Raw genomic sequence first — 56,661 nt, 5'->3', positions numbered from 1 at the left:
ATCTGGACGTTGGCGTGCATGACCTTCTCTGCCCATGCCGCTGACGGCGGCTCGCCGCCGCCCGGAGGAGTGTCCTTGTAGCGCATCAGGAATGTCACCTTTGCGCCCATCACCTGGCCATAGAAGGCCATGGCCTCATCAAAGCGTCCGCCAAAGTCTAGATACGGTTGCACCTGCATGTCGGTCTCCTGTAGGGTCCGCGGACGGATAGTCCGCGCGGCGCCATTATGCGCCTGCCCTACTGACAGAATTGTCAGGAAACTCGAGTTCGAAGCGGGTCTGCTCCTCGACACTGGTCACCGACACGCTGCCGCCGTGCAGCCGCATGATCGTGTCGACAATCGCCAGACCGAGGCCGGTGGATCCCGACGAATTCCGGCGCGACGGATCGGCGCGATAGAAGCGTCCGAACAGATGTGGCAAGGCATCGGCCTCGATCGCGGGGCCGCCGTTGGTCACGGTGATCGCGGTCCCGTCCGTGCCGTTGCGGGCCACGGCCATGCGCACGGCACTGCCCATCGGCGCGTGACGCAGCGCGTTGTCCAGCAGGTTGATGATGGCGCGGCGCAGCAACGTCTGGTCGGCCACGACGGTGGCGTGGCCCGACACCATTACCGTCAGGTTCCGGTCGGCCGCCACGGCCTCGAAATACTCCGCCACCTTGTCGAGTTCGGCGCGTGCATCGAGCGGGCGGGCGCCCAGCGCCACCTGCGCGTTGTCCGCACGCGCCAGAAACAGCATGTTCTCGATCATGCGCGACAGGCGCTCGTACTCTTCCAGGTTCGATTCGAGCACCGTCTCATACTCGGCGGGCGTGCGGCGCTGGGCCAGCGTTACCTGCGTCTGCCCTACCAGGTTGCTGATGGGCGTCCGGAAATCGTGCGCCAGATCGGCCGAGAACTGCGACAGGCGCGTGAAGCTGTCCTGCAGCCGGGCCAGCATGCCGTTCAGCGCCCCGGCAAGCTCGCGCAATTCTTCCGGCGCGCCGCCGACATCGAGCCGCGTCGCCAGGCGGCTGGTAGTCACCGCCGCCGCATCGCTGGCCATGCGCCGCAACATGCGCAGGCCCCGGCGGGCCAGCACGAAGCCCAGCGCTGCCGCCACAATCGCCCCGCACAGCACCGCGCCGAGCAGTTCGCCGCGATACTCGCGCATCAGCGCCACGCGGTAGCCGGCGTCGCTGAGCACGATGATCTCGACGGTCCGGCCCGTGTCGCCAATCTGGCCCAGGGCGGCCATGCCGCGCGACGGCACGCCATTGCGCGGATGCCAGGTCTGCAGCTGCGACTTGTCAGGGGCCGTGGACAGCGGCAGCACGCGCAGCGGCGGCAGGGTTTCGTTATGGGGATTCAGCGAGATCAGGGGGTCGCCTGCCGCGTTGCGCACGACAAGGATCAGCCCCTCATGACCCATCGCAATATCCGCAAATCGATGCGTATCGGTGCGGATTTCGGTTTCGTCGGCCACCTCGCGCAACAGATGGCGTACCAGCAGCACTTCGCCCACGAGTTCGGATTCGTCGCGCGACTGCAACTGGCTGCCAAGCGCGCTGGACAGATAGGTGGCCACTCCGACCAGGATCGCGGCCGTGGTCAGGCCATAGGCCAGCGCAAGCCGGGTAGTCAGCGACGCGGGCATCCACGCCTTCAGCGCGCGCCGCATGCGCACGAGGCGCCTCATGTTGCGACGCTCATGCTTCTTCCGACTCATCGAGCACGTAGCCCATGCCCCGGCGCGTATGGATCAGCTTCTTCGGGAAAGGGTCGTCCACCTTGGCGCGCAACCGGCGAATCGACACATCCACCACATTGGTGTTGCTGTCGAAGTTCATGTCCCACACCTGCGAGGCGATCAGCGAGCGCGACAGCACCTCGCCGCGACGCCGCGCCAGCAGTTGCAGCAGCGCGAATTCCTTCGACGTCAGGTCGATCTTCTGGCCGGCACGCGTGACGCGGCGCCGGATCGTGTCGATCTGCAGGTCCGCCACTTCCATGAATTCGCTCTCGCGCAACGGCCCCCGGCGCAGGATGGTACGGATGCGCGCCACCAGTTCGGCGAACGCGAACGGCTTGACCATATAGTCGTCGGCGCCCAGTTCCAGACCCTTGAGACGATCCGAGAGTTCGTCGCGCGCGGTCAGGCACAGCACCGGGGTGTCCTTGTCGCGCCGCAGTTCGCGCAGAACCTGCCAGCCGTCGATGCCGGGCAGCATCACGTCCAGGACGATCAGGTCGTAGTGCTGCTCGCGGGCATGGGACAGGCCGTCCACGCCGTCGCGCGCCAGGTCGGCCACGAAGCCGGACTCCGTCAGGCCCTTGAGCAGGTAATCGCCGGCCTTCGGTTCGTCTTCGACAATCAGGATACGCATGGGAATTCACTTCCGGGCGCCGGCCAACCGCCGGTGCCGCCGTTTCGGTTTATTGCAGAACCTAGACACTATCCGAGGTTAGACGCATTTTGTGGAACATTGCAGGAATGTCATCGTCAATCGGCGAAATCCTGCCGTCAAACACAGTACAATGCCCGCTGCCCCGATTGTGGCAGCCTGCCTCGCCACTGACCGGGCAGGTCTAGTCAAATTCTGATGAAACGTCTGTTCGCCAGCTTCCTGTTGTGTCTTGCCATGTTCGCGCTGCCCATCCAGGGCGCGGCCGCGGCCGTCATGATGATCTGCAGCGTCACGGAAGCCGCGGGCCTGTCAATGCCGGAACGACATGCCGCCATCAAGGCGGAAGCTGAAGCCGGGGCGGTGATGGTGGTGGACCAGGCTGGCCAGATGGTCCAGATGGACCACGCGCACTGCCATCAGGCGGGCGCGAGTGACGACGCCGATATGCCAGTGTGGCACGACGTCCATCCTGCCGGCGCCACGCCTGACCAGCCGGCCGACCATCCGCACCATGCCGCCGGCCATTGCAGCGCGTGCGGCGCCTGCGCAGCCAGCGCCATGCTGCTGCCGGAAATCCCCCTCGTGGCGTTGCAACACCGCCGCCACGCCCTCCCGCTGGCCACCCCGGCCAGCTTTGCCAGCCAGCTTCCGCTGCCTGCCGACCGGCCGCCTGCCCGTCGTTGCTGACACCCGAGGTGCGTCCTTCGCACGCTCGTCCCCGCGCCTGAACCGGCGCCCAGGGCGCAGTCGACTGAATCGTCCGCGCCGATCCATCCCCGTATTCGCCTGCCGCACGGCCTGAACCGCCGCGTGCGGCGGCCCAAGATTCAAGAGGTTGTCATGCCCGCCGTGCGCACTGTCGCCGTGGCCTGGCTGCTGACGCTTGCACCGGCCCTTGCCGTGGCCCAGGCGTCGGCGCCTGCCGTCCATCCGGCCCACCCGCCCGATCTGCCCGATCCGCTGAACGCTGCCGCCCCCGTGCCGCCGCTGCCCGACATCGCGCCGTTGGCCGGTTACGTCCCCTACCAGAGTCCCAAGGTCTCGCCCTGGCGCCAGTCGAATGCCGACGTCACACCGGGTGCCGCCCCGGCGGCCGACCCGCATGCCGGCCACCGCATGTCGCAGGGCACCCGCGCCGCGCCGGCATCCGCACCGGCCGCAGGACAGGTGGACCAAAGTGGCCACGCCGGCCATCACGCGCACTGACGGAGCCCTGCGATGATGAACGCTATCTTCCGTCGCGCCGCGGTTCCACTGGCCACGGCGATCCTCCTCACGGGGTGTGCGGGCTTTGCGCCCGACGGCGGTTTCGGCCCGGTTGCCGACACCGCGCGCGACAGGCTGGGCAAGGATGCCATCTGGGCGCGCAGCGACGCCGATCGCAATGCACTGCGCGACCGCACGCGCGAGCTTCTGGCGAAACCACTAGATGCCGATGCCGCAATTCAGGTGGCGCTGCTCAACAATGCCGGGCTGCAGGCCCAGTACGCCGACCTGGGCATCGCCGAGGCCGACTACGTGCAGGCCACGCGCCTGCCGAACCCCGGTTTCTCGTTCAGCCGCAAGACCTCGGGCGACGAACTCAAGATCGACCGGGCAGTCACCATCGGCCTCATGAACCTGTTGGCGCTGCCCTTTGCCGCCCGCATCGAGGAAGGCCGCTTTGCGCAGACGCGCCTGGCCGTGGCCGATGCCACACTGCGTCGGGCCGAGGCCACCCGTCGCGCCTGGGTGGAGGCCGTTGCCGCCGGGCAGGCCGCCCGCTATGCCGAAAAGGTACGCCGGGCCGCCGAAACCGGCGCGCTGTTTGCGCGCGACCTGGCCCGCGCCGGCAATGTCAGTGCACTCGATCATGCACGCGAGCAGGCTTTCTATGCCGAAGCCGCGGCGCAGTTGGCGCGCGCCCGCCAGCGGGCGCTGGCGGCGCGCGAACAGCTGACGCGCGAGCTGGGGCTGTGGGGTACGGACATCGCCTACACGCTGCCAGACCGCCTGCCCGACCTGCCCAAGGCGCGTCCGGCCATGCAGGATCTGGAAGGTTATGCGATGTCGCAGCGCCTGGACCTGCAGGCCGGCCGCCTGCAACTGGACAGCCTGTCGCGCTCGCTCGGCCTGACCCGCGCCACGCGCTTCATCAGCGTGCTGGACGTCAGCTATATCCATAACTCCGAGACCAGCCGGCCGCGCGAGACGGGCTACGGCATCGACATCGAGGTGCCGCTGTTCGACTGGGGCGGCGCCCGCGTGGCCCGTGCCGAAGCCGTCTACATGCAGGCGGCGGCACGGCTGGCAGAACAGGCGATCAACGCCCGGTCGATGGTGCGCGAGACCTACGCCGGTTACCGGGCGCGCTACGACATCGCCCTGCACTATCGCGACGAAGTGGTGCCGCTGCGCAAGCGCATCGTCGACGAAAGCCTGCTGCGCTACAACGGCATGCTGGTCAGCGTGTTCGAACTGCTGACCGACGCGCGCGAACAGGTCAACGCCGTGAACGGCTATCTCGACGCGCAGCGCGACTTCTGGCTGGCCGATTCCGAGCTGCGCGGCGCGCTGGGCGGCCGCCTGCCGGACGCCACTGCTGCGCCAACTGCCGCGGCGACGGTCGCACCCACAGCGGCCACCCCTGCGGCCACGACCCCACAAGGACAATGACAATGGTTTCCCGACGCAATTTCCTGGGGCAGTCGGCGGCTGCCATGCTTGGCACGGCAATGGTGTCGCGCGCGGGCGCGGCCGCCCTGCCCGAGGCACCGCTGCAGCACAGCGCCACCACCCAGCCCCCCCTTGCGCCTGCCAGCGGCCGGCCCTATCAGCCCGTGGTCACGCTCAACGGCTGGACGCTGCCCTGGCGCATGCGCAATGGCTGGAAAGAATTCCATCTGGTGGCCGAACCGGTCGAGCGCGAATTGGCGCCCGGCATGACCGCCCATCTGTGGGGCTACAACGGCCAGAGTCCGGGACCGACGATCGAATGCGTGGAAGGCGACCGTGTGCGCATCTTCGTCACCAACAAGCTGCCGGAACACACCACCGTGCACTGGCACGGCGTATTGCTGCCGGCGGGCATGGATGGCGTGGGCGGGCTGTCGCAACCGCATATCCCGCCCGGCAAGACGTTCGTCTACGAATTCGAGATGCGCCATGCGGGCACCTTCATGTACCACCCCCATTCGGACGAGATGGTGCAGATGGCCATGGGCATGATGGGCTTTATCGTCGTGCATCCGCGCGATGCCGCCGCCCGGCGCGTGGACCGCGATTTCGTGTTCCTGATCGCCGCCTACGACATCGACCCCGGCTCATACACGCCGCGCGTGGCCGAGATGACCGATTTCAACATGTGGACATGGAACAGCCGGGTGTTTCCGGGCATCGACGTGCTGCCCGTGCGGCTGGGCGACCGGGTGCGCATCCGCATGGGCAACCTGACCATGACGAACCACCCTATCCACCTGCACGGCCACCGCTTCGAGGTAACGGGCACCGATGGCGGATGGGTGCCGCCGTCGGCACGCTGGCCGGAAGTGACCACCGATGTCGCGGTGGGCCAGATGCGTGCCATCGAGTTCGTGGCCGACAACCCGGGCGACTGGGCCTTCCACTGCCACAAGTCGCACCACACGATGAACGCGATGGGCCACAACCTGCCCACGATGATCGGCGTGAAACAGAAGGACCTGGCCAGCCGCATGAACGCGCTGGTACCCGACTACATGCCGATGGGCCAGGCGGGCATGGCCGACATGGGCAGCATGGAAATGCCGCTTCCCGAGAACACGCTGCCGATGATGAGCGGCCAGGGCCCGTTCGGACCCATCGAGATGGGCGGCATGTTCACCACGCTCAAGGTGCGCGCGGGCATGGCGGCCAATGACTACCGCGATCCAGGCTGGTATCGGCATCCCAAGGGCACGGTGGCATTCGAATACACCGAACCCGTGGCGCAGGCGCTGCGCCGCACGCGATAGGCGCTTTGCCGGATCAACCATTCAAGCCGCACGACCGAAGGACAGAAATGAAACACACGATGGCAACCGCAACGCTGCTGGCCCTGCTGGCCGGGGCGTCCCCCGCTTCGCTGGCGGTCACGGCCGATGCGTCCGATGCGTCCGATGCGCCAGTGGCAACCGCCACGGCGCAGGCGCCGTTACCCGAAGTGGAAGGCGAAATCCGCAAGGTCGATGCCGGGGCCGGCAAGCTGACGATTCGTCACGGGCCGATCGGCAACCTCGACATGGGCGCGATGACGATGATTTTCAGGGTGAAGGACCCGGCGATGCTGACGCGGGTGCAGGCGGGCGACAAGGTGCGGTTCACCGTGGACCGTGTCGATGGGCTGCTGACGGTGACCTCGCTGGCCGTCGCGCAGTAATCGGAAGCCGGTATCGGGCGGGCGCGCCTCAGTCGACGCGGTAGAAGTCGATCGATTGTCCGGCGTTGACCGCCCGCTGCAGCCAGTCCGGATATTCGCCGACGCCGTCCCAGGTCTGACCCATCGCATTGCGATACATCGCGCGCGGCGCGGCGGCGCCCGCCGCGGGCGCCTCGGCGTGGGGGGCGGATGGCGCCACATCGGCGCCATCATCGGTGTCGGCATCGGTAAAGCAGCCTGCTTCGACGAGATGGTCGAACGTCAGGCCATGGTGATCCATCTGCTCGCGGATCCATGCCACCGCGGCTTGTTTGGCTGCATCAGACTCGGACATGACTTATCGTGCGCGCCCGCCACCTTGCGGGCGGGCTGGAGAATTCGAAGGGGGGAGCGGTCCGGGCAGGAAATCCGGCGGACCAGCACGGATTCTACAGGTTGTTGGCGTGGCTCCCGCGGAATCCGCCGATTACCGCCGGAATGTTGCATTCGCCGCGGCCCTTTTTGGTCGTGTGCATGGCGCCGGGCGGCACGCGCGAACGAATGACGAATCTGTCATGCGTTGGTCATGTTGGCGTGGCTGCCCCGCTCATAGACTGCAAGCCAAGGTCGCATGACGACCGGTACAAATCACCGAAACACCAAACTGCCTCCATCCTCGAATCCAAGGAGTCCACATGCTCAAGAAAGCCCTGCTCTATACCGCCCTTGCCACTACGCTGGCCGGCGCCGCCACGATGGTCAACGCTGCCCCGCGCAGCACTGATCCTTACACCGACGGCGCACGTGTGACCAACCGTGATGGTCTGGTCGAGCGCGTTGGCGCGCGCGACGTGTACACCGACGGCGCCCGCGATGTGCGCGATGCGCGCAACCCGTTCGTCGACGGCGCACATGATGTGCGCGACGCACGCAGCCCGTACACGGACGGTGCCTGATCCACGCTATGGCCCGCTCGGGCCAGATCCGGGCTGATACAGCCCGAACCCGCCAGGCGGCGGCGCTCACTGCGTCGCCGCCTGGCTCATGAATTGCGCGGCAGGCACCGGCCGGCCCAGCAGGTAACCCTGCAGCGCATCGCACCCCAGCCCCGCCAGGAACGACTGCTGCGCGGCGGTCTCTACCCCCTCCGCCACGACCTGCAGGTTAAGCGTACGGCCCAGCGCAACGATGGCCGACACGATGGCCGCATCCTCCGAATCCTCCGCCAGGTCACGCACAAAGCCGCGATCGATCTTCAGTTCGCTGGCCGGAATGCGCTTCAGATGCAGCAGGCTTGAATAGCCGGTGCCGAAGTCATCGATGGCGATGCGTACGCCCATTTTGTCGAGCTGCGTCATGATGGCGAGCGTCTCTTCCACATCGTGCATCGCCGTGGTTTCCGTGATTTCAAGCGTCAGGCGCGGCGCCGGGATGCCGTGATGCGCCAGCGCTTCGGACACGGTTTCGATCATCCCCGCGTGACAGAATTGCAGCGCCGACAGGTTCACGGCCATTGACCAGTCCGCATGACCGTTGGCGTGCCAGGCGGCCAGCTGCCGACAGGCTTCGTCCAGCACCCATTTGCCGATCGGCACGATGGCACCGGTTTTTTCGGCCAGGCCGATGAACTGGTCGGGCATCAGCAGCCCGTGTACCGGGTGTTGCCAGCGCAACAGCGCCTCGGCGCCCACCAGGCGGCTGTCCGTTGCCGCGAACTTGGGCTGGTAGTGCAGTTCAAGCTGGCCCGTGCGGACCACGCCGCGCAGGTCCTGGATCAGCGACTGCTGGACACGCGCCTGATGGTTCATCGACCGTTCGAAGAAGCAGTACGCGTTGCGGCCCGACGCCTTCGCGTGGTACATCGCGGCATCGGCGTTGGTCATCAGTGTGTCCTGGTCGGCGCCGTCGGCGGGATAGAGCGCGATGCCGATGCTGCCCGACACATGCAGCGCATGGCCCGCCACATTCACGGGCTCGCGCAACGCCTCGATCAGGTTCTCGGCCATCACGCCGGCGTCGGCCGGTTCGTCGATCCTGGCGAGCACCACGAACTCGTCGCCGCCCACACGCGAGATGGTGTCCTCGGAGCGGGCTGACGCGCGCAGGCGGCCGGCAATCTCCACCAGCAGGCTGTCGCCCATCTGGTGGCCGTAGGTATCGTTGACGCTCTTGAATCCGTCCAGATCCACGAACAGCACCGCAAATGTGCCCGGCTGCCGCGTGGCCGCCTGGATGGCCTGCTGGAAGCGGTCTTCCAGCAGCACGCGGTTGGGCAGGTGGGTCAGCTTGTCGTGCAGGGCCAGGAATTCAAGCTCCTTGTTGGCCACGCCCAGCGCGTCGGCCAGCACCGCCGTCCGCATTTCCAGACGCATGTCGAGCACCGATGTGATCAGCGCCACGGCCAGCACGCATACGGTGACGACCAGGATCGGCAGGGCCAGCGCACCGCTGTCCACGCCCGAACCCGCTGCACCGCAGATGCTCCCCAGCGGAAAACGTGCCGCCGCCATGCCCGTGTAGTGCATGGCGGCGATCGCCCCGCCCATGACCAGCGCGGCACCGAGCCGCAGCTGATGGACGCGCGGCATGCTGCGCCGCAGGCGGAAGGCAATCCACAGGGCCGCGCCCGAAGCCGCCACGGCAATCACGATCGACAGCAGGAACAGCCAGGGGTCGTAATCGATGCCGGGCTGCATGCGCAGGGCCGCCATGCCCGTGTAGTGCATGCTCGAGATGGCCGCGCCCAGCGCCAGCGCCCCCAGCGCCAGGCGCCTGCGCGGCAGGTACTCCAGGCTGACCAGGCGCAGCGCGAATGCCGACGCCAGCACGGCGATCAGCAATGATGCCCCCGTAATGGCCAGGTCGTACCCCAGCGGGATCGGCAGGCGGAAGGCCAGCATGCCGATGAAATGCATCGACCAGATGCCCAGTCCCATGGCCACGGCACCGCCGGCCAGCCACATCCGCGCGTAGCGGCCACGGGCCGCGGTGGAAATGCGGCCTGCCAGGTCCAGCGCCGTATACGACGCCAGCACGGCAACCAGCACGGAAATCAGGACGAGGGAGGCGTCGAAACGGGGCGACATCATGGCAGCGGGTGACGGGAAAGTGGCTTGCGGCAGGCCGCCATTCTGAAGGCTCAGGCGCGCCCGGCGTGAAATTTCCGGCACCGCCAACGGTTATCGGTCGTTTCAGCCCAGACTGAAGTGGGGGATTGTGCATCAGCCCGCTTGCTGCCGCTACGCGCCCAGCCCGGTTTCGTACGTCTGCACGGTTGACACGCGGTCCCCGCCCCGTGTTGCGACCGTCCGACAAATTCCTACAGTGCAATCAGCGCCCGCCGGAAAGGCCCGGCGGCGGCGCGGACCTATCCTTGAGGCGTGATGAACGACAGACGCCGCCGCGCAACACCAGCAGGAACTGCGTGGCGCCAACGTAGGAGAACATCATGTGGAAGCGAATCACAGGCGTTGTCGCCATCGGCGCGTGCTGCTGGGCCCTGTCGGGCTGCACGGCAACCGGCGCGGTGGCAGGCGGTGTGGTGGGCCATGAGGCCACCCACGGCAGCACGGCCGGTACGGTCGGTGGCGCCGTGGTGGGTGGCGTGATTGGCCACGAGCTGGGTAAGTAATTGACGATTTCCGCGGTCTGGATGGCGGGCAGGGTCATCCAGATTTGCGCGGCATGGGCTCTTAGATGGGAAGAACATGCCGCCGCGCGCCGCGCCATGAGCACCGGCCTATAGTGTTTTTCAACGATGATTGGACGTTTTCATCGCTGAAAGGCACCGTGGCACACAACGGTGTCAGATCCTCACGGATCGTCATGGCGCGGCAGCGGGAAACCTGCACTGAAAAGGCCCCGGATCTTCACAGGTCCGGGGCTTTTCCTTTTCCTTTTCCTTTTCCTTCACGGTCAGTACGACTTGGGCAGCCCCAGCACGCGCTCCGCGATATGGCACATGATCAGCTGGGCGCTGACCGGCGCGATGCGTGGAATATAGGACTCCCGCAGATAGCGTTCCACGTGGTATTCGCGCGCATAGCCCATCCCGCCCAGCGTCAGCACGGCCGTCTGGCATGCCTGGTGCGCGGCCTCCGCCGCCAGATACTTGGCCGCGTTGGCCTCCGCGCCGCAGGGCTTGCCGTGATCGTAGAGCCAGGCCGCCTTCCACACCATCATGTCGGCCGCCTCCAGCGCCATCCAGGCTTGCGCCAGCGGATGCTGGATGCCCTGGTTCTGCCCGATCGGCCGGCCGAACACCGTGCGCTCCCGGGCATAACGCGTGGCGGCCTCCAGCGCGGCACGCCCGAGCCCCACGGCCTCGGCCGCGATCAGGATGCGTTCCGGGTTCAGCCCGTGCAGGATGTACTCGAAGCCCCTGCCCTCCTCGCCGATGCGGTCTTCCGCCGGCACCATCAGGCCGTCGATGAACAGCATGTTCGAATCGACCGCGCCGCGCCCCATCTTGTCGATCTCTCGCACTTCGATGTGGTTGCGGTCCAGCGTCGTATAGAACAGGCTCAGGCCCTGCGTGGGCTTGCTCACGGCGTCCGGCGGCGTGGTGCGCGCCAGCAGCAGCATGCGCGTGGCCACCTGCGCCGTCGAAATCCAGATCTTGCGGCCGTCCACGCGGTAGGCGCTGCCGTCGGCGGTGCGCACGGCCTGCGTCTTCAGGTGGGTGGTGTCCAGCCCCGCGTCGGGCTCGGTCACTGCAAAGCAGGCCTTGTCGCGGCCTTCGATCAGCGGCGGCAGCGCGGCCGCCTGCTGGGCCTCGTTGCCGAATACCACCACCGGGTTCAGGCCGAACACGTTCATGTGGATGGCCGAAGCGCCAGAGAATCCGGCCCCCGACGCCGACACGGTCTGCATAATCAGCGCCGCCTCGGTGATGCCGAGCCCCGCACCGCCGAATCGCTCGGGCATGGCGATGCCCAGCCAGCCCGCCCCGGCCATGGCCTGGTGGAACGCTTCGGGGAACCGGTGTTCGCGGTCCAGTTCGGACCAGTAATCCGGGCCGAAGTCGCTGCACAGCTGCGTCACGGCGTCGACGATGGCGTTCTGCTCGGGTGTCCTTTCGAAATTCATCCGGTGCTCCTTATTCCGGCTGGATGCCCGCGTCCTTGACGAGCTTGTTCCACTTCACGAGTTCGCTGCCGACAAAGGCCGTGAACTGCTGCGGGGTCTGGCCGAACGCCTCGAAACCCAGTGCTTCGAACTTCGGCGCCACCTCCTTGCTGGAGGCGATCCTCGACAGTTCGCGGTTCAACCGCTCGACAATCGGCTGCGGCGTCTTTGCCGGCGCGAATACGCCGTTCCAGGACGTGATGTCGAATCCCTTCAGCTCCGGCGTGTCGGCAATCGGGGGCAGGTCGGGCAGCAGGCGGCTGCGCTGCGCGGTGGTCACGGCCAGCGCGCGCATCTTGCCGGCCTTGACGTTGGCAATGCCGGCCGCCACATCGACGAACATCATCGGCACCTGGCCCGCAATCACGTCGGTCATGGCCGGCGGCGTGCTCTTGTATGGCACGTGCAGCAGGTCGATGTTGGCCATGCGGTCCAGCGTGGCCCCGGACACGATGCCAGTGCTGTTGCCGCTGGCGTAGGACATGCCCGGATGGGCCTTGGCGTAGGCAATCAGTTCGCCCACCGTCTTGACGGGCAGCTTCGGATTGATGACCAGCATGAACGGCAGGTTGCCCATGCGCGCGACCGGCGTGAAGTCCCTGATCGGGTCGTAGGGCAGCTTCTTCATCAACGACGGATTGGCCGAATGCGTGGTGTTAGTCGTCATGAACAGCGTGTAGCCGTCGGGCGCGGCCTGCGCCACCAGTTCGGCGGCAATCGCGCCGTTGGCGCCGGGCCGGTTGTCGACCACCACGTTCTGGCCCAGCGCGTCGCCCAGTTCCTTGGCCGTGATGCGCGCCACGGCGTCGGTGCCACTGCCTGCGGCAAATGGCACGACCAGCCGGATCGGCCGGCTCGGATAAGTGTCGGCTGCCTGCACGGCCAGCGGCAGCGCCGTCGCAGGTAGCGCCAGCATGGCGGCGACAAGCGTGCGCCGCACGCGGAAATTCGGCATGGTGATCTCCTCCAGGGGGTTGGGCGGCTGCAAGGCCTTGATGGGTCCGGCTGACTGCGAGGTTCAGGCCGGACGAATCACGCGATCCGGCGATTCCTCGTACGGCGGGGCGTAGATCACCAGCAGCTTCACGGGCTCGTCGCTGATCACCGTGAACACATGCATGGCATCGGCCGGAAAGAAGCAGCAGTCGCCCGGCCCCAGATCGCGCGCCTGGCCATTGACCTCGGCCCGCGCACGGCCTTCCAGCACGTAGCAGACCTGCTCGATGCCCGGGTGTGCATGCGGCAGCGCGCCCTTGCCGCGCTCGATGGTGCCGTGGATGACTTCGAGTTGCGTGGCGCCAACGTTTTCGCGGCCAATGATGCGACGGTTCAGGGTGCCGACATGGTTGGCCGGGTGATAGCCGGCAACCTCTTCGGTACGGACGAAATAAACGGGAGCCGCCGGCGGGGCGGCGGAAGATGCGGTCATGGGCAGGCTGTCTCCAACATAGTGGCGCCGTACCGGATGGCCGGCGCTCTATTTTCATGTTTGTGAAACAGATTTTATGCTCATGAAAAATGGCGTCAACTTGGGGTTGCTACCGATGGCCAGCCGGAGGTGGCGCATCGGGATGCGGCCGGAATGTCACCCGGCCACCTCGTGCACCACCCTTGCGTCGGTCAATCCAGCGTGATGTTCTCCTTCTGGATCACCGCATCCCAGCTCACCTCTTCTTTTTCGACCCGTATGGCGAAGTTTTCGGGGTCCACCATCACCACATCACCCTGCTGGCTCAGCGCCGCCTTGGCCTTCTCGTCGTCCAGCACGCCGCGAGTAGCCGCGTGCAGTTTCTGGACGATGGGCTGCGGGGTGCCAGCCGGTGCCAGCAGGCCGATCCAGAACGTGGAGTTGAACGGCTTGAGGCCGGCCTCCTCGACGGTTGGCACGTCAGGCAGCTGCGTCATGCGCCGCGTGGAACTGACCGCGATGGGCTTGAGCTTGCCGGCCTTGATCTGCGGCAGCGCGGTCCAGGTATCGAAAGCGGTATCGAGTTCGCCGCTGATCACCGCCATTTCCGCCTGGGCGGCGGACTTGTATGGCACGTGCGTAGTGTTTATCCGGGCCCTGTTGTTCAGCATCGCAAAGCTCAGGTGGGCGATATTGCCGGGGCCGGCCGAGCCGTAGCTGATCTTGCCCGGATGTTGCGAGGCGTAGCGGACCAGGTCGGGCACCGTGGCCACGGCGTGCTTCTGCGACCATTCGGGGTTGGTCACCAGGATGAACGGCGCCTCCAGCACCAGCGTGACCGGGGCCAGGTCGCGGGCCTTGTAGCTGGCCTTCTTGTAGATGTGGGGATTGATGGTGACGCTGCTGGAATTGGTGACCAGCAGCGTGTAGCCGTCGGGCGCCGAGCGCGCGGCCTCCCCGACGCCAATCAGGCCGTTCGCGCCGGCCTTGTTCTCCACCACCACAGGTTGGCCCAGCGACCGGGTCAGCCGCTCCGACAGCACGCGTGCCACGGTGTCGGTGAACGATCCGGCCGGAAACGGCACGATCATGCGGATCGGCTTGTTCGGCCAGTTGCCGGCCTGGCTGCCTTGTGCGGCAGCGGCGCCGGGCAGGCCCACGGCCAGCAGGCATCCCATTGCCATGGCGGCGGTCAGTGCGCGTCGGTTCATGTTGTCTCCTTGTCGTATTGGTCTTGGAATCTGGTGTTTCCCGCCCGGGACGCCGGGCTAGGCCGATGTCCCGGTGCCCTTGGGCCGGGCGGTTTGTCCCGTGATGCCCCGGCGCTCCAGCCCCGCGCGCTGTTCGGCGCCGAGCCCGAGCACGCTGGCCAGCACCTGGTCGGTGTGCTGCCCCAGCGTGGGCGATACATGGCGAATTGGCGCCGGCCCGTCGGCGCCACGAAACCAGCTGGTGCTGGCGGCATATCGCCCGACATAGGGTCGCTCCACCTCGCACCAGAAGCCGCGCGCATGCAGATGGGGGTCCTGCAGCACCTGCCACATGGGCTTGACCGCGCCTGCGGCGACGCCGGCCTGCTGAAGCTGCCGCATGGCGTCGTCGGGCTCGCGCGCCGCACACCAGGCGGCAATGGCCGCGTCGATACGGTCATGCTGCGCGCGCCGGCCTGCGGCATCGGCCAGCGCCGTGCCTTCGGCCAGGTCCGCGCGGCCGATCACGTGGCACAGCGCGGGCCACTGGGCATCGGTCACGCTCAAGACGATCCAGCCGTCGTCGCCCGCGCAGCGGTAGCAGCCGTGCGGCGCGGTCAGCGGATGACGATTGCCCTGACGCGGCGCCACCCGGCCCGATACCGACTGCTCGATCATGTACGGCGCGGTCAGTGCCAGCATGGCCTCCACCTGAGACAGGTTCAGATGCCGCCCCTTGCCCGTGGCCTGCTGGGCGAACAGCGCCACCAGCATCGCGGCGCCCGCGTTCAGACCGCCAATCGGATCGCCGTAGGCATACGACGTCATGGCCGGCGGACCATCGGGGTGGCCCGTGTAGCACGGCAGGCCGCTGGCCTGTTCCAGCGTGCCGCCATAGGCGCGCGTGTTGCTCCAGGCGTTGCCCAGCCCGAAGGCCGGCATCGACACCATTACCAGGCGGTCATTGCGGGCGCGCAGCGTGTCGTAGGTCAGGCCAAGCTTGGGCAATACCTCGGCCGAGTAGTTTTCGATCACTGCATCGGCGTGCGCCACCAGGTCCAGCAGCAGCGCCTTGCCTTCGGGCCGGGTCAGGTCCAAGGTGATGCCGAGCTTGTTCCGGTTCATCATGTTGAAGTTCGAATTCTTCTCGTACAGCCTGTCACGATAGAACTCGTCGGTGAAATTCGCGCCGCGCCACCAGTCCGGATAGCCCGTGCTCTCCACCTTGATGACCTCAGCACCCAGATCGGCGAGGGTCCGCGTGGCCAGCGGCCCCGCCCAGCCCATGGTCAGGTCGATGACGCGGATGCCGTCCAGCGGCAGGCATCCGGCGGGCGCCGGCGACAGCGCCCGGTGCGGATGGCGATCGAGACCCGCATGCCGATAGAACGCGGTGTCCGCGCCCAGCCCGGGAGCCTTGCCGCCGGGCAGCGGTCCGGCATCATCGAGCCGCAGCGGCACCACCGGGCCCTCGAACGCCACGCCGTCCATGTCCACCGGGACGAAGGCACCTCGCTCGCGATGCACGGCCTGCCCCAGCAGGGTCGCCATGCTGGGTACCACCACGGCCGGGTGTTTCTTGTCGCCGAGCAGCGCGAACCATTCCTCGGCCGTCCGCTTGCGCAGCGCCGGCTTCAGGAATGCGTCGATCTCGTCGGCCACCAGCATCCGCGCGGGGCCGCTGGCAAAGCGCGGATCGCTGCCAAGCTCCGGACGCCCGATCGCCTCGCACAGCGCCTTCCACTGCGGCAAGGTATGCGTGAAGATGCCGATCCACCCCTCGGCGGTCTCATAGATGCCGCCCGGATGCGTGCCGCAGAAGCGGTTCACACCCATGCGGCGCAGCGGGTGGCGCTTGTCCTGGACCATGCCCGCCTCCATTTCCACCACACTGAAGATGCACTCGTGCAGGCTCAGCACGTAGCGCCGGCTGCCCTGGCTGGCGCCAAGCAGCGCCCCGACTCCCGCCGAAAATGCGCTCAGTCCTGCCACGATGCCGGTCTGCACGTCGTGCGGCATATGCGGTGGCCCCTCCACCGGGCCGCTGCCATGCACGGCGCCCGCCAGCCCCCGGCAGACCGCCTCGGTACCCGCGAATTCGCTGTACGGGCCGCTTTCACCGAACCACGTCAGCGCGATGTCGATGGGCACATGGCCGTGGGGCTCACCCGGCGCCCGCCACACCGGCCGCTCAAGCACGGCGATGCCTGCGTCAAGCGCGCGCGCATCGAGCACGACATCGCACGTGCGGGCCAGCCGGGCCAGCCAGGCGCCGTCCTCGGGGCCGCCCGACGCAACGACGCTGCGCTTGTTCGTATTGAGCCAGCCGAACAGCGCGCTCTCGGGCTGCCCGCCCGCAGGCGGGTCGATCAACGGCGGCATGCGCCGCCACGCATCGCCCGCCGCATCTTCCACCTTGATGACCTCGGCGCCGAAATCGGCAAACAGCTTGCCCGCGTAGGCCAGCGCCGGCCCGGTACCAATTTCCAGCACGCGCAATCCCCCCAGCGCCAGTTGCGCCGGATCCGGACCATTCCTGGTCATGAGTGCCTCCTGATTCCTTGGGTTCCGTACATCCACGGGGGCGCTCACCAGGCGTCCACAAAGCCGCGACGCTCGCGGCGGCCGCGCAGTTCCGCCGAAGCAATGCCCTGCGCGATCCATTTGCGCGTCTCGGCCGGATCGACCACCGCGTCGATTTCCACCGCCGCCGCCGTGTTGATCGCGTGGCCGCGCTCGTACGATTGGGCCACCAGCCGGTCGAACAGCGCCTTGCGCTCCGGGCCATCGGGCACCGCTTCCAGTTCCTTCTTGAAGCCGAGCCGAACGGCGCCCTCCAGCCCCATCGGCCCGAACTCGCCGGTCGGCCACGAGATCGTGAAGTTCGCCGAGCGGAAGCCGCCGCCCGCCATGGCCATCGCGCCCAGGCCGTAGCCCTTGCGCAGCGTCACGGCCAGCAGCGCCACGCGCAGTTTGGCCGCCGTCAGGAACATGCGCGATACGTGGCGTACCTGCGCACGGGCCTCGACATCGGGGCCCACCATGAACCCCGGGGTGTCGATCAGCGAGACGATGGGCAGGCCATGCGCGTCGCACAGCTGCATGAAGCGCGACGCCTTGTCGGCCGCATCGGCGTCGATGGCCCCGCCCAGGTGGTACGGGTTGTTGGCCATGATGCCCACCGGCTGGCCTTCCACGCGCGCGAGCGCCGTGTGGATGCCCACGCCAAAGCCGCCGCGCAGCATCAGCACGCTATCCACATCGGCAATGCCCTCGATGGCCTTGCGCGTGTCGTAGACCCGCAGGCGGTTTTCCGGCACCACGTGGCGCAGGGCCGCCGGATCGGGCGCGCTCCAGTGCGCGACGCGGCCCTGGAACATCGACAGGTAGTGCTTGGCCGCCTGCGTGGCTTCGGCCTCGTTTTCCACCAGGATGTCGATCACGCCATTGGCAAACTGCACCGGCGCCGGCCCCACGTCCTCAGGCCGGAAGATGCCCAGGCCGCCGCCTTCGATCATGGCTGGCCCGGCCATGCCGATATTGGCCGACTTGTCGGCAATGATCACGTCGCAGCAGCCCAGGAACGCGGCGTTGCCCGCGAAGCAGCGGCCCGACACGATGCCCACCACCGGCACCTGGCCGCTCAGTTCGGCAAAGGCGGCGAACGACGGCTGGTACAGGCCCGACACCGACGGAAAGTCCACATCGCCGGGCCGTCCGCCGCCCCCTTCGCCAAACAGCACCAGCGGCAGTTCGTCGCGCAGCGCCACCTCGACGATGCGGTCGGTCTTGATATGGTTGCGCTTGCCCTGCGTGCCCGCCATCACCGTGGCGTCATAGGCCATCACCGCGCTGCGCGCGCGCTCCTTGCCGACCAGATCGGCATTGACGTTGCCGATGCCGGTAATCAGGCCATCGGCCGGCGTGTTGGCGATCAGGTCTTCCCGGGTGCGGCGGCTTGCCTGCGCGGCCAGTGCCAGGGCCCCATATTCGACAAAGCTGTCGGCATCGCACAGGTCGGCGATGTTCTCGCGGGCGGTGCGCTGGCCGCGCGAGCGGCGCCGGGCCACGGCATCGGGACGCGCGGCGTCGTGCAGAAAGGCGTGCCGGTCCAGCACACGCTGCAGATCGGCGCGGATGGCGTTGGCATCGTGCGCCTGCGCGGTGTCGGCCGCCACGCCTTCGGCATCGGCGGCTTCCAGCACGATCAGGATCTGGTTCTCGGCCGCCAGCGCATTCTTTTCCAGGCGGAGGTCCACCACACGGCCGGCGCACTCGGCCACGATTGCGTGCTCCATCTTCATGGCGTCGAGCACGGCCACGGTCTGGCCGGGCTTGACCAGCGCGTTCAGTTCGACGGCGATGTCCACCACGCGGCCCGTCAACGGCGCGCGGATCGCAACCAGCCCGTCGTCCACCTGCTCCTCGGCCCCCGCTGCATGCGCCAGGCCGTGGACCGGCGGACGCGTCGAGCCCCCAAGCAGCGCGTCCTGCGCGCGCGCGGCGTCGGCAATCGCTTCCGCGGCTGCGGCCAGTTCGGGCAGGATGGCCTCGAAATGGCGCGTGTGGACGGCCTGGGTGCGGAATTCGTCTCGCTGCACCAGCGCGCGCAGCAGGTTCAGGTTGGTCGGTACGCCGCCGATACGGAATTCGGCCAGCGCGCGCTGCAGGCGGCGCAGCACCGCGCCGAAGTCCGACGTGCCGCTGCTGACGATCAGCTTGGCCAGCAGCGTGTCGAAATTCGGCGACGGTTCGTAGCCGGTATAGGCGTGGGTATCGACGCGGACATCGGGCCCGGTCGGCGGGTCGAATCGCTCCAGACGGCCGTGCGCCGGACGCGCCAGGCCGTTGGCATCGGTCATCTCGGCGTTGACGCGCACCTGGATCGCGAAGCCGCGCGGTTGCGGCGGCGCGGCCGGGTCCAGCCCCAGGTCGCCCAGCGTGCGCCCGGCCGCCAGCCCGATCTGCAGCGCCACCAGATCCACGCCGGTGACCTGCTCGGTGATCGTATGCTCGACCTGCAGGCGCGGATTGGCCTCGATAAAGACGAAGTCCTTCTGATCGCCCGCCTCGTTTTCCTCGACCAGGAACTCGAACGTCCCCAGGCTGGCGTAGCTCACCCGGCGTGCCAGCCGCAGCGCGGCCTTGATGATCTGATCGCGCAGCTGAGGCTTGAGCACCGGGCTTGGTGCAATCTCCACCAGCTTCTGGAAGCGGCGCTGCAGCGTGCAGTCGCGCTCGCCCAGCGCCACCACGTTGACGCCGTCGCCGGCAATCTGCACTTCGATATGGCGCGCCCGCGCCACCAGCCGCTCGGCGTACAGCGCGTCGATGCCGAACGCCGACGCCGCCTCGGAGCGGCAACGCGCATAGGCTTCGGCCACGTCTTCGCGCCGACGCACCACCCGCATGCCGCGCCCGCCGCCGCCGCCCACCGCCTTGATGACCACGCCGGCCGCGCCCTGCGCATCGAAGAAGGCCGTGATCTCTTCCAGCGTTGCGCCGCCATGCGTGGCCGGCATCACCGGCACATCGCTCTGCACGGCCAGTTCCAGCGCCCGGCCCTTGTCGCCGAAGATCGCCAGATGCTCGACGCCGGGGCCGATAAACCGGATGCCGGCCGCCGCGCACGCCTGCGCAAAGTCCGCGCGCTCGCTCAGGAAGCCATAGCCCGGGTGCACCGCGTCGCAGCCGGTGGCCTGGGCTGCGGCGATGATGCCCGCGATGTCGATGTAGGCCGCCGGACCTGCGCCGTCGAGCGCCACGGCCTCGTCGGCCAGCACGCGATGCAGCGCGCTGACGTCGTCCTGCGAATAGACCGCCACGGTGCCAATATCCAGATCCCGCGCGGCCCGCAGGATACGCAGGGCAATCTCGCCCCGGTTCGCAATCAGCAGCTTCTTCAAGTCTCTCTCCTGTGTTGTTCTGGTGTTCCGATGTTTGTTGTCGGGGGTGCCGGCTCAGGGCCGCACGCCAAAGCGGCTGACGCCGGGCTCGCGCAGCGGCGCCGCCAGGTTGGCGAATTCGCACAGCAGCGCGCGGGTATCGCGCGGGTCGATGATGTCTTCGATGACGAACGCCTCGGCGCTACGGAACGGCGACGTCAGGCTGCGCACGCGCTGTTCGATTTCGGCGCGCTTCTGCACGGGATCGTCGGCGCCCTCGATCTCGGCCTTGTAGGCCACTTCGAGGCCACCCTCTATCGGCAAGGCCCCCCAGTTGGCCGACGGCCACGCGTAGCGGAAATTGAACCGGCCCATGTGCTGATGCCCCGCCGCCGCCACGCCATAGGCGCGCCGCACGATGACCGAACACCACGGCACCGTGGCCTGGTAGACGGCCGCCAGCGCCCGCACGCCGTAGCGCATGATCCCCGCCTGTTCGGCCTCCGGCCCGACCTGGAAGCCCGCCGTATCCACCAGATGCACCACTGGCAGATGGAAGGTCTGCGCCAGATCGACACAGCGGGTGAATTTCTCGGCGGTGTCGCTGTCCCAGTTGCCGCCGTGCCAGGCCGGGTCGCTGGCGATCACGGCCACCGGCCAGCCATCGAGCCGGGCCAGCCCAGTGACGATGGCCCGCCCCCACTGCGCGCCGGTCTCGAAAAACGATCCGGCATCGACCAGAGCCTCCAGGATGGGCCGGATCTGGTACGCGGCCCGCGTGTCGCGCGGAATGGCCGCCAGCAGCCATTCGTCGCGCCGCGACGGGCTATCCCGGGTTTCAGTCCGGGGCGGCAGGTCATACACCGAGGCGGGCAGGTACGACAGAAACTGCCGGGCACGCGCAAAGGCCTGCGGCTCGGTGGCCACCTCGTCGTCCACCACGCCATTGCGGGTGTGGATCTGGCTGCCGCCCAGTTCGTTCTTGCCGATGTCCGGGCCGGCTTGCGCCACCAGCGGCGGCCCTTCGCTGAACAGCTGCGAGGTCTCCTTGACCATCACCGAATAGTGGCTCGCCGCCACGCGCGCCGCGCCCATGCCGGCCACGGAACCCAGCGCCAGCGACACCACGGGCACGGTGGCCATGTTTTCCACCACGTACTGCCAGACCTTCATGGTCGGAATCAGCGTGTGCCCCTTGATCTCGATATTGCGCACCGACCCACCGCCGCCCGTGCCGTCAACCAGCCGGATCATCGGCAGCCGCAGGTCGTGGGCCATTTTTTCGGCATGGATCAGCTTGTCGCCGGGCGCGCCGTCGTTGGCCCCGCCCCGCACCGTGAAATCGTCGCCCACCAGCACCACGGGGCGGCCGTCCACCTGCGCGCGGCCCATGACAAGATTCGACGGAATCAGGTCGATCAGCCGGCCGTTGCTGTCATAGCGGCCGCTGCCGCTCAGGCCGCCCACCTCGCGGAACGACCCCGGATCGGCAATCGCATCGACCCTCTCGCGCACCGTCAGCTTGCCCGCCGCCTTGTGACGCTCCACCTTGCTGTCACCGCCCATGCGGGCGGCCAGCCGCCGCCGCCAGGCAAGTTCGTCCACTTCAGGCTGCCAGCTCACGTGTCTGTCTCCGACTGTCTTTCTTGTGTTGATGCGAAGACACTTTGCACAAGGCGTGCCAGCTTTTGGGTATCTGTCTGTGCCTTGATTACATTGAGAATTCCATGTGACACCGTTAAGATGTCCGCGACAAATACATCAAAGTGTCCTCGCCAAGGACACAACAGGAGACACGCGTGTCCACGGAGACAACACAGGCGACCGCGGCGGTCGATCCGCGTCCGGATTCCGCGTTCCTCGGCGTACTGGTATGCCAGGGCGACGGCCGCCCCGTGACAGCCTTCGGGGTCTGTGCCGATCCCGCCGTGGCGGACGCTGCGCGGGTTGCCCGGGCAAACGCCGATCCGGCAAGCGGCAGGCGGCTGTTTCCGTTGGCCGTGGGACAGGCGCGCTACATCGGCTTGTCGCTCGAAGACGCCGACCGGCACCTGATCCTGCTGCATCGTGCCGACGCACAGGCCACGCTGTTCGATTTCCTGGGCACCGTGCCATTTGCCGATGCCATCCTCGACCACTTCCTGAACGATCCCTACCAGGCCATCACTGTGGTCGACCACGCGGGGCTGGTGCGCTTCATCAGCCCGGTCCACGAGAAGTTTCTGGGACTGGAGCCCGGCGCCGGCATCGGGCGCGCGGCGGCCGAGGTGATCCCGAACTCACGGCTGCCGCAGGTCGTGAGCAGCGGCAAGGCCGAGATCGGCCAGCTGCAGCAACTGAATCACACCAGCCGGGTGGTCAACCGCATTCCAATCCGCCAGCACGGCGAAGTGGTGGGCGCCATCGGCCAGGTGATGTTCAAGGGGCCGGAGGAACTGGTGCGGCTGCACAAGGAACTGGTGACGCTGCGCTCGGAGGTGGCACGGTACCAGCGCGAAGTGGAAGGCCTGCGCGAACGCCAGTCGAATTTGGGCCTGATCGGCGACAGCGCGCCGATGCAGCGCCTGCGCCGCGAAATCCAGACCGTGGGCCGGCTGGACGTGCCGGTGCTGATCCTGGGCGAAAGCGGCACCGGCAAGGAACTGGTGGCACGCGCCATCCACGGCAGCGGCCACGACGACCCTGCCGCCGACCGCCCGCTGGTCAGCCTGAACCTGGCCGCCCTGCCCGCCACGCTGATCGAGTCCGAACTGTTCGGCCACGCCCCCGGCGCCTTCACCGGCAGCAAGCGTCAGGGCCAGGCCGGCAAGCTCGAACTGGCCGCCGGCGGTACGGTATTCCTCGACGAGGTCGCCGATATTCCCATGGAAATGCAGGTGAAACTGCTCCGCGTGCTGGAAGACCACATGGTCGAACGGCTAGGCAGCGGACGCGCCCGCAAGGTGGATTTCCGTCTGGTATCGGCCACCAATCGCGATATCCCCGAACTGATCGACGCGGGAAGATTCCGCCTGGACCTCTATTACCGGCTCAGCGGGGTGGTGCTGCGCATTCCCGCACTCCGGCAACGGCGCGAGGATATTCCGGCCCTGCTGCAGCATTTCGTCGAAGCCTTCTGCGCGCGCAATGGCATGCCGGCGCCCAGGATCGAACATGATGTGGCGCGATACCTTGCCGGACAGCCATGGCCGGGCAATGTCCGACAGCTAAGGCAACGCGTGGAAGAGGCGCTGGTGTTTTGCGACGGCCGCGCGCTGAAGGTGGCGGACTTTGCGCGGGGGGACGCGGCGCGGGGTACGGTGGTGGCGGCCGATATCCCGGAGGTACCTGCATTCGGGACAGCGGTGTCCAGCGGCCCTGTCAGCGATGTCCCGGCCTTCGGCACGCCGCCGACCGATGCTGGCGGCGGCATGAGCGGGCTGGCCTATGCGGCGGTGCTCGACGCCATCGCCCGCCACGGTGGAAACAAGAAACGCGCGGCGCAGCAACTGCGGATATCGCGGTCGCATCTGTACAAGATTCTTGAGCGCGGCGGGAAGTAGAACCGGCGCGATGCCAGGCACGGCAGAACCCCCACAGGTCAACGTCTGCACCCTCCGACTCTGATCAACACTCGCGCAAATCTGTGGCAATAGACTGGAAGCGGCGCGCCCGCTCGCCCCCGCGGCCGTCCCCTTCCGTCGAAGTCTTCAGGAGCTTAAACATGCCCACCATGCGTGCTGCCGTCTTTCAAGGTCCCGGCAAGATCACTCTTCAGGAAAAGCCCATCCCCAGCGTCGGTCCCGGCGATGCCTTGATCCGGATCACCACCACCACGATCTGCGGCACGGACGTGCACATCCTCAAAGGCGAATACCCGGTGCAGCCCGGGCTGACCATCGGTCACGAGCCGGTCGGCGTGATCGAGAAGCTGGGCAGCAACGTCACCGGCTATCAGGAAGGCCAGCGCGTGATTGCGGGCGCGATTTGTCCGAGCTTCTATTCGTACGCCTGCCAGGACGGCTGCGCGTCGCAGGACGGCCAGTCGCACGGCCATGGCTACAAGCCGATGGGTGGCTGGCGCTTTGGCAACACCATCGACGGCACGCAGGCCGAATACGTGCTGGTGCCCGATGCCCAGGCCAACCTGGCCCCGATTCCCGACGGGCTGACCGACGAGCAGGTGCTGATGTGTCCGGACATCATGTCCACCGGATTTGCAGGGGCCGAACAGGCGAATATCAAGATTGGCGATATCGTGGCGGTCTTCGCGCAGGGGCCGATTGGCCTGTGCGCCACGGCCGGTGCGCGGCTGCGTGGGGCATCGAAAATCATCGTGGTCGATGGCATCGACGATCGCCTGGCGATTGCGCGCCATATGGGCGCCGACGAAGTGGTCAATTTCCGCAAGACCGATGTCGTCGATGAAATCCTGCGGCTGACGGGCGGCCGGGGTGTCGATGCCGCCATCGAGGCCCTGGGTACGCAAGCCACGTTCGAGGCGGCGCTGCGGGTGCTGAAGCCCGGCGGCACGCTGTCCAGCCTGGGCGTCTATTCCACCGACCTGCGCATTCCGCTAGGGCCGTTCGCCGCCGGGCTGGGCGACCACAAGATCATCACCTCGCTGTGCCCGGGCGGCAAAGAACGCATGCGCCGCCTGATGAACGTGATCGAGACCCACCGGGTGGACCTGGCGCCGCTGGTCACGCACCACTACAAGCTGGCCGATATCGAATCGGCCTATGACCTCTTTGCCAACCAGCGCGACGGGGTGCTGAAGGTGGCCATCACGCCGTAATGCTGTCCGAGGCGCTGCGCAAGCGTCAGCCCGGCCCGGAGTAGAATGCCGGCCCAGTCTGGGCCGGCACCGGGCCCAGCAGACCCAACCGGAATTCCTCATGCAAGACACGGACATCGACGCCATCCGCCAGGCCTTTGCGCTGGTGGGTGAATTCGGCGAGGGCAAGACCCCGCGCTACAAGGTGGCCAGCGAGGCCGAGGCGCTGAAGCTGGCCACGCACCGCCACTACAAGGGCGGCCTGTACCGACGCATCTTTGAAGCGAAGCACTCGGAAATCGACGAAATCATGACGGTCTACGTGCATATCTGGCCGCACGACACGTCGCCCTGGGTGCGCCCGGCCGAGATGTTCCACGGGCGGCTGGAGGATGAGCGCGTGCGTTTTGCCCCGCTGGCCGGTAGCTGAGCGCGCCCGACATGCACCGCGCCCGAAGAATTCGCCGACGCGGTGCTGTGCTTCCGTCACCGGGGCCCGCGCCGCGACCGGCCAGAACCTGGCGCTCGACGGCGGGCTGGTGAAGGACTGACCGCGCAGGCCAGGGGCGGATCAAACCACTGCCGGCACCTGGAACGACGACACCGAGGCCTTCAGCACATCGGCCTGCTCTTCCAGCGCCTTGGCCGCCGCGGCGGCCTCTTCCACCAGCGCGGCGTTCTGCTGCGTCATCTGGTCCATCTGCGTGACGGCCTTGCCCACCTGGTCAATGCCGGCGCTCTGCTCGCGAGATGCCGTGCTGATCTCGCCCATGATCGACGTCACACGGCCCACCGCCTGCACCAGGTCTTGCATCGTGGTGCCGGCCTTGTCCACCTGCTGCGTGCCGGCCTCCACCTGGCTCACGGTGTCGTTGATCAGCTGGACGATTTCCTTGGCGGCCGATGCCGACCGTTGCGCCAGTTCACGTACCTCGCCGGCCACCACGGCAAAGCCTCGACCCTGCTCGCCCGCGCGGGCCGCTTCCACGGCGGCGTTCAGGGCGAGGATGTTGGTCTGGAACGCGATGCCTTCGATCACCGCCGTAATTTCGCCAATCTTGCGCGACGCATGCTGGATGCCGCTCATGGTCGTCACCACGTTGCGCATGTCTTCGCCACCGCGCGATGCGGTTTCCGAAGCGGCCGCGGCCAGCTGGTTGGCCTGCTGGGCGTTCTCTGCGTTCTGCCGCACGATGGCCGTCAGCTGTTCCATGCTGGCGGCGGTTTCTTCCAGCGCGCTGGCCTGCTGCTCGGTGCGCTGCGACAGATCCAGATTGCCCGCCGCGATCTGGCGCGTGGCCGTGGCAATCGCATCGCTGCCGCCACGCATGGTCTGGATGGCGTCGATCAGGCCCGACTGCATCTGGCGCAGGCCCTGGGTCAGGTCGCCCATTTCGTCCTGGCTGGTCACACGAATGCGCTCCGTCAGGTCGCCGTGGGAAATCCGGCCAAAGCTTTCCAGCATGCGAACCAGCGGTTCCGAAATGGCACGCCGCAGGCCAATGGCACAGACCAGCGCCCCGATGATGCCGACCGCGATGGCGCCAGTCACCATCCACAGGAATCGCTGCGAGCGCGCCGTGGCGTTGTCGTACATGGCCTGCGCCTGGTCGCTCTGGTTGCGTTCCAGCGCATTTACGGCGGCGGTCAGATCCACGAACATCGGCGGGATCTTCGCCATGACCTGCTGATCTATGGCGGCCGCGTCGCGGGCGCGCAGTGCCGAGATCAGCGGCTCCACGCCTTCCTTGAAGAATTTGCTACGCAGGGCTTCGACCTTATCGGACAGCGCCTTTTCTTCGGCGGACTTGGCCAGCGCCTGGTAGGCGCTCCACGCCTTCTCGGACTTCTCGCGATAGCCCACCGCCTTGTCGATGGTGGTCGGCACATCGGCGGCGTCGGGATGGAACACCGCGCGATCGAGCGTGGTCCGCACCACGGCGGCATGCAGCTGCGATGCCGCCACAAGGCGCGTCGACGCCAGCTGGTTGGTGTAGATCTCGCGGATATCGGCGATGGACGCGCGCATCCCGAGGACGCCGATGACGCCGATCACGGTCAGCAGGGCAGCCAGCACGGCCAGGGCCGCGTTCAGGCGAAATCGAATCGAAAGTTTGCTTGGCATGGCGATACAGAAGCGGGAGTCAATGCTGCAGCGCACTAACGGCCCCGAATCCCGTCACTGAAGGGATGCCCGCTCATGTAGACACATGTAGACATGGACGCACGCGGTAAAGCGGCGCAGGCGGCGCATCGGTTTGCAAACAATCCGGCCGGATGGTATCTTCCGGCGCCATGAGTGAAGCCCACCGCCGTCCCAAGCAACCCCAGCTGATTCGCGATCGGCTGATCGCCGCCACCATCGACCTGCTGGTCGAGGAAGGCATCGGCGCGGTGACGCTCAATGCCGTGGCGGCCCGCGCCGGTGTATCCAAGGGCGGGCTGCAGCATCACTTTTCGAGCAAGCAGGAACTGCTGCAGGCGCTGTCCAGCGAGGTGCTGGACCATTTCAAGCGCCAGGTGACCACGGTGGCAGAATCCGACGCCGAACCGCATGGCCGCAACACGCGCGCCTACCTGCGGGCATCGGCCGATGGCTTTGTCGAAGCGGGCGAACGCGAACTCTGGAAGGCCGCCATGATGCTCGTCATGGCCCGCCCCGAATTCCGCATGCCCTACCAGGAATGGGAAGCCGCGTCGCTGCAGCGTGACGCGGCCCAGTGCGAAGACGCCACGCGCCTGCTGTTGTGCCGGCTGGCCGCCGACGGCCTCTGGCTGGCCGACCTGCTCGGCCATCGCACCATCGATCCCGCCCAACGCGCGGCGCTGGTCGGTCATCTTGAACAGCTGACCCAGCCCTGCACGGAACAAGAACAAGCATGACTCCACAAGATATTCCGGCATCCGATATCGATGCCGTCCTGGCCCGTGCGCGCGACGCCCTGCTCAACAAGCAGCACCCCGACGGCCACTGGTGTTTCGAACTCGAATCCGACGCCACGATTACGGCCGAATACATCCTGATGATGCATTTTGTCGACGAGATCGACACCGCGCTGCAGGCTCGCATGGCGAAGTACCTGCGCGCGCTGCAGCGGCTGGACCGGCACGGCGCCTGGGACCTGTACTACGGCGGCGATCTCGACGTGTCGTGCAGCGTCAAGGCGTACTTCGCGCTGAAGGCCGCCGGCGATTCGCCCGACGCCCCGCACATGGTGCGCGCCCGCGATGCCATCCTGGCGCGCGGTGGCGCGGCCCGGTCAAACGTGTTCACGCGCATCCTGCTGGCCACGTTTGGCGAGGTGCCGTGGCGCGCCACGCCGTTCATGCCGGTGGAATTCGTGCTGTTCCCGCGCTGGGCGCCGATCCACATGGACAAGGTGGCCTACTGGGCCCGCACGACCATGGTGCCGCTGCTGGTGCTGTGCTCGATGCGCGCGCAGGCGAAGAATCCGCTCGGCATCCACGTGCAGGAACTGTTCGTGACGCCGCCCGAACTGGAGACCGAGTACTTTCCGCGCAAACCCGGCCTGCAGGGCCTGTTCCTGAAGCTCGACCGCGTGGTACGCCATGTGGAGCCGCTGATCCCGCGCGCGCTGCGCCGCAAGGCCATCCAGCGCGCCGTGCAGTGGAGCGAAGAGCGGATGAACGGCGAGGACGGCTTCGGCGGCATCTTCCCGCCGATGGTCTACGCCTACGAGATGATGGTGCTGATGGGCTATGCCAAGGACCATCCGATGCGCCGCGACTGCATGGACGCGCTGAAAAAGCTGATCGTCCACCGCGACGACGGCATCTCGTACTGCCAGCCCTGCCTGTCGCCGGTATGGGATACCGCCTGGAGCCTGATGGCACTGGAGCAGGCGCCAGTCACCGAGCAATCGAAGGCCGCCATCGCGCGCGGCTACGAATGGATGACCGAACGCCAGGTGCTGGATCTGGTGGGCGACTGGCAGCACAACGCCGCGCCCGGCACGCCGCCGGGCGGCTGGGCGTTCCAGTACGAGAACCCGTACTACCCGGACATCGACGACACCGCCGTGGTCCTGGCCATGCTGCACGCACACGGCAAGCGCACGGGTCAGGCCGAGCGCTTCCGGCCGCACGTGGAGCGCGCGCTGGACTGGGCGATCGGGCTGCAGTCGAAGAACGGCGGCTTCGGCGCGTTCGACGCCAACTGCGACCGCGACTACCTGAACGCGATTCCGTTCGCCGATCATGGCGCCCTGCTCGACCCGCCCACCGAAGACGTGTCCGGGCGCATGCTGCTGGCCATGGGCGTAACCAACCGCCCGCAGGACGCCAGCTCGCGTGAACGCTGCATCGGGTATCTGCGCCAGACGCAGCAGGCCGACGGCAGCTGGTGGGGCCGCTGGGGCACCAACTATATCTATGGCACGTGGAGCGTGCTGGCCGGCCTGGCGCTGGCCGGCGTGGACCGCAAGCTGCCGATGATGCGGCGCGCGGTGGACTGGCTGCGCGGCAAACAGAACGCCGATGGCGGCTGGGGCGAGACCAACGACAGCTATCTGCACCCCGAACTGGCAGGCACGCACGACGCGGGCAGCACCGCCGAGCATACGGCGTGGGCGCTGCTGGGCCAGTTGGCGCTGGGCGAGCACGAATCGGATTCGGTCAGGCGCGGCGTGGCCTGGCTGGTGGGCGCACAGGGCCAGGACGGCTTCTGGACCCATCCTTATCACAATGCACCCGGCTTCCCGCGCATCTTCCATCTGAAGTACCACGGCTATACCGCGTACTTTCCGCTGTGGGCGCTGGGGCGCTACCGGCGGCTGACCGCGAGCCGGCAGCCTGCGGCCAGACAGGTCGAGTCGGTTCCGGAGCAGGAACTGGCTTGAGGTTCATGAAGAAGGGGCGCCAAGGCGCCCCTTCTTCATGTGGTGAGCGCCATTGCGCCCATTGCGTCCATTGCGTCCATCAGGTACGGGCGGAAAGGCGCTCGCGCCCCTATTCCGACAGGCAGAATGCCAAGTTAAAGCCTCTGCGTTAGACCGTCCCGGTGCGGTTAGCAACTCATTTGTGAACGCTCTCGACGTGACGTCGCAGCCTCGCGACACCCCAATTCGTTGACGATACAAAGAATCACATATTGATCTACCATCAGCCCCGCTTCACGTTGTATCCAAAATAAAACAAACGGAATGGGGTAGTTCAATGCAAGCAAACTTTTGTCGTGGAATGCGGCAGGCACGCGTGCGCGCGCCGCAAGCGTCCTCCATCACCCTGGCTGTCGCCCTGCTGTTCCCGGTGAGCGCCTCGGCGGCCGAATACCTGGTGGGCACCGAGGCCGAACTGCGGGCGGCACTCGGGGCTGCCATGACCGACGGCGATCCGTCGGCGACAATCCGCTTCACTGCGGACATCACCGTCACTTCGCCCGGCACTTCGACTTTTAATTCGCCCGTCAAACCGGTCACCTTCGATACGCAGGGCTTTGCGCTGATCCGAAATACGGGCACCGCCGGGTTCACGTTCACTGCAGCATCGCCCCGGACATTCAACGGGACGTACCTCGGCGGGACTGCCGCCGCTGGCGGCATTGGCCTGACGCTGCTGGGTCCGGGCGCGCAAGCTGTCTTCAATGGCGCTGCAAAGGGGGGCGGTTCAACGACTGCCGGCACGGGCGGCGGCGTGGGGATTTCCGTCAACGGCTCCGGCATGACGCTCATCAACAACGGATCCATCAAGGGCGGCGGTGCGACCGCATTCAGCGCAGCCACCAACGGACTGAGCGCCGGGGTCTCGCTGGCCACTGGCGCCCGCCTGGTGAACGGGGCCTCCGGCCTGATCGTCGGTGGCGATGGCTTTGGCGGCATGGCCGGGTCGGGCGTGGCCTTTTCTGTTTCCACCGGCGGCTTGCTGGTCAACCAGGGCACGATTCGTGGGGGCGCCGATCTGAGCGGCGGCACGGGCGGCGGCCGTGCGATTCGGATCTCGTCGGGTACGATCGCCATCGAAAACTCGGGCCTCCTCGAAGGCGGCGTCGGTAATTCCGCGCTCAACGTGCAACAGAACGCACAACTCACAATCACCAATTCCGGCACCATCCGCGCCGGTAACGGCTACGCAAACGCCATCGAATTCGGTGCGACTGCAGCCAGTAACTCGACGCTCGAACTGCAGGCCGGCTCGAACATCGTCGGCAATGTCGTCGCCGGTGCCGGCACCAACGACACCTTCCGCCTGGGCGGTGCCTCCAACAGCGTGTTCGACGTCTCGACTATCGGCGACACCGCGCAGTACCGCAACTTCGACAAGTTCGAAAAAGCGGGCGCCAGCACCTGGTCGCTGATCGGCGCCGGCACCGTCACCACGCCGTGGACGGTCAACGAAGGCACGCTGCAGATCGGCAACGGGGGCGCCAGCGGCAGCCTGGCCAGCAGCGTCGTGGTCAACAGCGGCGCCACGCTGGCGTTCAACCGTTCGGACACCTACACCTTCGGCAACGCCATCACGGGTGCCGGCGGTGTGGCGCAGAACGGTACCGGCACCACGGTATTCAATACCGCCCAGACTTATGCCGGCCCGACCACGGTCAACCTCGGCACGCTGGCCGTCGATGGCTCGATCACGAGCCCGGTGACGGTGAACGCGGCCGGTACGCTGTCCGGCACCGGCACGGTATTCGGCAATGTCACCAATAGCGGCACGGTCGCACCGGGCGGCGGTTCGGGCGTGCTGACCATCGCCGGCAACTACATCGGCAACGGCGGCGCCGTGCGGGTGAACACGGCGCTGGGTGGCGATGCATCGGCCACCGGCCGCCTGGTGGTCACGGGCGATACGTCGGGCGCCAGCCAGGTGCGGGTGGTCAACGTTGGCGGCGCTGGCGCACTGACCTCCGAGGGCATCAAGGTCATCGACGTGCAAGGCGCGTCGAACGGCGCCTTCACGCTGGCCGGCGACTACACGTTCCAGGGCCAACCGGCCGTGGTGGCCGGCGCTTACGGCTATCGGCTGTTCAAGAATGGCGTGTCCACGCCCGACGATGGCGGCTGGTACCTGCGCTCGTCGCTGCTGGACCCGGCCGTCGTTGGCGCACCGGCTGCAGCCGCCGCCGGGCCGCTGCTGGCCCCGACCGTCCCCGTGTACGAAGCCTATTCGAGCGTGCTGCAACGCTTCAACGAACTGGGCACGCTGCAGCAGCGCGTGGGCAACCGCGCGTGGTCGTCCAATGCTTCGGTGCAGGCCGAGCAGGAAGCCGGCAAGCCGATCATCGGCCGTGGCGCCTGGGCGCGTGTGGAAGGCTCGAACACCCATATCGACCCGTCCACCAGCACCACCAGTGCCAGCTACAACGTGCGCATGTGGAAGTTCGAAGGCGGCGTGGATGCGCCGGTCATCCAGAACCAGAGCGGTACGCTGGTCGTCGGACCGACCTTCCACTACGGCATTGCCAACGCCAGTGTCTCGTCGATGTTCGGCAACGGCGCGATCGATGCCACGGGCTACGGTTTTGGCGGAACGGCGACGTGGTACGGCAACAACGGCTCGTATGTCGATGCGCGCGCCACGCTGACCTGGTACGACACGGACCTCCGCTCGTCGACGCTGGCCACCAAGCTCGCCAACGGCAATCGCGGCAGCGGCGTGGCCACCAGCGTGGAAGCCGGCCACCAGCTCGCCTTGGGCGGCGACTGGTCGATCACGCCGCAGGCCCAGCTGGCCTGGTCGCAGGTGCGCTTCGACGCGTTCACGGACCAGTACGGCGCCAATGTGTCGCGTGACAACGGCAACAGCCTGGTCTCGCGCCTGGGCGTGTCGCTCGATCATGAAACGAAATGGACAGCCGCCAACGGCAAGACCAGCCGCTCGCACGTGTACGGCATCACGAACCTGTACTACGACTTCCTGCACGGTACGTCGGCACGCGTGGCCGACATCAGCGTGGTCAGCAAGGAACAGGCGCTGTGGGCGGGCCTGGGCATCGGTGCGTCGATGAACTGGAACGATGACCGCTACACGGTCTACGGCGAACTGCTGGCGCGCACCAGCGTGCAGAACTTCGGCGACAGCAATGCGATCGGCGCCAAGCTGGGCGTGCGCTATCGCTGGTAAGCCGCACGGGGAATGCGCCGCGCGCCATCGGCCGCGGCGGTAGCACTGCAAACCACGTCTGGTTGGACGTGGTTTTTTTCGTCGGCCCCGGGCGGGCCGGCTTGGCAGCGGGAATGGCTTAACGCTGGCCGGTGGTCAGCATCCTGACCTTCACCTTGCGGCCCTTGACCTTGCCATCGTTGAGCCGCTTGACCGCCTCGCGGCCGATGGCGCGGTCCACGGCGATGTAGGTCGACATCTCCATCACGCTGATCTTGCCGACCTGCTCCTTCGTGAAGCCGGCCTCGCCGGTCAGCGCGCCCAGGATATCGCCGGCGCGGATCTTCTCCTTGCGGCCGCCCAGCATCTGCAGCGTGACCATCGGCGGCAGCAGGCGTCCGCCGCCTGAAGGCGTCAGCTCGGTCAGCGGATGCCACTCGAACTCGCCGCCCTGATGCTGTTCGATATTGCCCACGCGGCCCATTTCGTCGAGGCTGACCAGGCTGAATGCCATGCCGGCCTCGCCGGCACGCCCGGTGCGGCCCACCCGGTGCACGTGCACCTCGGGGTCCGGCGTGACGTCCACGTTGATCACGGCCTCCAGTTGCGCGATGTCGAGCCCGCGCGCGGCCACATCGGTGGCCACCAGCACCGAGCAGCTCCGGTTGGCAAACTGCACCAGCACCTGATCGCGCTCGCGCTGGTCCAGGTCGCCATGCAGCTCAAGCGCGGCGTAACCCTGCGCGTGTAGCAAATCGGCCAGATCGCGGCAACGTGCCTTCGTATTGCAGAACGCAAGCGTGGTGGCCGGGCGGAAATGGTCGAGCAACAGGCCAACGGCGTTGAGCCGCTCGCCATTCTCCACTTCGTAAAACCGCTGCGTGATGGTGCCGGCGTCGTGCGACTCCGCTACCTTCACCGTCTTCGGCTGGCGCAGAAAGCGATGGGCGAGCTTGTCGATGGCGTCCGGATACGTGGCCGAGAACAGCAGCGTCTGCCGGTTCTTCGGTGCGTGGCTGGCGATGAACGCGATGTCGTCATGAAAGCCCATGTCGAGCATGCGGTCGGCCTCATCGAGCACCAGCGTGTTGATCGTGTCGAGATTCAGGCTGCCGCGATCAAGGTGGTCGATGATCCGGCCCGGCGTGCCGACAATCACGTGGGCGCCGTGCACCAGGCTTTCCACCTGCGGGCGGATCGGCGATCCCCCGCAGAGCGTCAGCACCTTGACGTTGTCCTCGGCGCGGGCCAGGCGACGGATTTCCTGGGTGACCTGGTCGGCCAGTTCGCGCGTCGGGCAAAGCACCAGCGCCTGGACGTCGAAGGAACGCGGGTCCAGCCGGTGCAGCAGGGCAAGCCCGAAAGCGGCGGTCTTGCCGCTTCCGGTACGCGCCTGGGCGATCAGGTCGTGGCCAGCCAGCGCGAGCGGCAGGCTGGCAGCCTGGATCGGCGTCATGGCGTCGTAGCCAAGCTGGGCAAGCGTCGCCTGCATGGCCGCGGACAGCGGCAGCGTGGCAAATGGGGTGGGGGCTGAAGAAGTCATGCCGGATTATAGATGCACGGCGCGGTAATGACGTCCCGCCCTGCCCCGGACGCTGCCGCGCAACCGGGAAGACGCCAGCCGTGGCGCCTTCCCGGCCTGCACCGTCCGTCAGGCTGGCACCTGCGTCCCGCCCCGCTCCTCGGCAAAGGCCCGTTTCGATGCTGCCACATGGTTCGCGAACACCGGCCTCAGTACCGTGAACGCCAGGAACGCGGCCAGCAGATCCATGGTGGCTACGGTATAGAGCACCGTCGACCACGTGCCGGTGGCTTCCATCATCAGGTTGCCGATCGGCACGAACAGCGCGCCAATCCCCTTGGCCGTGTAGAGCACGCCGTAGATCTTGCCGATGTGCTTGGTGCCGAAGGCGTCGCCGGCCAGGGCCGAGAACAGCGAGTAGACCTCGCCCCACGCCAGGAACACCACGCCCGACAGGATCAGGAACGCGTACGGGTTGCTGCCGAAGTAGCCCAGCGCGATGATCCCGATACCTTCCAGCGAGAACGCGATCACCATCGTCTTCTCTCGCCCGATGTTGTCCGAGATCCATCCGAACAGCGGCCGCGAAATGCCATTCATCACGCGGTCGAGCATCAGTGCCAGCGGCAGCGCGGCCATCGTGAAGAAGTACAGGTCGACCTTGAACTCCTTGACGCCCAGATCCTTGGCGATCACGCCCAGCTGCGCCACGGCCATCATGCCGCCGGTGACCACCAGCACGAACATCACCAGCATCAGCCAGAACAGCCTGGTGGCCAGCGCCTCGCGCAGCGTGTAGTCGCGCGTGGACTGGTAGATCTTGCTCGATGCCTTCACCTCGTTGGCCTGCGGCGCACGCAGGAACCAGGCCGCCATGAACGCCAGGGCGCCCTGCAGGATGCCGAAGAACATGAACGTGTGCTGGAAGCCCTGCGATTCGATCATCGCGGCGATCGGCAGGATGGTGGCCGCCGACCCGGCACCGTAGCCGCCCGCCGTCAGGCCCACGGCCAGCCCGCGACGGTCCGGGAACCACTTGATCGCATTATTGATACAAGTGGCGTAGATCGAACCCACCCCCAGCCCGCCCACGGCGGCGCCGACGTAGAAGCCCATCAGCGTGGTGGCCTGAGAATTGATCACCCAGGCCAGGCCGATGAAAAGCGCGCCAAACGCCACCATCAGGCGTGGTCCGAATTTATCGATGAAATACCCCTCGATCGGTGCCAGCCAGGTCTGTACCAGCACGAAAATCGTAAAGGCAATCTGGATATTGGCGCGGGACCAGCCAAAGGTGTCCTGGATTTCCGGCACAAACAGCGTCCAAGCGTACTGGATATTCGCCGTAGCGATCATGCAGACTACGCCAACCAGCAACTGGAACCAGCGTTTGCTGTCGGAAACCTGTGGATTGGGGCGCAGGGCCCCGGTCGGTGCGTGAGTCATTGCGCGCTCCCTGTTGTCGTGGTGTGGTCTGCAATGTGTGGGGATGCGGTTCGATACACGGGCACCGTGCGCCCGAACCGTAATATGGTCGCCTGCATTTGCGTGTCTCCTGTGTCATCGTTCTTGTTGTTTTGGTCTTCCGGTTTCGCGTGTGAAACCCATTTGCGCAGGACCGCCATTGCTCAAACCACGAGTTGGTACCGAGTGCGCGCCGAAACCCTTGTCCAGCCTTGGTTTCCAGGCAATTCATCGACCGGCTATTCGTTTTGCATCTGAAATCTCCTCGATATCAAAAATCCCCGAATGAATTACAGGTTTGTAATGTTCGACGGCGATGTCGGATTACAAATATGTAATGTCCGGCGTAATGTTCGCGTAATCCGAAACGCGACAGATACAAGGTATGTGATATACCAACATAGTCAAGCGAAAGCAGGGAGAGGGTTTTCACCACCCTTCAAAATGCATTCATTACTGTGACCAATGAAAAATCCGCCATTAATCATGCGAGCGCATTCATGGCCGAAAAATGGACAAAAAAAAGCCCGCAGGCTAGCACAGGCGGGCGGAGGCGTGATGCGTGACACCAGTTCGCAACACGTAGGCTCTAGTTATAGGTGATCTTTTAACGTCTATTTGCAATTCGAGGGTTTTCTCTTAATCGTTGAGCATTACAATTTTGTCAGAATAATGGCGCCGCTTGAAAATGACGGTAATCCGCGGGATTCCGGCCGATGTCTTTTGGCATAATCCAGCCGCCACCGGTCTTCATGTCTCCAATGTCTGTGTGGCACGCACAACGCGGCGGACACCTCGCCTAGACAATGTTCTTTGACAGTCACACGGCATTTCAGATAATAATGATTACCATTTCAAGATTGCGCCGAGGAGGCCCGCTTCACATGAACAAGACCATTTCCCTTGCCGCTGCCCTGCTCGCGCTGTCCGGCGCGGCCCAGGCGCACCAGATCTGGATCGAGCAGCCGACCGGCCACCCGGCGTCGATCCGCTTCGGCGAATTCGGTGACAACCTGCGCGAGGTATCGCCCGGTCTGCTCGACAAGTTCGGCACGCCCACCGCCACGCTGCTGGCGGCGGGCGGCGACAAGACGGCGAACGGCGTGAAGACCGCCGACGGCTTCCAGTTGCCGTTCACGCTGGGCGAACGCGACGCGCTGGTGGCCGAAGACGCCCGCTACCCGCTGCGTACGTTCAAGCGCGGCGATGCCGAGGTCACCAGCCGCTACTACCCGGCGGCCCGGTGGGTATCGGATTTCTCTGCCCTGCCGCCGAAGCTGACGCTCGACCTGGTGCCCGCCGGCCAGCCCGGCGCCTTCAAGGCGTACTACCAGGGCAAGCCGCTGCCCAAGGCGAAGGTGGCACTGGTGACGCAATCGGGGTGGGCCAAGGAAGGCCGCACCGACGATCAGGGCCTGGTGACGTTCGACATGCCGTGGAAGGGCATGTACGTCGCCGAAATCACCCACACCGACGCGCAGCCCGGCGAACGCCAGGGCGCCAGCGGCGTGGAAAAGTACACCACCACCAGCCTTGTGACGTCCGTCACCTACGTCAAGCGCGACGGCATCGACCCACTGCCGGCCGGCCCGGCGGCAACGCCGAACAAGTAAGTGGGGGACATCCCTCTCCCGGTCGCGGGAAAGGGAAGCGCATGGCGGCCGACTTCGATGCCGCCCTGCTTCCGCCCCCGTATCAGTTCTGCGTCTTCACCGTCTGCACGGCATCGAGGATGACCTTCGCCACGTCGGCAGGCCGGGATTGCTGCGGTACGTGGCTGGTCGGCAGCGTGGTCACCCTGGCGCCAATGCGCCTGGCCATCGCACGTTCCAGATCGGGCGGGATCATGCGATCGTTGGCGCTGACGATGTACCACGACGGCCGGCTGGCCCACGCCGCGACACTCGTTTTTTCTCCAAATGCCTTTGCCTGGATCGGGCCCTGGGTCGCGGCCATCACGCGGGCCTGGGCGGCGGGCACGTCCTGCGCGAAATCGCTGGCCACCGCTTGCGGCGGCAGCGACAGGTATCCCTCCTTGTCGGCCACCAGCTTGCCGATACCCGGCGCGGGCGGGAATGCCTTGCCGGCTTCCTCGGTGGACTGGCCCGCTTCCGGCGCGAAGGCGGCGACGTAGACCAGCGCCGACACCTTGTCGTTGGCGCCCGCCTCGGTAATCACCGTGCCGCCCCACGAATGCCCCACCAGCACCACCTTGCCCGGCTGATTGTCGATGGCGCGGCGCGTGGCCGCCACGTCGCCGGCCAGCGATTCCAGACCGTTCTGCACGGCCTGCACCTTCACGCCCCTGGCCTGCAGCAGCGGAATGACCTTGGCCCAGTCCGAACCATCGGCAAAGGCACCGTGCACGATGACCACCGACGGTTGCCTGTCAGCGGCCTCGGCTGCGGGCGGCGCGGCCTGCGCCGCCGCAGCGGCGGTCAGCCCGATGGTGGCCAGGGCCAGCGATACGATGGTTCGGTTGTGCGTCAGCTTGCGATTCCACATTGCGGTTTCTCCGTTTATTCCGGCAAGACTAGTTCTGGAAGTCCGGTACAGGCTGCGCCGGCAGCGCAATCACCAGCGCCACGCAGGCCGTGGCGGTGGCAACGACTGCGGCCGCCAGCGTCAACCCCTGGAGCGCACCCGGTGGCAGCGACGAGAACACTGTCCTCGTCAGCTGCAACGCGATGTTGATTTTCGACATAGGGGGCTCCAGCCGGACCGATGGTTGGCGGCGCACCGTGCGCAATCGCCATGGAGCCTATTGGAAGGGTTGGACGTATCGCGTCCGTGTGGCGCAAGCGCGCGTTCGGTGTGTCGACGTATCGGCCCGCCGTCTTGATACACAACGGTACAAATCGCCACCCGACAGCGGCCGATGCTCAGAGCCGCCTGGCCTGCGCCCGTAGGCCCTCGAACACGCGCTCGGCCACGTCCTGCGGAAACGTCGCCGGCAATTCGGCCACCGTGGCGTCGATGGCCGGTTCGACGGCGGCCTTCAGTTCCATCAGGATGGCCTCGACGTCATCGGCAGGCAGGCCCACCAGCCGCCCCTGCTCCAGCCAGTGCCGGCGCATGATCTGCGCAATGCGATAGTGGTTCTGCGTGCCGCGCACGGCCATGGCCATGCGGGCCTTCTGCGGCGCCAACTGGTTTGCACCGCCGCCCATGATCGGAAACGCCGACAGCACGTCGTACAGCGGCGTCGACCAGTAACGGCCGCCCGGCCCGATCGACAGGCTGAAGTTCTTGGCGTGCCCGTCCGTCGCGGCCAGCAGCCAGAACAGGATCTGCGTTTTGAAGAAATTACGACGATCATGGGCCGGAGTTTCGGACGCCGCCAGCACGCTCATGATGTCGGCGATGCCTGGCCCGCCGTCGGCCTGATACTTCGACAGCGGCGACAGGCCCAGCGCCTGGCAAAAGTCCTCCTGCGGCAGGCGGATGATCCAGCTGCCGTCGGGCGCCAGCCGCCGGTCGAAGCGTTCCACCACCAGCACCTTCTGATCCTCGAACGTTTCGATGGCGCAATCGGCGATGGGCAGGCCAAAGTGGCCCACCATCCGGGCGCACAGCCATTCGTTTTCGACCGACGTGCGCATGTCCGCGCGCATGTTGCCAACCAGTCCCAGCGGCAGCTTGAGGATATGGGTGGTGGGGGTGCTGCCGCGCGGCAGCAGCCATTGCCCCCCGTGATGCAGCAGCGCGGTCTTTTCCTGCGCGCCGGCAATCGACAGCCGCAAGTCGCCTTCGTCGTCGTGCTGGCCGAGCGGTGCGCTGCGCGTGGCATCGTGCAGCAGCCGCGCGATGGCCGCCTCATCCAGCGGCGTGCCCTCGATGGTGCGCAGCCCTTCGGGCTCGGCGCCTTCGGGCAGCAGTTGCAGTGCGCCGACGCAGTCGCGCCCCAGCGCGGCCAGCAGGTCGAACGGGCCGGTGCCTTGGGTGCGATGGCGCTGCGCCAGCCGGCGGCGGATGGCATCGCTGTCGGGCAGCAGGTTGTCGAAGTAGTCCGTGACCACGCCACCGCGATACGGGGCGGCATCGGACCGGAATGGCAGCGAGAGGGAAAGGGGACGCCCCTGGCTGCTCTCCATCCAGTCGGCGTCGTAGGCAAACGACTCGCCGTCGGTGCCCCGTTCCCACGTGCCCGTCATCCAGCCGTTCATCCAGACGCCAAGCCGGCGCCGGAGCGGACGCCTGCCCATTACCAGTCCTCTCCCGATCCCTGGTCGGGCTTGGACTGGCGGCGGGCGGCCGTGCCGGCTGGCCGCGCCTTTGCCTGGGCGGTGCCGGGCTTGCCGGGCCTGTCAGCCTTGCTGCGCCGGACATTCCCGGCGCCGGCCGCATCAGTGGAATCCGCGGCCGCCGCCGCGCCGCGCGGCGCCAGTAGCAGATCCACCTCCAACGCCTGCAGCACCGCCAGGACGCGCGCCATACTGGCGCGTCCAGGATTGGCTTCCAGGCGGGCGTAGCTTTGCTGGCTGACACCGAGGCGTGCCGCTACCTCGGCCTGCGTCAGGCCGCGCGACCGGCGAAAGCCCTGCAATACCGGATTGAGCTGGGTCAGGATTCGGATGGGATATTGGTTGGCCATGGGGGCTGCGCGAACGCGTCGGAACCAGATTCACAACATCTGCGTTGTAAAGCCGTTTTACTACGTAAAGGTTGTATTTTCAAGTTACAACGGATAGGTTGTAAAGTCGTTTTACTACGTAAAGGTTGTACCAGATGCGCTTTCGGGTGCGCCTGCGGTCGCCGCCGTGCTACAGTCCGCCCCGACGGCCCCAGCCCGGGCCACCCCGAACCGCGCCCGTCCGATCCTGCCCAGCCCCATGCCAGAGCGCCCAGAGTCCGCAAAACCCCCGGCAATGAACGTCAAGACCGCCCTGCGGGTCATCGAGATCATCGAGACCTTTGCGCGTGAACGGCGGGCGCTGTCGCTGTCGGAACTGGCGCGCCTGCTGGCGGTGCCGGCATCGAGCTGCCTGGCGCTGATCCGCACCCTGACATCGCTGGGCTATCTCTACGAAACCGCCCGCCGGCAGGGCTACTACCCCACGGGGCGGCTGCTGGCCATGGCCCAGCAGATTGCCCGGCACGATCCGGTACTTGACCGCGTCCATGGCACGATGAGCGAATTGCGCGACGCCACCGGAGAAACCATCGTCATCGGCAAGCTGCATGAAGGCACGTCCGTGGTCTACCTGGACGTGCTCGAATCCCCGCACGCGATTCGCTATATCGCCACGGCAGGCGAACGGCGCGAGCTGCACGCCAACTCCATCGGCAAGGCGCTGCTGGCGGCGATGGACGATGGCGAACGCGCCGCGCTGCTGCCCCGGCTGGCGTTCCAGGGCTTTACGCCCCGCACGCTGACCACGCCCGCTACGCTGGAAGCCGACCTGCGCCAGGCGCGCGAACGCGGCGCCTACGTCAACCTCAGTGAATCGATGCCCGACGTGGGTGCGCTGGCCTGGCCGGTGCGGCTGTCGGGGGAATGCTATGCGATTTCGATCGCGGGGCCGGTGTACCGGATCGAGCCGCACCTGGAGCACTACGCTGCCATCCTGCGCGCGGCGTGCGCCTCGCTGGAAAAGACCTGAGCGTCGCGCCCAGGGTCAATCGACGGTTTCCTGCGCGTGCAGCCGCCAGCCGGCGGCCTGCGGCAGACCGAGGTCATCCTCCAGCCCCGACGCGGCGGCCAGCGCCAGCACGGCATTCTTGCGGCGCCAGGTCAGCCCGTTGGCCTGCGCCAGGGGCGACGGCCTGGCCTCCACCAGCTGTCCCATCATGGTCTGGAACAGGTTGCCACCGTGGCACTTGATCCACGCCTCCTTGAGCGTCCAGAGCTGGAAGAACGCCAGCATGCGGGCATCCTCGTCGCCATCGGCCAGCAGTTCGGGCAGCGCCGCGCGCTCGCCCTCCGTGGTCGTGGCCTCGATCAGCGTATCCAGATGGCGGCGCGGCTGCAGTTCCTCGATATCGACGCCGACCGGCATGTCGGAGACCGCACAGGCAAGGTGATCGCCCGAGTGGGCAATCGAGACGAAAACCGGCGTACCCACCGCGCCGGCCACATGGGTCGCCAGCGGCGGCGCGTCCTCCGCCGCCGACAGCGCCCATTCCGATGCATCGCCCCCGAAGGTCACGGCCAGCAGCCGCCGCGCCAGCCAGCGGCCCGCCGCGAACTGCTCGGCGCGTTGCTGCGCCCGCATGGCCGCCAGCCGCGCCAGTTCCTCGGCGGACATCCAGCGGCTGACAGGTGGCGCCATGGCGGCAAAGGCCATGACCGATCCGGTACGCAGGGCAATCGGCATGGTGACGGGTTCCTTCGGCAGCTTCTGGCGCAGCGTGTCTGGGTGACGGATCAGTTCGCCACGTTGGCGTACGTGCCCTTGAGGGTAACGCCCGCCACCACGGCTCCGGCGTGGCATTCGTACTCCGTCGCGCTGGCGTTGGTATCCTTCCTGTAATAGCTCACCATGTCGACCACCGCGTTGGCGCCCACCGACTTGGCCTTCTCCTGGAAGGCGATCAGCGCGGACAGCGCGGCCCAGCGGCAGGCCTCCTCGTCGCTCTTTCCCACACCGTTGGTCTTCTTGTTCGAGACGTCGCTGTCCTTCTTTTCCAGCACCTTGGGCGTCTTGGCACCCGACAGATAGAACTTCACCGAGCCATCGAGCTTTTCCTGCGCTTCGGGCATGCTCAGCACGTCGGCGAACGGCAGCATGTACTTTGTATCGCGCGCGGCGGCGGGCGTGGACAGCAGTGTGGCCGCACAGGCAACGGCAGCCAGCGGGAGGGCGGCGAGTTTCATTGACCTTCCTTTCTTTTTGGTTGTGGAACAGGTTAGACGAATTACGTCACGGCGGCGCGGCATTGCTGCGGATTCAGGTGTGCCAGCGGCGGAATACCAGCGCGGTATTGATGCCCCCGAACGCGAAATTGTTGGTCATCACGTAATCGGTGTCGATGCGGCGACCCTCGCCCATGATGTGGTCCAGCGGCGCGCAGCGCGGGTCCGGCCTGGTCAGGTTCGCCGTGGGCGCAAACCAGCGGTCGCGCATCATCTCGATGGTCATCCAGGCCTCCAGCGCGCCGCACGCGCCCAGCGTATGGCCCATGAAGCTCTTGAGCGAACTGATGGGGATATCCGGGCCGAACACCGCATGCGTGGCATGCGATTCGGCGATATCGCCGTGATCGGTGGCCGTGCCGTGCGCGTTGACGTAGCCCACCGCCCCGGGGGCAATGCCGGCTTCCTCCAGCGCCAGGCGCATGGCCACGGCCATGGTATCGGCCTGGGGCTGCGTCACGTGCGCGCCGTCGCTATTAGTGCCGTAGCCGACGATCTCGGCGAGGATACGCGCGCCTCGCGCCTGCGCGTGTTCGAGTTCCTCCAGCACCAGCGTCCCCGCCCCTTCCCCCAGCACCAGGCCGTCGCGGTCGGCATCGAACGGGCGCGGCGTGGTGTGCGGTGCATCGTTGCGCGTGCTGGTGGCGAACAGTGTGTCGAACACCGCCGCCTCGGTGGCGTCCAACTCTTCCCCGCCGCCCGCCAGCATCGCCACCTGCTTGCCCATACGGATGGTCTCGTACGCATAGCCAATGCCCTGGCTGCCGGACGTGCACGCGCTTGACGTGGTCAGGATGCGCCCCGTGATGCCGAAGAACACGCCGATGTTCACCGCCGCGGTGTGCGGCATCATGCGGATGTACGTGGTGGCGCTGATGTCCTCGGTCGACCGCTCGCTCATCATGCGCCCGAAGTCCTGCACCGCCGACGGCGTGCCCGTGGAGGACCCGTACGCAATGCCCATGCGTCCGCTCGTGACCAGCGGATCGCCTGCCAGGCCGGCGTCGGCCAGCGCGGCCTCGCTGGCCAGCACTGCCATCAGCGACACCCGCCCCATCGACCTGGTCAGCTTGCGCGTGTAATGCGGCGGCAGCGTGAACGCCGGCACGGGCGCGCCGAGCCGGGTGTTAAGCCCCCGGATATCGTCCCACTCGGGCATCTGCACCACGGCGTTGCGCCCGCTGGCCAGGCGCTCGCGCACCGTCGGCCAATGGTTGCCCAGGGCACTCACTGCGCCCGCGCCGGTAACTACGACCCGCTTCATCCAAACATCCCCCCGTTCACCGAAATCACCTGGCGTGTAATGTAACCGGCATCTGGCGAAAGCAGGAAGGCCACCGTGGCGGCCACTTCGTCGGGCGTTCCCACACGTCGGGCCGGGATCATCTTCAGTGCCTCTTCGCGCACGTGTTCGTCAATCATCTCTGTATCGATCAGTCCCGGGGCCACGCAGTTGACCGTGATCTGCCGCTTGGCCAGCTCGATGGCCAGCGCCTTGGTGGCGCCTATGATGCCGGCCTTGGCCGCGCTGTAGTTGGTCTGTCCCCGGTTGCCCACCAGCCCCGACACCGACGACAGCGTGACGATGCGGCCGGCCTGGCGGCGCTGCACCATCGGCATGACCAGCGGGTTCAGCACGTTGTAGAACGCATCCAGGTTGGTATGCACCACTTCGTCCCATTCGTCGCCTGTCATGGCGGGAAACGCCGCATCGCGCGCCAGGCCTGCGTTGCAGACCACCCCGTAGTAGCAGCCGTGTTCCTCGATGTCGGCCAGAAGGGTGCTGGCCGTGGTTTCGCGGTCAGCAATGTCGAAGGCCAGCACGCGCGCATTGCGGCCGAAAGCCCGCGCGGCGTCGGCCACGGCCTCGGCCTCGTCGCGCCGCGCGCGGCAATGCACCACCACGTCGTAGCCATCGTGCGCGAGGCGCAACGCGATGGCGCGGCCAATGCCGCGCGAGGAACCCGTGACGAGCACGGTCTTGTTGGTCATGCTTGCTGCCCCTGGAGAAACGCCCGCGCATCGGCAGGCTGGAATACCGAAACATTGGCGCGCGCCACCTCGCGGCCATCCAGCGACAGCGTGCAGGCAAACATTCCCAAGCCATTCTCGCCGGCCAGTTCCACGCGGGCGGCCACCGTCAACACGCTGCCCACGGGAAATGCGGGCACGTCGCACGCGTAGCGCCGGGAGCCCAGCAGGAAGCCGATGCCCGCCGGACGCCCGGCCATGCGGTCCTGCGCGCCAGCCCATGCGGCAATGGTCTGGGCCATGTATTCGATGCCCACCCAGCCCGGCATGCCGTCATCGTCCACGAACAGCTGCGTGGCGCGTACCGTGGCGCGCGCCACGCAGCCGTCGGCATCCACATGCACCAGTTCGTCGATCAGGCGCATCGCGCCTGCGTGAGGCACCACCTCGGCCACCGGAGGCAGTTGCACTTGATTCGATATCGGTTCGGTTGTATTCATCTTTAGCCCCGTCCCATCACCAGCACGCTGTTGCTGCCGCCAAACGCGAACGAATTGCTCATCACATGCCGCACGGGCCGGCCCAGCGACTCGTCAGGCCCCACCACGTGCAGCGCCGGCAAGGCGTCGTCGGCCACGCCGTCCCACCAGTGCGCGGGCAGCCTGCCATGCGGATTGCCGTCCAGCGTCAGGTACATCAGGGCTGCCTCCACCGCGCCGGCGGCGGCCAGCGTATGGCCGGTCTGCGGTTTGGTGGAGCTGACCGGCACATCGGAGCCCAGCAGATCCGACACCGCGCGCGATTCCATCGCGTCGTTCTGTTCCGTGGCGGTGCCGTGCAGGTTCAGGTAGTCGATGTCCGCCGGGCCCAAGCCGGCGCGCGCCAGCGCCTGCTGCATCGCGGCACGCGCTCCGGCGCCAGCCGGGTCCGGCGCGGACATGTGGTGCGCGTCCGACGTCTCACCCCAGCCGGCCAGCCGCACCGGCCCTGCTTCGCGCGACATCAGGAACAGCGCCGCACCTTCGCCCAGATTGATGCCCTGGCGGTTCGCGGACAGCGGATTGCAGCGTTCGACGCTGACACTGTCCAGCGAGCGGAATCCCGCGATCGTGAACGCGCACAGCGTATCCACCCCACCCGCGATGGCTACGTCGGCAATGCCCTGCTCCAGCAGGCGCGCCGCGGCGACGAGGGACTTGGCGCTCGACGAGCAAGCGGTGGAAATCGTGTACGACGGCCCGGCCACGCCCAGCGCCAGCGCCAGGTATTGCGCGGGCGAGCCAAGCTCCTGCTGCCCGTAATGGAATCCGGCGGGCCAAGCGCCCGTGCGGGCACGTTCGCTCACGGCGATCTCGCCGCCGCTGATGCCCGATGTGCTGGTGCCGAGCACAATCGCCACGCGCTGTGGGCCTACCCGCGCCATTGCGGCTTCCACTGCGGGACGGATCGCCGCCAGCGTGCGGTCCAGCAACGCATTGTTGCGGCTGAACAGTTCCGGCGCGATACCAGCGGGCAGATCGGTGGCGGCAACGGCTTCGCGCACGGTGCCCAGATGCAACGGCATGCCAGGCGTATAGCGGTCCGTCAGCTCGCCGCCGCTGGGACCATCGGTCCGGAACAGTGCCGCGCGGACGGCATCCGCGCCGCTACCGAGCGCGCAGATCACGTTCATCGCATTCATGTAGACCGTCATTGCGCCCTCTCCTGCCCTGAGTCCTGCCGCCCGCCGAGATCCTGCAGCGTACGGATCGTCAGCCGATAGCCGTCACGCCGCTGCTCGAACAGCGTGGTCCGGGCGTCGGGATAGCGGATTTCCACCACGACTTCGTCGCCCGCCCGCAACTGGCGAACACCGGGCGCCACTTCGACGCGCCAGCCCGCCGGCAGTGCCGCCTGGATGGCCGCCACCGGCCACAGCGACAACTGCAGATCACTGAGGATACGCTCGGGCAGCAGTTCCGGGGGTGCCCACGGTGCCTTGCTCACGCGCAGGTCGTGACCGTCCCAGTCCAGGCGGGCCAGCACCTGGCCCCCCGCCACCGCGGCCAGCCGGGTATGTGCGGCATCGGCTTCAAGCAGCGCCAGCATGTCGCGTGTCTGCTCGCCCTGCGGCGACGGGTATTGCACCGTGATCTGCTGCTGCAGGTTCAGGGTGCGGCCCAGTGACCCCGGCGGCATGCGCAGCAGCGGCACCGCACGCTCGGCGCGCGTGCCGGACGCTGCGCCAGCGGACGTGCCGTCTCGTGGCGGCTGCGTCGCACACCCGGCCAGCGCCACCAGGCCCACGCATGCGGCAGCGGCCAGGGTACGGCTCAAGCCGAGCAAAGCTGCTCCAGCACGCCAAGCCGCCGCCGCGACTCGGCTACGTAAGGGTTGTCGGTATCCCACGCGTATCCGGCCAGGATCGACGAAATCATCCGGCGGATCTCGGGCGTGCCGTTGGGATGGAAGATCACCTTCTGGAAGCTGCCTTCGTACCATGCCTCCACGTACGTGCGGAAGCAGTCCACGCCGGCCTTAAGCGGCCTGGCGTACTCGGCGTCCCAGTCCACCGTTTCGCCGGCGATCTGCCGCGCCACGCAGGCTGCAGCCAGGCTGGCCGACTTGAAAGCGATCGTCACCCCCGACGAGAATACCGGGTCGAGGAATTCGCCGGCGTTGCCCAGCAGCGCGTAGCCGTTGCCCCACAGCGAACTGACGTTGGCCGAATAGCCGACGATCTGGCGTGCCGGGGTATCCCAGTTGGCGTCCTTGAGCAGTCCGGCCAGGCCCGGCTCTTCGCCGACCAGCGTCTTGAGCTTCGCCATTTCGTCGCCGGCATAGCGGTCGAGGAACGACTTTTCCGCCACCACGCCCTGCGAGCAGCGGCCGTTCGAGAACGGGATGGTCCAGTACCAGACGTCCACGTGCTCGGGATGCACGCTGATCAGAATCTTGTTGCGGTCGAATGCGCCCACGGGCACGCGGTCTTCCACGTGCGTGAAGATGGCCGCGCGCACGGGGAAGTTCGACGGCGACTCCAGCTTCAGCAGACGCGGCAGGATGCGCCCGAAGCCAGAGGCATCGAGCAGGAATTTCGGCTCCACGGTGTAGACCTCGCCGTCCGGGTCGCGCACCGTCACCAGAGGCCGGGCGCCGCTCACGTCCACCGCTTCCACCACGTGCCGGAAGCGCACCTGGGCGCCTTGCTTCGCGGCCTCGCGGATCAGCACGTTGTCGAAGTCGGCGCGCTGCACCTGGTACGTGGTGCCCCAGCCCGGCGAGAACTTGTCGCGGAAGTCGAACGCTGTGTGCTGCCCCTTATGCGAGAAGGCAGCGCCGTTCTTGTACTGGAAGCCGGCCTCCACCACGGCCTGGAGCATGCCGGCCTCTTCGATGTAGGCCATGCTCTGTGGCAGCAGGCTCTCGCCAATCGAGAAGCGCGGGAAGGTCTCCTTCTCGATCACCAGCACCTCGATGCCGCGGCGGCGCAACAGGCCGGCCGCCACCGAGCCCGCGGGGCCGGCGCCGACGATGAGAACTTCTACCTGTTCCTTCTTCATGTGAATCAACCCTGTTCAATGTGATTGGATAGGCGGGCGGCCGGACGAAACCATGGTGACAGCACCCAGACCGCACCCACGCCCGAAAGCATGGTCATGCCGAACGCATGGAGCGCCGGCGTGGAAGACAAGGCCAGCAGGCCAAACGCCAGCAGCGTGCTGGCCGCACCGAGAACGATGGCCGTCCATGACACCCCATCGCCGGGATGTTCGAGCAGGAAGATGCCGTAATCCACGCCGACTCCCAGCAGCAGCGCCAGGGCCAGCACCGAGAACAGCTGCAGCGGCACCTGCAGCCAGCCCAGCACAGCCACGCTGAACGCCGCCGCCAGCAGTGTAGGCACCAGCGCGCGCCAGCCGGCGGCGCCATAGCGCCAGCCCAGCAGCAGCGCCACACCGGCGGCGCCCGCCAGCAGCAGCCAGCTCATAAGCACGCGATAGTGATGCAACAGGCCCGACAGATCGGCGATGCGGTCCACCCACTCGGCCCCGCTCACCTCACTGACCTCGTGCGCGATGCCCGGCATGGCCGACGGCCTTTCCAGCCCGCGCAACAGCATTACGCTGGCATAGCCGCTGCCTTCGCGGCCCAGCCACAGATGGCGCAGCGTGCCCGACACCGGATGGGCCAGCCACGCGTTCAGCGTCAGCACCTCATCGCCTTCCGCTGCAGGCGGCGCCGCAATGGTGCCGCCCAACGCATGGGCCACACGTTGACGCACCGCAAGCTCCTGGCGTTTCGTCAGTGTCGCATCGGCACGCTGGCGCGCAGCCGACGGCACCCAGTCCGAAACCGACAGGAAGCCGGCCAGGTCGCCACGGCCGATGGAATCGGCCAGCCGCGCCTTGACGGCTTCCTCGCGGGACAACACTTCGTCTGGCGTGGCGCCGCGCACCAGCACGAACTGCGCCGGGCTGGGCGTGCCGAGCAGCCGGCCCGCCGTACGCTGGGCCTCGATCAGGGCCGGCGGCGAACTCTGCAACTGGCGCACGTCGTCGACGACGCGTACCTGCCAGAGGCCTGGCACGATGAACAGCGCCAGTCCGGCCAGCGCCATCCACGTGCGGGCATCGTTGCGCACGCACGGCCAGCGCGCCAGGCTGTCGGCCAGCCACGTGGACAGCCGCGTCTGCCGCAACTTGCCACGGTCCAGCAGCGGGAACCAGAACACCACGGTCAGGAAGGCCGCTACCAGCCCCACTGCCGAAAACAGCGCCATCTGGCGCAGTCCGGGGAATGGCGCGATCCCCAGCGCCAGGTAGGCCACCACGCTGGTCAACAGCGCCAGCGCCATGCCGGGCAGCAGGAACCGCATGACCTTCGGCGGGGATGCGCCGGGCATGGCCTGGCGGGTAACGAAATAATGGATGCCGAAATCCTCGGCCACGCCCACCAGGCTGGCGCCGAACACCAGCGTCACCAGATGCACGCGATCGAACACGATGGCCGTGGCCGAGATCGCCGCCGCCGTGCCGATCAGCAGGGACAGCCCCACCAGCACGATCGGGCGCAAGGACCGGAACGCGAGCCAGACCAGCAGCAGCACCGCCGCCAGCGAGCCCCAGCCGATGACGTTCATTTCCAGATTGGCCTGTGCAGCGGCGGCTTCGGCGTGCAGCGGAATCCCGGCCGCTATCACACGCACGCCGTCGTCCCCCTGAAGCGCGGCGGCTTCGGCGGCCTTGATCAGGTCGCCGTAATCCGTATTGCCGCTTGCGGAAAACGCCGGCTTGGTGATCTGGTACGACAGCAGCGTCCATTCCAGGCCGTCTCCCGATAGCGCCGCCATCCCGTCGCGCTCATGCACGCGCGTGACGGCCGCCCGGGACAGCCACCATTCCTGCCACAGCCCGATCGGATCTGCTGCCCAGTCGGTCAGGCGCGGGCCCGTGGAAAGCTGGTAGAGCCGCGTGAGCGCCTGCCGGGCCAGCGCGTCGGGATCGGCGGCCTGTAGCTGTCGGCGCTGCGCATCGGTCAGCAGCCGGTCGCGCCAGGGCCGGTAGAACGCCAGGGCCGCATCGAAGTCGAAGGCCGCGATCTTGTCGACCGGCCTGAGCAGGTCCGCCTGCCGCCCGGCGGCCGCACTGAAACGCTGCGCGGCGGCGCGGGTGCGCGCCCAGTCCGGACTGCCCACCAGTACCACCACTTCCCGCGCCACACCGTCAGCCAGCCGCCGCAACACGAGGTCGGCCGTGGCCGTGCGCTCGCTGGTCGGCAACAACGCCATGACGTCGGTGTCCAGCCGCGACGCCCGCCAGAACTGGAACTGGTGCGCGGCCAGCGCCACCACCAGCAACAGCCAGCCGATGGCCAGCCAGCGCCCCGTGCGGGTCAGTCCGCCACGCATCGCCACGCCGCCTGCCGTGTCACTCAAAACGCTGCTCCTCGGCGCTGGTCAGCCTGTTTGCCGCCGAAGGGTCGATCATGCGGACCACGGTACTGTCGCCGCTGCCCTCTTCCAGCCGCACATTGCGCACGAAGCGGTCACCGGCCAGTTCGATCCGCGTAAACACGCGCCGCATGCCGGCATCGGCCGGGGTCAGCGTCAGCGCCCAGCCCGACTTGCCCACGAGCTTGCCGGTCACCTCGAAGCGCGTCTGCAGGCTGCGCAGGTCGCCGCGCAGCACGGCGATCATCGATTCGCCCACCACCCGCATGGCTGGCTGGCTATCGGCCTGCATCTGCTGCTGCACCTTGCCGTCGGCGCCGCGCATCACCAGGCGGTCCGGCGTGACCAGCAGGCTTGATGGAAACGGCTCGCGCGTATTCCAGACCACGCCCCGGCCGCGCGCCAGCACGAAATCGCCGCGCGACACCAGCGGATTGCTGAAACCAGCCAGCCGGCGCGTCTGCTCGAACTGTCCCCGGATGACCGGCGCATCGGCCAACCGCGCGGCCACGTCACCGAGAAGGTCGCCGGCATGGGCGGGCACGGCGCCGCCCAGCACCCCCGCGGCCAGTCCGCCCGCGAGCAGGTACATCACGTGCCGGCGCCTCATGGCTCCACCCCCAGTTTCTGGAACAGCACCGGCGGGCAGACGTAAAGCATCTCCTGTGTCTGCATGTCCACGGCTACCTGGATCGAGTAGCCCTTGGTCAGGCGCTGGCCCGACGCTGCGTCGCGGACCTCGTACTCGATCTTGAGCCGGTTCTCCCATTCGACGATCGTCGCGTGAACCTCCACGGCCTGGCCATAGACCAGCGGACGCATGTACTTGACGCGCAGGTCCACCACGGGCCAGGCATACCCGGAATCGCGCATGCGCGGGTAGTCGTAGTCGATTTCGCGCAGCAGCGCGCAACGTGCCAGCTCGAAATAGCGGATGTAGTTGCCGTGCCAGACCACGTTCATCGGATCGAGGTCGTGGAACGCGGGCGTCAGCGTAATGAAGTGATGGATAACCTTGGACATGGCGATGCCAGTTGGCTGGAACGCACGGGCCTCAAGCCCGGGGCATACCTTGACGCCCCGTCTGCACGGGATCGTCGGCCCAGAAATCGTAGAAATTGAACCAGTCGTACGGCGACTGCGTGACCAGTGCCTGCAGCCACTCCGCATATGACGCGGCCAGCGCGGTCAGTGCGGCCTCGCGGTTGGCCCGCGGCAGCACCACGGCGCGCGACAGTTCGGTGAAGCGCAACAGGTGGCCGTCTCCCTGCCGCACGCAGCCCATCGCGTACAACGGGCAGCGCATCAGCGCCGCCAGCACATAAGGGCCCACCGGAAACCGCGCAGGCGCCCCCATGAACGGCACCCGCACGGCCCGGCCACCGTGCGCGGGCGCGCGGTCGCCGGCAATGGCCACAAATTCGCCGGCCTGTACCTTGGCGGTCAGGTCAAGCGCCGTGGCCGGCGAGATATCGTCCACCTGATACAACTGAACGCCGGACTTCGGGTCGATGCGCGACAGGATGCGGTTGAAGCGCTCGGCATGGCGGGTATGCACCAGCACGGTCAGGCGCATGCCGTCGCGCTGGTTGGCCAGCACGCGGCACAGCTCCAGGCAGCCCATGTGGGCGGTCATGATGATGCCGCCCTGCCCCCGCGCGATCTGATCCAGCAGCACCTCGTTGCCTTCCCGGGTGACGTTGCCAAAGCGATAGCGGCCGCCGATGGCCAGCAGCTTGTCGAGCAGCGTATCGGCGAACGAGAACAGATGCCGCAGCGTGTGACGCCAGCCGGGTACCGTTCCGATGGTGCCGGCCGTCTGCTGCACGCGCGCCAGGAAATCGAGCGACGAACGCCGGGCCAGCGGATGCGTGGCCCAGTAGTAGGTCACCACCGGGTAGGCCGCGAAGCGGAACAGCGCCCTGCCGAAGATCCGGTACAGGAAGTACAGGCACCAGACGCCCCACATGCATGTGACTTCGCCGATGGTGCTCCAGTGCCTGGACCGGGCCGCCTGCAGCGTGGCGCCGGAGTTCGGGGCCGAGGACGTCATGCCGCCACCTTGCGCCACAGAAGGCGCGGCATGCGCCATACCATGCCGAAGAACAGGCGCGTATGCATGCGCGAGATCAGTACGTTGTCGCGCCACGCCTGGAAGTGCGAAACGCCATCGGACGGATAGGTCACGCGCGTGGGCACGTTCAACACGCGCACGCCCCGCCACACCAGGTGCACCAGCACCTCGGTGTCGAATTCCATCCGTCGACCCAGCCGCACGTCGCGCATCAGATCGATGACCGGCGCCAGCGGATAGACCCGCAGCCCGCACATCGAATCGCGGATGTCGAACGACAGGGTGTTGATCCAGACCCAGATGTGGGTCAGGTAGCGTGCATAGAGCCGGTGCCGTGGCACAGACTCGTCGTATACCGGATGCCCGCAGACCATCGCCTCCGGGTTGGCCCTGGCGAGCGCCGCGAACTGCGGGATGCAGTCGGCGTCGTGCTGGCCGTCGGCATCGATCTGCAGCGCGTGCGTATAGCCAAGCTCGGCGGCCACCGAGAATCCGGCCATGATGGCCCCGCCCTTGCCCTGGTTCTGCGGCAGTCGCACCAGACGGACGCGCTCGGGGTTGGCTGCGGCCAGGTCGCGCAACACCTTCTCGCAAGGTGGACTGCTGCCATCGTCGACCAGCAGGCACGGCAGCGGATGCTTCAGGATGGCATCCACCATGGCGCCTATCGCACCTTCATGGTCGTAGACGGGCACCAGCACGACGGGGCGGAATTCGGCGGTCATCAGGCTTCGGGATGAAAAACGATCTTGCCGCTGGCGTGCGGGCCGGCACCGGAGCTGAAACGGAAGCCAAGCGCATGCGCGTCGGGCTGCCAGGTCAGCGCAAGCCGCACCACGCTATTGGGACGGATCACGGACTGGAACTTGAGCGTATCCAGCCGGGCAAAGCGCCGGCGGGGCGGCACGGCCAGCTTCAGCGGCGCCAGCGCCATCACCCAGTCCACCTGCGCGACGCCGGGCACGATGGGGGCGCCCGGAAAATGTCCGTCAAACACCGCCAGGTCCTCTGCCACGTCGAGTTCGGCCGTGGCGGACGCCTCGTCCCCCGTCAGCCAGCGGACCGCCGGTAGCGTGCGGCGGAACAGGTCACGCAGCATCACCTCGGTGGTCTTGCCCTGCGCATTGCATGGCAGTGCCAGCGGGAACGCCCAGCGGCGCGGCAGCGCCACGGGGTCGACGGCCTCGGCCAGATGGCGGCGCAACGCCGTGCCAATGGCACCTCGCCCTGCTGCGGCCAGCCGCGCTGCGCCTTCGTCGTTCAGCACCACGGCGGCGGCCACGCGCATGCCGACATCGAGTTCGATCGTCACCACACGCGCCTCGCGCACCCACGGCGACGCAGCCAGGCATTGCTCGATCTGCGTGAGCGAGATGCGCTTCTCCTCGATCTTGACGATACGGTCGGCCCGGCCAGCCAGAACGAAACTGTCCTCGCCCGCCGGGAGCACGCGGTCGGCGCAGACATGCCAGCCATCGTCGGCAAGGTGGGACGAGCGCACGGCCAGATAGCCGTCCTGCAACTGCCAGGCGATGCCCGGCAGCGCAGTCCAGCGGTCGGCATGCACGGCGCGCTGGCGCCAGGCAATGCCGCCGGTCTCGGAACTGCCGAAGACCTCCACCGGCGACTGCCCCATATGGCGCAGTGCGTCAGCAGCGGCTTCTGGCGGCAAGGGTCCCCCCGACGAGAAGACGGCCCGCAGTGCAGCGCGTACCACTGGCCAGTCGAGCCCCGCAGGCATGCGCTTGAGGTGCGCCGGGCTGCTGACCAGGATGGCCGCGCTGGCATCGGCCCGACAGGCCGCAATCAGTTCCTCGTGAAATTGCAGACGGCCCGTGGGCATCGGACGCGCCGCGGCCAGCGGCCACAGCACCGTGAACAGCAGCCCGTAAATGTGTTGATGCGATACGGTGCAGAGTACGCGCGCATCGGCGTCGAACCGGCCGGCGAAGGCTTGCTGCAGCGTGTGGACCTCGGCGTCGAGTTGCGCCAGCCGCTTGTGAATGGCACTCGGCACGCCGGTGGAACCGGACGTGAACAACGTGACGAACGTGTCGTAGGTGGCCAGCACCGGCCAGCCAGCACCATCCAGGCCGCCCCCATCGTTGGCCGGGGCCGTGCCGGCATCCGGCACGATGGCGCCGGGCAACTGCCCGACCCAGCCGTCGGTCTGTCCGCGCAGTGCCGCCAGGGTTTCGGGCCGGGCGTCTCCGGGCAGGACCACATGCTTGCCCGCATGCCAGGCGCCGAACAATGCCGCCGCGAATTCCGCCGTGTCGCCGTCGAAGTAGATTCCCCAGCGCCGGCCCTCGGCATTGGCCAGGGTTCGGCGCCACATTGCGGCGCGCGCCACGAAACGCCGCGCATCCACGCACGCGCCATCGCCGCACGCCACCACCGGCGGGCTGTTCTGCGACGCCTTCGCCGCCAGCGCCGCCATGACCCCGCCCAGGCCGGTCCATACCGGCAATGCTTCACCCATGACGATTCTCCGCGCTGCGCGCCATGACGCGCTGGCGCAACAGCCATTCCCCGGCGAACATCGCACCGATCAGGCCGTAGGCGATGGCGCCGTTATAGAGCGCCCAGATGCGGTCGCTGGCCGCGAAGGCCGTAAGCGCCGCAATGGTGCCGTTGCACACAAAGAACAGGCACCACGCCTGCGTGACGCGGCGCGTATAGGCCACGCCGCTCGGGGGCAGTTCGGGCTCGCGCAGACGGGCCAGACGCTCCACCAGCGACGGCGGATGCCTGAGCGTCCAGCCGAACACGCCAAGCATCGCCACATTGACCAGCACCGGATAGAGCTTCAGCGGCAACGCATGCCCGGACACCATGACGACAAGCGCCAGTCCGGCAGCCAGCAGCGCCATGGCACGCCATCCGGCACGCCGGCTGGTGCCGGCACGCAGCAGCGCGAGCGCCACCAGCGCCAGCGCCATCAGGCGCGGCGAGAAATGCTGCAGTCCCAGGTAGATCACCACCGGATAGGACAGCGTGAGAAGCCCCAGCCCCCACTTTCGCCAGGCCATGGGGGGATCAGGCGGTGGCCGGTGAGTCGATCAGCAATGCCAGCGCCTGTACCACGTCCTGCACGGTGCGCACGGACTTGAACTGCTCGGGTTTCAGCGGCTTGTTCAGCATCGGCTTGAGCTTCACCAGCAGGTCCACGGCGTCGATGCTGTCGATGTCCAGATCGTCGTACAGCCGGGCCTCGGGCGTGATGCGTGCCGGGTCGATCTCGAAGGTTTCCTCGAGAACCGCGGCCACGCGCGCAAAGATTTCGTCGTGAGTCATGTCGGGTTCCGTGTGATGCAATCTCTTGCCATATTGGTCATGGCGCAGGTCAGGCCTGGGCGCGGTTGCCCTGCGACGCCACGAACGCTGCCAGCGCCGAGACACTGGCGAAGCGCGAGCGGATCTCTTCCTTGTCGCCGTTCATGGTGATGCCATAGCGCTTCTGGAGCGCCAGCCCCAATTCCAGCGCGTCGATCGAGTCGAGGCCCAGGCCGTCAACGAACAACGGCGCAGTGGTGTCGATATCATCCGCGGCCACGTCCTCGAGGGACAGCGACGAGATGATCAGTTCCTTGATTTCTTGCTCAAGCGCCGTCACGGCGGATCTCCCTGGAGAAAAAGTTGCAAAGTGCCTGCGTCAGATGCCGTACGGCCAAG

General features: G+C 67.1%; 52 protein-coding genes (2 of these 52 cut by a window edge). 15 read left to right on the top strand and 37 right to left on the bottom strand.

Going from position 1 to position 56,661, the window contains the following annotated elements:
* The 3 genes in view from BLQ58_RS12120 to BLQ58_RS12110 are tightly spaced (at most 46 nt apart) and all read right to left on the bottom strand, a layout consistent with a single transcriptional unit that may run on beyond the window.
* Positions 1-179, bottom strand: the start of a protein-coding gene (locus BLQ58_RS12120; protein WP_092598035.1) for a VOC family protein. 232 nt of this gene lie to the left of the window's left edge; only the first 179 of its 411 coding nucleotides appear in the window; it begins with the start codon at positions 177-179; its stop codon lies beyond the left edge, outside the window.
* Between the two features lie 46 nt (positions 180-225).
* A complete protein-coding gene (locus tag BLQ58_RS12115) occupies positions 226-1,680 on the bottom strand; it encodes a heavy metal sensor histidine kinase (protein WP_175459892.1) in 1,455 nt (484 codons plus the stop codon).
* Between the two features lie 10 nt (positions 1,681-1,690).
* On the bottom strand, positions 1,691-2,368 hold the full coding sequence (locus BLQ58_RS12110) for a heavy metal response regulator transcription factor (RefSeq protein ID WP_092598032.1): 678 nt from the start codon (positions 2,366-2,368) through the stop codon (positions 1,691-1,693).
* A 216-nt stretch (positions 2,369-2,584) separates the two neighbouring features.
* Between BLQ58_RS12110 and BLQ58_RS12105 the strand changes: the two genes are divergently transcribed.
* The 5 genes from BLQ58_RS12105 to BLQ58_RS12085 all read left to right on the top strand — a co-directional run bounded on the left by BLQ58_RS12105 (position 2,585) and on the right by BLQ58_RS12085 (position 6,764).
* Positions 2,585-3,076: a hypothetical protein gene (locus BLQ58_RS12105; RefSeq protein ID WP_092598029.1), complete on the top strand. Its 492-nt coding sequence runs from the start codon at positions 2,585-2,587 to the stop codon at positions 3,074-3,076.
* A 153-nt stretch (positions 3,077-3,229) separates the two neighbouring features.
* Positions 3,230-3,595: a hypothetical protein gene (locus BLQ58_RS12100; RefSeq protein ID WP_092598026.1), complete on the top strand. Its 366-nt coding sequence runs from the start codon at positions 3,230-3,232 to the stop codon at positions 3,593-3,595.
* Positions 3,596-3,607: 12 nt separating this feature from the next.
* Positions 3,608-5,044 carry a TolC family protein gene (locus BLQ58_RS12095; protein ID WP_092598023.1) on the top strand — a complete coding sequence of 479 codons (1,437 nt, stop codon included), beginning with the start codon at positions 3,608-3,610 and terminating at the stop codon, positions 5,042-5,044.
* Between the two features lie 2 nt (positions 5,045-5,046).
* Entirely contained in the window at positions 5,047-6,360 is a 1,314-nt protein-coding gene (locus tag BLQ58_RS12090; protein WP_092598020.1) for a multicopper oxidase family protein, read from the top strand.
* Positions 6,361-6,419: 59 nt separating this feature from the next.
* Positions 6,420-6,764 (top strand): copper-binding protein, encoded by a 345-nt coding sequence (locus BLQ58_RS12085; protein ID WP_254775909.1) that lies wholly within the window; start codon positions 6,420-6,422, stop codon positions 6,762-6,764.
* A 28-nt stretch (positions 6,765-6,792) separates the two neighbouring features.
* On the opposite strand, the gene BLQ58_RS12080 is transcribed toward BLQ58_RS12085, so the two are convergent.
* Positions 6,793-7,098 (bottom strand): H-NS family nucleoid-associated regulatory protein, encoded by a 306-nt coding sequence (locus BLQ58_RS12080; protein WP_092598014.1) that lies wholly within the window; start codon positions 7,096-7,098, stop codon positions 6,793-6,795.
* Positions 7,099-7,438: 340 nt separating this feature from the next.
* On the opposite strand from BLQ58_RS12080, the gene BLQ58_RS12075 reads away from it, so the two are divergent.
* Positions 7,439-7,699 (top strand): copper resistance protein CopQ, encoded by a 261-nt coding sequence (locus tag BLQ58_RS12075; protein WP_092598010.1) that lies wholly within the window; start codon positions 7,439-7,441, stop codon positions 7,697-7,699.
* Between the two features lie 66 nt (positions 7,700-7,765).
* On the opposite strand, the gene BLQ58_RS12070 is transcribed toward BLQ58_RS12075, so the two are convergent.
* On the bottom strand, positions 7,766-9,832 hold the full coding sequence (locus tag BLQ58_RS12070) for a putative bifunctional diguanylate cyclase/phosphodiesterase (protein ID WP_092598007.1): 2,067 nt from the start codon (positions 9,830-9,832) through the stop codon (positions 7,766-7,768).
* A 359-nt stretch (positions 9,833-10,191) separates the two neighbouring features.
* Here BLQ58_RS12070 and BLQ58_RS12065 point away from each other — a divergent pair, with 359 nt between their 5' ends.
* Positions 10,192-10,374 (top strand): glycine zipper 2TM domain-containing protein, encoded by a 183-nt coding sequence (locus tag BLQ58_RS12065; RefSeq protein WP_092598004.1) that lies wholly within the window; start codon positions 10,192-10,194, stop codon positions 10,372-10,374.
* 284 nt (positions 10,375-10,658) lie between these two features.
* Here the strand turns inward: BLQ58_RS12065 and BLQ58_RS12060 are convergent, their stop codons facing one another.
* From BLQ58_RS12060 to BLQ58_RS12030, 7 genes are all read right to left on the bottom strand, one after another.
* Positions 10,659-11,831 carry an acyl-CoA dehydrogenase family protein gene (locus BLQ58_RS12060; RefSeq protein ID WP_092598001.1) on the bottom strand — a complete coding sequence of 391 codons (1,173 nt, stop codon included), beginning with the start codon at positions 11,829-11,831 and terminating at the stop codon, positions 10,659-10,661.
* Between the two features lie 10 nt (positions 11,832-11,841).
* Entirely contained in the window at positions 11,842-12,786 is a 945-nt protein-coding gene (locus BLQ58_RS12055; RefSeq protein ID WP_254775915.1) for a Bug family tripartite tricarboxylate transporter substrate binding protein, read from the bottom strand.
* Between the two features lie 102 nt (positions 12,787-12,888).
* A complete protein-coding gene (locus BLQ58_RS12050; RefSeq protein WP_092597995.1) occupies positions 12,889-13,299 on the bottom strand; it encodes a cupin domain-containing protein in 411 nt (136 codons plus the stop codon).
* 191 nt (positions 13,300-13,490) lie between these two features.
* On the bottom strand, positions 13,491-14,489 hold the full coding sequence (locus BLQ58_RS12045; RefSeq protein ID WP_092597992.1) for a Bug family tripartite tricarboxylate transporter substrate binding protein: 999 nt from the start codon (positions 14,487-14,489) through the stop codon (positions 13,491-13,493).
* 57 nt (positions 14,490-14,546) lie between these two features.
* Positions 14,547-17,012, bottom strand: coding sequence for a CaiB/BaiF CoA-transferase family protein (locus BLQ58_RS12040; protein WP_092597988.1), 2,466 nt, complete (start codon positions 17,010-17,012; stop codon positions 14,547-14,549).
* A gap of 44 nt (positions 17,013-17,056) precedes the next feature.
* Positions 17,057-20,374 carry an acetyl-CoA carboxylase family protein gene (locus BLQ58_RS12035; protein ID WP_029051515.1) on the bottom strand — a complete coding sequence of 1,106 codons (3,318 nt, stop codon included), beginning with the start codon at positions 20,372-20,374 and terminating at the stop codon, positions 17,057-17,059.
* Between the two features lie 54 nt (positions 20,375-20,428).
* Entirely contained in the window at positions 20,429-21,976 is a 1,548-nt protein-coding gene (locus tag BLQ58_RS12030) for an acyl-CoA carboxylase subunit beta (protein WP_029051516.1), read from the bottom strand.
* Positions 21,977-22,152: 176 nt separating this feature from the next.
* On the opposite strand from BLQ58_RS12030, the gene BLQ58_RS12025 reads away from it, so the two are divergent.
* From BLQ58_RS12025 to BLQ58_RS12015, 3 genes are all read left to right on the top strand, one after another.
* Positions 22,153-23,895, top strand: a complete 1,743-nt coding sequence (locus BLQ58_RS12025; RefSeq protein ID WP_029051517.1) for a sigma-54 interaction domain-containing protein — start codon at positions 22,153-22,155, stop codon at positions 23,893-23,895.
* A gap of 161 nt (positions 23,896-24,056) precedes the next feature.
* Entirely contained in the window at positions 24,057-25,130 is a 1,074-nt protein-coding gene (locus tag BLQ58_RS12020) for an NAD(P)-dependent alcohol dehydrogenase (RefSeq protein ID WP_029050901.1), read from the top strand.
* Positions 25,131-25,314: 184 nt separating this feature from the next.
* Positions 25,315-25,539, top strand: coding sequence for a DUF1653 domain-containing protein (locus tag BLQ58_RS12015; RefSeq protein WP_029050902.1), 225 nt, complete (start codon positions 25,315-25,317; stop codon positions 25,537-25,539).
* A gap of 141 nt (positions 25,540-25,680) precedes the next feature.
* On the opposite strand, the gene BLQ58_RS12010 is transcribed toward BLQ58_RS12015, so the two are convergent.
* Complete coding sequence (locus BLQ58_RS12010; RefSeq protein WP_049815832.1) at positions 25,681-27,234, bottom strand: methyl-accepting chemotaxis protein; 1,554 nt, start codon at positions 27,232-27,234, stop codon at positions 25,681-25,683.
* A gap of 170 nt (positions 27,235-27,404) precedes the next feature.
* Between BLQ58_RS12010 and BLQ58_RS12005 the strand changes: the two genes are divergently transcribed.
* The 3 genes from BLQ58_RS12005 to BLQ58_RS11995 all read left to right on the top strand — a co-directional run bounded on the left by BLQ58_RS12005 (position 27,405) and on the right by BLQ58_RS11995 (position 33,188).
* A complete protein-coding gene (locus BLQ58_RS12005) occupies positions 27,405-27,992 on the top strand; it encodes a TetR/AcrR family transcriptional regulator (protein ID WP_029050903.1) in 588 nt (195 codons plus the stop codon).
* Positions 27,989-29,968 carry a squalene--hopene cyclase gene (gene shc, locus BLQ58_RS12000; protein WP_049815833.1) on the top strand — a complete coding sequence of 660 codons (1,980 nt, stop codon included), beginning with the start codon at positions 27,989-27,991 and terminating at the stop codon, positions 29,966-29,968. Before BLQ58_RS12005 ends, shc begins: the two co-directional genes overlap by 4 nt.
* 340 nt (positions 29,969-30,308) lie before the next feature.
* Complete coding sequence (locus BLQ58_RS11995) at positions 30,309-33,188, top strand: autotransporter family protein (RefSeq protein WP_049815834.1); 2,880 nt, start codon at positions 30,309-30,311, stop codon at positions 33,186-33,188.
* Positions 33,189-33,306: 118 nt separating this feature from the next.
* Here the strand turns inward: BLQ58_RS11995 and dbpA are convergent, their stop codons facing one another.
* Both dbpA and oxlT read right to left on the bottom strand, forming a co-directional pair.
* Positions 33,307-34,710: an ATP-dependent RNA helicase DbpA gene (gene dbpA / locus BLQ58_RS11990; protein WP_029050905.1), complete on the bottom strand. Its 1,404-nt coding sequence runs from the start codon at positions 34,708-34,710 to the stop codon at positions 33,307-33,309.
* A 108-nt stretch (positions 34,711-34,818) separates the two neighbouring features.
* On the bottom strand, positions 34,819-36,135 hold the full coding sequence (gene oxlT / locus BLQ58_RS11985) for an oxalate/formate MFS antiporter (protein ID WP_029050906.1): 1,317 nt from the start codon (positions 36,133-36,135) through the stop codon (positions 34,819-34,821).
* A 902-nt stretch (positions 36,136-37,037) separates the two neighbouring features.
* Here oxlT and BLQ58_RS11980 point away from each other — a divergent pair.
* Positions 37,038-37,766 carry a DUF4198 domain-containing protein gene (locus tag BLQ58_RS11980; RefSeq protein ID WP_029050907.1) on the top strand — a complete coding sequence of 243 codons (729 nt, stop codon included), beginning with the start codon at positions 37,038-37,040 and terminating at the stop codon, positions 37,764-37,766.
* Between the two features lie 82 nt (positions 37,767-37,848).
* Here BLQ58_RS11980 and BLQ58_RS11975 read toward each other — a convergent pair whose 3' ends face one another.
* The 4 genes from BLQ58_RS11975 to BLQ58_RS11965 form a co-directional block, all read right to left on the bottom strand.
* Positions 37,849-38,658: an alpha/beta fold hydrolase gene (locus BLQ58_RS11975; protein WP_049815835.1), complete on the bottom strand. Its 810-nt coding sequence runs from the start codon at positions 38,656-38,658 to the stop codon at positions 37,849-37,851.
* A 28-nt stretch (positions 38,659-38,686) separates the two neighbouring features.
* Complete coding sequence (locus tag BLQ58_RS29120) at positions 38,687-38,857, bottom strand: hypothetical protein (protein WP_175459890.1); 171 nt, start codon at positions 38,855-38,857, stop codon at positions 38,687-38,689.
* Positions 38,858-39,035: 178 nt separating this feature from the next.
* Positions 39,036-40,358, bottom strand: coding sequence for a type II toxin-antitoxin system HipA family toxin (locus BLQ58_RS11970; RefSeq protein WP_029050909.1), 1,323 nt, complete (start codon positions 40,356-40,358; stop codon positions 39,036-39,038).
* Positions 40,358-40,747, bottom strand: a complete 390-nt coding sequence (locus BLQ58_RS11965) for a helix-turn-helix domain-containing protein (protein ID WP_029050910.1) — start codon at positions 40,745-40,747, stop codon at positions 40,358-40,360. The genes BLQ58_RS11970 and BLQ58_RS11965 overlap by 1 nt, the downstream gene beginning before the upstream one ends.
* A gap of 274 nt (positions 40,748-41,021) precedes the next feature.
* Here BLQ58_RS11965 and BLQ58_RS11960 point away from each other — a divergent pair, with 274 nt between their 5' ends.
* Positions 41,022-41,756 (top strand): IclR family transcriptional regulator, encoded by a 735-nt coding sequence (locus tag BLQ58_RS11960; RefSeq protein WP_029050911.1) that lies wholly within the window; start codon positions 41,022-41,024, stop codon positions 41,754-41,756.
* A 15-nt stretch (positions 41,757-41,771) separates the two neighbouring features.
* On the opposite strand, the gene BLQ58_RS11955 is transcribed toward BLQ58_RS11960, so the two are convergent.
* The 18 genes from BLQ58_RS11955 to BLQ58_RS11870 form a co-directional block, all read right to left on the bottom strand.
* Entirely contained in the window at positions 41,772-42,470 is a 699-nt protein-coding gene (locus BLQ58_RS11955) for a 4'-phosphopantetheinyl transferase family protein (protein ID WP_029050912.1), read from the bottom strand.
* A gap of 50 nt (positions 42,471-42,520) precedes the next feature.
* The gene (locus BLQ58_RS11950) at positions 42,521-42,970 is read right to left on the bottom strand and encodes a hypothetical protein (RefSeq protein WP_029050913.1); all 450 of its coding nucleotides are present in this window, start codon (positions 42,968-42,970) and stop codon (positions 42,521-42,523) included.
* A gap of 73 nt (positions 42,971-43,043) precedes the next feature.
* Positions 43,044-44,273 (bottom strand): beta-ketoacyl-ACP synthase, encoded by a 1,230-nt coding sequence (locus tag BLQ58_RS11945; protein WP_029050914.1) that lies wholly within the window; start codon positions 44,271-44,273, stop codon positions 43,044-43,046.
* Complete coding sequence (fabG, locus tag BLQ58_RS11940; RefSeq protein ID WP_029050915.1) at positions 44,270-45,001, bottom strand: 3-oxoacyl-ACP reductase FabG; 732 nt, start codon at positions 44,999-45,001, stop codon at positions 44,270-44,272. The genes BLQ58_RS11945 and fabG overlap by 4 nt, the downstream gene beginning before the upstream one ends.
* Entirely contained in the window at positions 44,998-45,480 is a 483-nt protein-coding gene (locus tag BLQ58_RS11935; RefSeq protein ID WP_049815836.1) for a hotdog family protein, read from the bottom strand. The genes fabG and BLQ58_RS11935 overlap by 4 nt, the downstream gene beginning before the upstream one ends.
* Positions 45,481-45,482: 2 nt before the next feature.
* Positions 45,483-46,673: a beta-ketoacyl-ACP synthase gene (locus BLQ58_RS11930; RefSeq protein WP_029050917.1), complete on the bottom strand. Its 1,191-nt coding sequence runs from the start codon at positions 46,671-46,673 to the stop codon at positions 45,483-45,485.
* On the bottom strand, positions 46,670-47,296 hold the full coding sequence (locus BLQ58_RS11925; protein ID WP_254775908.1) for a DUF3261 domain-containing protein: 627 nt from the start codon (positions 47,294-47,296) through the stop codon (positions 46,670-46,672). The genes BLQ58_RS11930 and BLQ58_RS11925 overlap by 4 nt, the downstream gene beginning before the upstream one ends.
* A complete protein-coding gene (locus BLQ58_RS11920; RefSeq protein WP_029050918.1) occupies positions 47,293-48,522 on the bottom strand; it encodes an NAD(P)/FAD-dependent oxidoreductase in 1,230 nt (409 codons plus the stop codon). The genes BLQ58_RS11925 and BLQ58_RS11920 overlap by 4 nt, the downstream gene beginning before the upstream one ends.
* A 5-nt stretch (positions 48,523-48,527) precedes the next feature.
* Positions 48,528-50,897, bottom strand: coding sequence for an MMPL family transporter (locus BLQ58_RS11915; protein WP_254775907.1), 2,370 nt, complete (start codon positions 50,895-50,897; stop codon positions 48,528-48,530).
* On the bottom strand, positions 50,890-51,504 hold the full coding sequence (locus tag BLQ58_RS11910) for an outer membrane lipoprotein carrier protein LolA (protein WP_049815837.1): 615 nt from the start codon (positions 51,502-51,504) through the stop codon (positions 50,890-50,892). The genes BLQ58_RS11915 and BLQ58_RS11910 overlap by 8 nt, the downstream gene beginning before the upstream one ends.
* A gap of 14 nt (positions 51,505-51,518) precedes the next feature.
* The gene (locus tag BLQ58_RS11905; RefSeq protein WP_029050921.1) at positions 51,519-51,935 is read right to left on the bottom strand and encodes an acyl-CoA thioesterase; all 417 of its coding nucleotides are present in this window, start codon (positions 51,933-51,935) and stop codon (positions 51,519-51,521) included.
* A gap of 31 nt (positions 51,936-51,966) precedes the next feature.
* Positions 51,967-52,965, bottom strand: a complete 999-nt coding sequence (locus tag BLQ58_RS11900; protein ID WP_029050922.1) for an LpxL/LpxP family acyltransferase — start codon at positions 52,963-52,965, stop codon at positions 51,967-51,969.
* Positions 52,962-53,711 (bottom strand): glycosyltransferase family 2 protein, encoded by a 750-nt coding sequence (locus BLQ58_RS11895; RefSeq protein WP_029050923.1) that lies wholly within the window; start codon positions 53,709-53,711, stop codon positions 52,962-52,964. The genes BLQ58_RS11900 and BLQ58_RS11895 overlap by 4 nt, the downstream gene beginning before the upstream one ends.
* Positions 53,711-55,468: an ApeI family dehydratase gene (locus BLQ58_RS11890; RefSeq protein ID WP_049815838.1), complete on the bottom strand. Its 1,758-nt coding sequence runs from the start codon at positions 55,466-55,468 to the stop codon at positions 53,711-53,713. Before BLQ58_RS11890 ends, BLQ58_RS11895 begins: the two co-directional genes overlap by 1 nt.
* Complete coding sequence (locus tag BLQ58_RS11885) at positions 55,461-56,018, bottom strand: COG4648 family protein (protein ID WP_029050925.1); 558 nt, start codon at positions 56,016-56,018, stop codon at positions 55,461-55,463. Before BLQ58_RS11885 ends, BLQ58_RS11890 begins: the two co-directional genes overlap by 8 nt.
* A gap of 7 nt (positions 56,019-56,025) precedes the next feature.
* Positions 56,026-56,283 carry an acyl carrier protein gene (locus BLQ58_RS11880; protein ID WP_029050926.1) on the bottom strand — a complete coding sequence of 86 codons (258 nt, stop codon included), beginning with the start codon at positions 56,281-56,283 and terminating at the stop codon, positions 56,026-56,028.
* Between the two features lie 49 nt (positions 56,284-56,332).
* Positions 56,333-56,602 carry a phosphopantetheine-binding protein gene (locus tag BLQ58_RS11875; RefSeq protein ID WP_029050927.1) on the bottom strand — a complete coding sequence of 90 codons (270 nt, stop codon included), beginning with the start codon at positions 56,600-56,602 and terminating at the stop codon, positions 56,333-56,335.
* Positions 56,589-56,661 carry the 3' portion of a lysophospholipid acyltransferase family protein gene (locus tag BLQ58_RS11870; RefSeq protein WP_029050928.1) on the bottom strand. It continues 704 nt past the right edge of the window, so only the last 73 of its 777 coding nucleotides appear in the window; its start codon lies off the right edge, out of view — the gene reads right to left on this strand; it ends in the stop codon at positions 56,589-56,591. The genes BLQ58_RS11875 and BLQ58_RS11870 overlap by 14 nt, the downstream gene beginning before the upstream one ends.

The sequence above is a fragment of the Ralstonia sp. 25mfcol4.1 genome (assembly GCF_900104095.1).
In the GTDB taxonomy this organism is placed as follows: domain Bacteria; phylum Pseudomonadota; class Gammaproteobacteria; order Burkholderiales; family Burkholderiaceae; genus Cupriavidus.
This window is presented reverse-complemented; position numbering and strand designations above follow the sequence as displayed.

Bases quoted from the DNA above. Each gene is read 5' to 3' on its own strand.
- BLQ58_RS12115 (WP_175459892.1), bottom strand. From the start codon at position 1,680: ATGAGGCGCCTCGTGCGCATGCGGCGCGCGCTGAAGGCGTGGATGCCC.
- BLQ58_RS12110 (WP_092598032.1), bottom strand. From the start codon at position 2,368: ATGCGTATCCTGATTGTCGAAGACGAACCGAAGGCCGGCGATTACCTG.
- BLQ58_RS12105 (WP_092598029.1), top strand. From the start codon at position 2,585: ATGAAACGTCTGTTCGCCAGCTTCCTGTTGTGTCTTGCCATGTTCGCG.
- BLQ58_RS12100 (WP_092598026.1), top strand. From the start codon at position 3,230: ATGCCCGCCGTGCGCACTGTCGCCGTGGCCTGGCTGCTGACGCTTGCA.
- BLQ58_RS12095 (WP_092598023.1), top strand. From the start codon at position 3,608: ATGATGAACGCTATCTTCCGTCGCGCCGCGGTTCCACTGGCCACGGCG.
- BLQ58_RS12090 (WP_092598020.1), top strand. From the start codon at position 5,047: ATGGTTTCCCGACGCAATTTCCTGGGGCAGTCGGCGGCTGCCATGCTT.
- BLQ58_RS12085 (WP_254775909.1), top strand. From the start codon at position 6,420: ATGGCAACCGCAACGCTGCTGGCCCTGCTGGCCGGGGCGTCCCCCGCT.
- BLQ58_RS12080 (WP_092598014.1), bottom strand. From the start codon at position 7,098: ATGTCCGAGTCTGATGCAGCCAAACAAGCCGCGGTGGCATGGATCCGC.
- BLQ58_RS12075 (WP_092598010.1), top strand. From the start codon at position 7,439: ATGCTCAAGAAAGCCCTGCTCTATACCGCCCTTGCCACTACGCTGGCC.
- BLQ58_RS12070 (WP_092598007.1), bottom strand. From the start codon at position 9,832: ATGATGTCGCCCCGTTTCGACGCCTCCCTCGTCCTGATTTCCGTGCTG.
- BLQ58_RS12065 (WP_092598004.1), top strand. From the start codon at position 10,192: ATGTGGAAGCGAATCACAGGCGTTGTCGCCATCGGCGCGTGCTGCTGG.
- BLQ58_RS12060 (WP_092598001.1), bottom strand. From the start codon at position 11,831: ATGAATTTCGAAAGGACACCCGAGCAGAACGCCATCGTCGACGCCGTG.
- BLQ58_RS12055 (WP_254775915.1), bottom strand. From the start codon at position 12,786: ATGCTGGCGCTACCTGCGACGGCGCTGCCGCTGGCCGTGCAGGCAGCC.
- BLQ58_RS12050 (WP_092597995.1), bottom strand. From the start codon at position 13,299: ATGACCGCATCTTCCGCCGCCCCGCCGGCGGCTCCCGTTTATTTCGTC.
- BLQ58_RS12045 (WP_092597992.1), bottom strand. From the start codon at position 14,489: ATGAACCGACGCGCACTGACCGCCGCCATGGCAATGGGATGCCTGCTG.
- BLQ58_RS12040 (WP_092597988.1), bottom strand. From the start codon at position 17,012: ATGACCAGGAATGGTCCGGATCCGGCGCAACTGGCGCTGGGGGGATTG.
- BLQ58_RS12020 (WP_029050901.1), top strand. From the start codon at position 24,057: ATGCCCACCATGCGTGCTGCCGTCTTTCAAGGTCCCGGCAAGATCACT.
- BLQ58_RS12010 (WP_049815832.1), bottom strand. From the start codon at position 27,234: ATGCCAAGCAAACTTTCGATTCGATTTCGCCTGAACGCGGCCCTGGCC.
- BLQ58_RS12005 (WP_029050903.1), top strand. From the start codon at position 27,405: ATGAGTGAAGCCCACCGCCGTCCCAAGCAACCCCAGCTGATTCGCGAT.
- shc (WP_049815833.1), top strand. From the start codon at position 27,989: ATGACTCCACAAGATATTCCGGCATCCGATATCGATGCCGTCCTGGCC.
- BLQ58_RS11995 (WP_049815834.1), top strand. From the start codon at position 30,309: ATGCGGCAGGCACGCGTGCGCGCGCCGCAAGCGTCCTCCATCACCCTG.
- dbpA (WP_029050905.1), bottom strand. From the start codon at position 34,710: ATGACTTCTTCAGCCCCCACCCCATTTGCCACGCTGCCGCTGTCCGCG.
- oxlT (WP_029050906.1), bottom strand. From the start codon at position 36,135: ATGACTCACGCACCGACCGGGGCCCTGCGCCCCAATCCACAGGTTTCC.
- BLQ58_RS11980 (WP_029050907.1), top strand. From the start codon at position 37,038: ATGAACAAGACCATTTCCCTTGCCGCTGCCCTGCTCGCGCTGTCCGGC.
- BLQ58_RS11975 (WP_049815835.1), bottom strand. From the start codon at position 38,658: ATGTGGAATCGCAAGCTGACGCACAACCGAACCATCGTATCGCTGGCC.
- BLQ58_RS29120 (WP_175459890.1), bottom strand. From the start codon at position 38,857: ATGTCGAAAATCAACATCGCGTTGCAGCTGACGAGGACAGTGTTCTCG.
- BLQ58_RS11970 (WP_029050909.1), bottom strand. From the start codon at position 40,358: ATGGGCAGGCGTCCGCTCCGGCGCCGGCTTGGCGTCTGGATGAACGGC.
- BLQ58_RS11965 (WP_029050910.1), bottom strand. From the start codon at position 40,747: ATGGCCAACCAATATCCCATCCGAATCCTGACCCAGCTCAATCCGGTA.
- BLQ58_RS11960 (WP_029050911.1), top strand. From the start codon at position 41,022: ATGAACGTCAAGACCGCCCTGCGGGTCATCGAGATCATCGAGACCTTT.
- BLQ58_RS11955 (WP_029050912.1), bottom strand. From the start codon at position 42,470: ATGCCGATTGCCCTGCGTACCGGATCGGTCATGGCCTTTGCCGCCATG.
- BLQ58_RS11950 (WP_029050913.1), bottom strand. From the start codon at position 42,970: ATGAAACTCGCCGCCCTCCCGCTGGCTGCCGTTGCCTGTGCGGCCACA.
- BLQ58_RS11945 (WP_029050914.1), bottom strand. From the start codon at position 44,273: ATGAAGCGGGTCGTAGTTACCGGCGCGGGCGCAGTGAGTGCCCTGGGC.
- fabG (WP_029050915.1), bottom strand. From the start codon at position 45,001: ATGACCAACAAGACCGTGCTCGTCACGGGTTCCTCGCGCGGCATTGGC.
- BLQ58_RS11935 (WP_049815836.1), bottom strand. From the start codon at position 45,480: ATGAATACAACCGAACCGATATCGAATCAAGTGCAACTGCCTCCGGTG.
- BLQ58_RS11930 (WP_029050917.1), bottom strand. From the start codon at position 46,673: ATGACGGTCTACATGAATGCGATGAACGTGATCTGCGCGCTCGGTAGC.
- BLQ58_RS11920 (WP_029050918.1), bottom strand. From the start codon at position 48,522: ATGAAGAAGGAACAGGTAGAAGTTCTCATCGTCGGCGCCGGCCCCGCG.
- BLQ58_RS11910 (WP_049815837.1), bottom strand. From the start codon at position 51,504: ATGTACCTGCTCGCGGGCGGACTGGCCGCGGGGGTGCTGGGCGGCGCC.
- BLQ58_RS11905 (WP_029050921.1), bottom strand. From the start codon at position 51,935: ATGTCCAAGGTTATCCATCACTTCATTACGCTGACGCCCGCGTTCCAC.
- BLQ58_RS11900 (WP_029050922.1), bottom strand. From the start codon at position 52,965: ATGACGTCCTCGGCCCCGAACTCCGGCGCCACGCTGCAGGCGGCCCGG.
- BLQ58_RS11895 (WP_029050923.1), bottom strand. From the start codon at position 53,711: ATGACCGCCGAATTCCGCCCCGTCGTGCTGGTGCCCGTCTACGACCAT.
- BLQ58_RS11890 (WP_049815838.1), bottom strand. From the start codon at position 55,468: ATGGGTGAAGCATTGCCGGTATGGACCGGCCTGGGCGGGGTCATGGCG.
- BLQ58_RS11885 (WP_029050925.1), bottom strand. From the start codon at position 56,018: ATGGCCTGGCGAAAGTGGGGGCTGGGGCTTCTCACGCTGTCCTATCCG.
- BLQ58_RS11880 (WP_029050926.1), bottom strand. From the start codon at position 56,283: ATGACTCACGACGAAATCTTTGCGCGCGTGGCCGCGGTTCTCGAGGAA.